The organism is Deltaproteobacteria bacterium, assembly GCA_016208165.1.
GTDB lineage: Bacteria > Desulfobacterota > Desulfarculia > JACQYL01 > JACQYL01 > JACQYL01.
This window is the reverse complement of the sequence record JACQYL010000066.1, coordinates 1-57671: the sequence shown is the minus strand read 5'-3', so window position 1 is coordinate 57671 and position 57671 is coordinate 1. Positions and strand designations below refer to the sequence as shown.

Genomic DNA, 57671 nt, shown 5'->3' with positions numbered 1-57671 from the left:
GCTGGGTCCTGCCATTCTACTCCCTCTTCTGCTAAAGCAAGATCCCCAGCCGCTTTCTCGCGAGAAACAATCAAAACGGATCGACGGTCCGATCGTCCCGGGAAATTGAGATTCTTAGGAATCAAGCCATTCCGAACCGGACATCGTTTCCCGTGATGGTTACTTCCTGGGATACCTGGGCGAAGTAACGCCTTCGGTCGGTCGCCCGAACGAGGCCGTGTCCAAACCGGCCAGTGGATGCTGGCGGGCATACATGGGCTTAAGCCTCCGGGCCGGAACCTCCGGATAGTAGCGATTTATGGTCTCCTGGCTCCGATCAAGTTCCACTTCTTCAAGTTCATACCGGTCCGTGCCCAGGCCGTTTTGTACTCCTCCGTAGATCTGCACTTCGACGTCCTTATCCCGGATCATGTTCAGTTTCCGTTGTCCGGGCGCCAGAGCTCCTGCCTCTTCAGCCGCCGAGTTGACCAAACCGGGCGCCGCGTTCATGAGGTCCATGCATGCCTTGTCCACGGCCACGGGGTCGAAAGAGGCGAGCACGCCCAGGCCGTTGACGATCGGCGTATCGGTCCACCCATAACAGTCGCAGATCGGAGTGATGTCCACGGCGTAATTCAGGAAGAAGGATTTACCCTGCTCTTTTGTGGAGACCACGGCCAGAGCCGAGTCGGCGATGCGTCTCCCGAGAGCGGGCAAATGGTCGAATCGTTGGATGCCGTTTCGGCCGGCCATGTTCACACAAAGGTTGGCGCAGGCAAAGCAGTAGACACAAGCGTCCTGGTCGATGTCGTAGCCGGCTTCCGTGATCGTGATCGCTCCTTCGGGGCAGCAGTCCTGACAGGTCTCCCACCAGTCGCAGTCTCTGCCCGGACATCGTTCAGGATGGAGGACCGGCTTGTCGCCCGCCAACGCGCCGTGAAGATTCATCTTTCCGCGTTTCGACGCGCACCCCACACCGATGTTTTTAATGGCGGCGCCGTATCCGCCGGCCGGATGCCCCTTGAAATGGGCAACGGACACGATTGCATCGGAATCCGCGATCGCACGGGCCACAAACTGTTTGGAGAGATAGGAGCCACGGCCGTCCAATTCCACGATAACGTCGTCCGTTCCGAGCCAGCCGTCCGCGATAATCACCGGACAGCCCATGGATGCTTCGTTGAACCCGTTTCTGTTGGCCGTCTCCAGGTGGTCGAGGGCCAAAGTCCGGCTGATCCAGGGGTGGTAGGGCATTGTTGTGGTGTCTGTAACGAAAGGCCGGGCGCCCCTGGACTTGATGGTATCGACCAGAGTTCTTACAATGATGGGTCTGAGATACCCGACGTTATAGGCTTCTCCCATGTGAGTCTTCACAGCTACAAGATCGCCCTTGCGGATGTTGTCGAGAAAGCCCGACTGCACCAGAAGCTGATCGCCCTTGATGGCCGTTGATTCCAGGAAACGCCGTGCACGTGCATCCATAAACCATACTTTAGCCACTTCCATGTACGCTCCTCTCCCAGATCCTTTTGATCTGGTATTATGAAGTGTTCACAGTATCGCTCCAGGCAGCCGGGATCGCTTTCAAAAAAGGCTGCCGGGGTCTTCAGGGGAGGGGAAAAACGCAGGCCTTCTTGAGCCCGAACAGGTGAATCCGTTGTCGTAGAGATCCCGGACAAGCGGAGACAGCCGTCGGAGGTCAATCACCGCCCCTTTTCGGCTCCATCCGAGAATGCGATCTCGCTCTTGCTCGATGCATGTTTTCAAACGAAGACTTCCTTAAAGTTGTGCGCTAAGTCAAGGACTTTTCATGTTTGCACGCGAAGACGGCTGAACGCCTACCGGGCTATGGGTCGGAGGGTATTCCGAATGGTCCTCTACGTAATCGTTCGGCAAGCCAGGGGCTTGAAATCCGGGAGAATTTCACTGCTCGGAGCCTCGCGTGAATCTCGAGGAATCACACCATCGGGCAGTTACGCCCACTTGATGGGAGCTTCTTCGAGACGGTGCCGCAACCAGATCAACACCTTATCGAATTCTCGAGCTAATTCCCGTAATGCCCGCCCCCTGTGACTCACCTCGTTCTTCTCTTCGCCGCTCAGTTCCGCAAAGGTTTTACCTAGAGGCGGGTAGAAAAACAACGGATCGTATCCGAATCCCCCCGAACCCCTTAATTCCTCGAGGATCAAGCCTTCGCACCGACCCTCGTAGATCAGCGCCGGTCCGGTAGGAACGGCCAGCGCCAGGACACACTCGAAAACGGCGGAACGATCCTCGATTCCCTGCATTTCCCGGAGAAGCTTTTGATTGTTGTCCGCATCCGAAGCGCCGGGGCCGGCGTAACGGGCGGAATAGATCCCCGGGGCGCCGTTCAAGGCGGGGACCACAAGGCCGGAATCGTCGGCCAATGTTGGAAGGCCCAGTACCTTTGCCGTGAATGACGCTTTCTTGAACGCGTTGTCTTCGAAAGTGGCGCCGTCTTCTTCCACCGAAGGGATGACCCCAAAATCACTCAGATCGCGTATAATCACAGGGTAGTTTTTCAGGATCGATCTGATTTCTCTAGTTTTTCCCGTATTATAGGTTGCCAGAATGAGGGGCGTCGCTGTTGTAGTCATCGATCATTCTCCTATTCCATCGTATGTGCTGCAAGTGCATCGTCGAATATGAACGGCACAGTGGGCTCCTCATATCACACTACGTGCTCACAGTGAAGCCTTGAACCGGGTTCAGTGGTCTCCCGCGTGAATCGAAATCGGAAAACCTGCGCACCCGCCTGAAAGATCTACCTTCATAATGATTCTTAAGGTCGCCCCAACAAGTGTTTCGGTGTACAGACGGAAGGTCGGAGGCGCGACGGTAGACTCGCTGCCAGGCTCGTTTCTATGGGATCAAGGGAAATGCCACGCGGGAAGCGAGGCAACCGGAAGCGCAGATCAGGAGGTTTCCGTCAGCCCGAGGGCCTTCATTTTTTTGTGCAGATGGCTCCGCTCAATACCAATGGCTGCAGCCGTCTGAGAAACATTCCCCCCGTGCTCCGCCAGCCTTCTGGCTATGTAGGCCCGTTCGAACTCCTGTCGTGCTTCCTTCAAGGTCGGCGCATCCAGACTTGTCTTCTCGGGAGGATAGGAGTCGCCCTTCCGGATGAACCTTTCCAACAGATCATCACTGATCACTTCATCCGGGGATAAGATAGCGACGCGTTCCATCAGATTCTTAAGTTCCCTCACATTTCCCGGCCATCCATAGTGGGTCAGAAGATCGATTCCTCGTGAGGTGAGCTTCTTGGGGCGCGACCCTGAACCGAGTGCGTATTCGCGGAGAAACTCCCTGGCCAGCACCTGTATATCTTCGGTTCGATCGCGAAGGGGGGGTACGTGAATCGGAATCACATTGAGGCGGTAGTATAGATCTTGACGAAATTGTCCTTCCCGGATTTCCTTCTCCAGATCCTTGTTTGTGGCTGCCAGGACCCGTACATCCACCATGATGGTCTTGGCGCCGCCCACCCGTTCGAAGCGCCTCTCCTGCAGTATGCGGAGTATCTTCGACTGGGTTTTTAGGCTCATATCCCCGATCTCGTCCAGGAAAAGTGTTCCTTCGTGAGCCAGATCGAATTTGCCTTTTTTTTGTTCAGTTGCGCCGGTAAAAGCGCCTTTTTCATGTCCGAATAGTTCGCTTTCGATGAGTTCCTCCGGAATTGCGGCACAATTGACTTCGATAAGAGGTCTCGATGCGCGATCGCTGAGCCGGTGAATCGAGTGGGCTACGAGCTCCTTTCCCGTGCCGTTTTCACCGGTGATCAAAACGCTCGCCTGGGTTGGTGCGACAATGCGTATCTGCTCGGTAAGCTTTCGAATTGGGATACTGTTGCCGTTGATTTGGCGTACCTGCGCCGTTTTCGACTTCAGCAATTGATTTTCCCTGGATAACCTCCCGTAGCGTAAGGCATTATTGACCGTTACCAGAACCTTTTCCAGGGAGAGCGGTTTCTCGAGATAATCAAACGCCCCCAGTCGGGTCGCCTTCACCGCTGTTTCTATGCTGCCGTGACCGCTTATCATGACAACCGGTATCAAGGCGTTCCTCGTCCTGATCCGTTCAAGCAGTTCGATACCGTCCATTTTCGGAAGCCAGATATCAAGGATGAACAGGTCTATGTCCGCTTGGTCGAGAAGTCGCAGAGCGTCCTCTCCCGATTGAGCGGTCAGGACTTCGTACCCTTCATCTTCAAGAATACCGCTCAGCGACTGCAATATGCTGATTTCGTCATCCACCAGGAGAATGCTTTCCGGCGCTTCCACGTCATCTCCTTACGGGGAGTTCGATTACAAAACGGGTCCCTTTCGGCTTGTTGTCACGCACGCGAATATACCCGTCATGATCTTGGATAATGGTGTTCACAATGGCCAGACCCAGGCCTGTCCCGGATTTCTTCGTCGAAAAGTACGGTTCGAACAGTCTCGGTCGATCCTCTGCAGGAATGCCGGGGCCGTTGTCTGCAATCTCGATGCGTGCGAGCTTCAGGACCGGATCGTAATCCGCTGATATCAGCACTTCTCCCTCATCGGCCTCCACAACGCTAACGGCATTGTCCAGAAGGTTCACGAGCACCCGCTTCATTTGCTCCTTGTCCACATTGCACAGGGGCACAGCTTTGTTCCTCTCGTAACTGAATGCAATTCGCTTATGAGACTCTTTATACAAGGGCAGGGTTTCTTCGATAATCTCATTCAGATCGTTGGGCATGGGGTTGGCCGCGGGCATGCGGGCAAATGTCGAGAATTCGTTCACCAGCCTCTTCAGCTCTTTTACCTGCTGAACAATGGTGGATGTACAATCTTTAAACACCTGGCCGTCATCCTGGAATCGATCCCCGTACCGCTTCTGCAGACGTTGGGCGCACAACTGGATTGGAGTGAGTGGGTTCTTGATTTCGTGAGCAATCCTCCGGGCGACTTCTCTCCATGCTATAATACGTTGCGCCTTTTCCATCTCGGATAGATCGTCCAGCACAACGACCATTCCCATGTATTGATCGTCTTCATCCTTCAATTGATTGATTTTGACGAGCAGCGACAGGGTGCTGGAACCTATGGGGATCTTGACCTGCTTCTCCAATGAGTCCACTTTGAGTAACTCAAGCTCGTCAAGGAATCCCTGGATAACGTCCCCGTAGGGAGGGCGAATGAAATAGTCGATGTGGCGATTCAGGAGCTTATCCGCGCGTATGCTCAGCATCCTCTCGGCGGATTTGTTGACCGTCGTGATACGTCCCTGGGCGTCCACGGCTATGACGCCCGCCGCGACGTTCTTCAACAGGACTTCCATATACTGTCTTCGCTGCTCGATCTCGAGGTTCCGGCGCACAAGCTGCTGGTTGGTGCTGTCCAACTGTCGCTTATTCTTCATCAAGTCCTGCGCCATTTGATTGAAAGAGCGAACAAGGGTGCCGATTTCGTCCCGGGACTCGATGTCGATCTCGACGTCGTAGTCTCCGAGAGCGACACGGTTGGTGGCCTCCGCCAGTTTCTGAATCGGATCCGTCAGCTCTCGCGACAGATAGAACCCGTACCAGGTGGCAAAAAACAGGATAATGAGAGTCACCATCGAGAGGATGATGTAATGTGTGGTCTTGATCGGATTTTTTAGTAGCAGCGCTTGCTTGTAGCTCTCGTAGCCGGCCGAAACGTGCTCCATTTTTTCGATCAGATCGGAGGAGATATTTCTAGCCGCGATAACGACGGTCCTGTCCGCGCCCGTTTCATCTTTTGAACTCAAGGGCACAAAGGCCACCAGCCAATCTCCATCCTTTCGGGAAAGGACGGAGATTTCGGATTCACCGTTAACAAGAGCCTTTCGAAACGGCTCTGCGAAAAAAGGTGCGGTCGGCGAAAACCAATCGTATTGATTCCCGGCGGTGATCCAAGTTTTCCGGGGAAGGGAATAGAAAGAGAGGAAAGCGAGGTTGGCTCTGTCCATTTCTTCGGACAGAACGGTCTCAACCGTCGGCCCTCCGGAAGAAGCCTCCTCCTTCTCTATCCTTTGGGCTGCTATCTTCCCGAGATGCAGAACTTCATCCGTCATATCCTGATAGTAGCTTGTACCCAGATCCAGAGCGTTCTGCAGGGAATGCTCGACGTTCAGACTGAACCAGCGCTCGATGCTCGATGAGATGAATTGCAGGGATAGAAAAAACAGAAGAATGGTGGGGATCAGCGACAAGCCGGTGAACGCAACCACCAACCGCGTTCTCAGCTTGGCTCCCAGTATGCCCTGCTTCCGTTCGAAGAGCAATTTGACCAGATTGCGCACGACCAGGAATATGAGCAGGAGCAGTAGCGTGGTGTTGATGTTGACCAGAGCGAAAAACAGTACACTGTTCCAGAGGGGGAGACCCATCCCGTATTCATCGGAATGGACCTCGATGTAGGTGACCACCACCAAGGCAATCAGAACGACAAGGATGGCGACCCTCTCCCTGCGGCGCTTGCGAGTCTCTTTGTCAATAGGGACGCTTTTATCGGATTTCATGGCGATCTTCCGCCCGAGCTACAAAGGATTTCCCTCGTAGGTGAGTTCGATTTCGTGCCACTCCGTTTCGAAATCCCATAGAGAAACAAAAAAAAGGACATAGTGGAGATAGAAAGGTAAGCGAACCTTGTTGAGTTCGGCTTTTACCCGCAGTCGGTAAGTTGCTTCCGGGTCCAGGCCGGTCAATGGGGCAAGCTGGATGCCGTTGAGTTCGGTGAGGAGGGCTTTTGCTTTATAGAACTCCCGGAGAGTGATATTTTCGTTCCCGGAACGGCCGTCACCTATCGTCACCACGAACTGCCTTTTCAGTGAGTTGTATTTGATCGTATGATCAATATGAAGATCGGCCAATTCCTCGTCGAACCATAAGCGCGTCTCTTTGTAAAACTGAACACGGAAGGTAAATGTTGTCTGAATTCCGCTGAGGATGGCCCGGTTCATCTCTTCGGTGAAGCAGTTTCTAGCGCGACAGTAGAGAAGAAGATGCTCTCCGGCCGGTGTGATCAGAACATCGTCGATGGTGGCGTTCTCGGCATGGGAAAGGTCGGGTCCAAATACGAAAATAAGGACTGCAAGAATCGCGAAGGCAATCCACGAGCCTGGCGGACTCTTTCTGTCTGAGGCGATCAATTGGACCATGAAAATATGTTTGTTTCAGGTGATTCGGCCAAGGTAAAGAGGCTGCATCTCCACTCGCCCGGCCATTCAACAGAGCGTACCCCAGTTGGTGGAAAAACTTGCCGTCTCGTATGCGCGCATACGGAGCTCGACCCGTTGGAGGCGGGAGTCTGCCGGTTAAGAAACAGACATAGTTGTAGGCCAGACCATGAAAAAATTCAAGTCTTATGTTTGAAGGGAAACCGCGGCAGGAAGCGAAGATCAGGCTGCGGCAGGCCGTACCAGAGGAAACAGGCGCTGCGGTGCGGACCGATCCATTCCCGGGATGATCTCGTCCAGCCGGCCCACGCGGTAATGGGTCGGACTGTCGCAGAGTCGGCGGATCAGACTGTGATTCAACGCATGTCCGGATTTGTAAACCGTGCACGCGCCCAAGAGGGGCAAGCCCAGCAAGGACACGTCCCCAATGAAGTCAAGAATCTTGTGGCGAACAAATTCGTCGGGATATCGTAGCCCGCCTTCGTTCAGAATCCTGGAATCGTCGATCACCACCGCATTTTCCAGGGAGCCGCCGAGAGCCAAACCGTTGTTCCACAGGTATTCAACTTCCTTCAGGAAACCAAACGTACGCGCCCTGCAAATTTTTTTCTGGAAGGTGCGCTTTGAAATACTCATGGAAAGAGACTGGCGTCTCAAAAGCGGATGATCAAAGTCGATGGTGTATTTGATCTCGAATCCGTTTGACGGGGCGATCGCCACGGATTTCTCACCATCATGAACGGAAATGGGTTTTTCGATAATAATGAAGTTTCTCGGACAGTTCTGTTCCCGGACGCCGGCGTCGCTGATGAGCGCGACAAACGGACCTGCGCTGCCGTCCATAATAGGTACTTCGGGACCGTCGACATCGACGGTCGCATTGTCGACACCCATGCCTCTAAGAGCCGCCAACAGATGCTCGACGGTGGAAATGCGGTTTCCGCCTTCCGCCAACGTGGTCGCCAATCGAGTATCCGCAACGCACTCGAGGCACGCCGGAATCTCGGGCCGGGAATCCAGGTCAGCCCGTACGAAACGGATGCCCGAATCGGGATCCGCCGGTTTGAGTTTCAATGCAATCCGCTCTCCGGTATGAAGCCCTACACCGGTGCACCCGATTTCTCTACGAATCGTTCGCTGCTGCCATGTAGTCAAACTCTCTTCTCCTCTTTCCTTGGAATCATCTAATAGCAAATATCGGGCCAGGAGTCACATCCAAACTTGAATAGGATTTATGCTTATATATTTGTTAGGGAATTCCCTCGATCGGGGAAGAGACCCGCGTTCGTATCATGGCATATGTTGGGAAAATGCCACAACTGGTGCGGCCGCCGTGTTTAATTTGACACACTTTTGTCGAGACGAAGCTCCTGACGGAGATCGGATGAAGTCCTTTTCCCTGATTACCCTTTCATGGGCGGCGTCTCCTTCCCGTCGTCGTCGTCTCGAAGTGCACGGCGCCCTCGAATTGTCGAGACCGCTCGGCGTTCCGAAATCAGAAGCCGGGGATAGAGTGGGGGTAGTCCTTGACAAGCAGCATCGACTTCCCTAAGGTCTGCTCATCTCACCCACGGGCGGACCTGAATGAAGTTTATCGCCGATCTGCATGTGCATTCCCGATTTTCCGTTGCCACGAGCAAGGACATGGACCTGCCCCACATTCACCACTGGGCGCAGCTCAAAGGGATACAGGTCCTCGCCACCGGGGATTGCACGCACCCCAAATGGTTCCAGGAGATACAGGAGCAATTGGTCCCAACGGGCAACGGGCTGTTTGCTCTTTCCCCCGATTACGATTTTTCTAAAAGGAACGGTGTGCCGCAGAGCTGCCGATCGGAGGTCCGTTTCGTACTCTCGGCGGAGATCAGCACGATCTACAAGAAAAACGGCAAGGTCCGAAAAGTGCACCATCTGCTGCTGCTGCCCGATGTAGACACCGCTTCAAGACTGAACGCAAAGCTCGACCGAATAGGGAACATCCGATCCGATGGCAGACCCATTTTGGGATTGGACAGCCGGGATCTTGTGGAACTGGCGCTCGAAGTGTCGCCCGAAATCCTGTTTATTCCGGCACACGCCTGGACGCCCCATTTCAGCGTGTTGGGCGCCAAGTCCGGTTTCAACTCGGTCGAGGATTGCTATGGGGATTTGACCGGCCACATCTTCGCCATCGAAACGGGGCTTTCATCGGATCCACCTATGAATTGGCGGATATCCGGTTTAGACGGTTTCGCATTGGTGTCCAATTCGGACGCTCATTCCCCGTCCAAATTGGGACGCAATGCCAACCTGTTCGATTGCGAAGTATCCTTCGCCGGAATCGCGAGGGCTTTGCACACCCGAAGAGGGCTGTCCGGGACGCTGGACATGTATCCTCAGGAAGGCAAGTATCACTACGACGGCCATCGCCCGTGCGGCAGAAGCATGAGCCCGGAGGAAACGATACAAAGTCGATATCTGTGTCCGGATTGCAACGCGAAAGTTACGGTTGGAGTCATGCATCGGGTCGCCGAATTGGCGGATCGTCCCGCGGGATACCGGCCGTCGGGAAGCCCGGTCTGCAAACATATCGTTCCAGTGATTGAAGTGTTGTCCGAGGTCATGGAAAAAGGAGTGAACACCCAACCGGTGCAACGCCTCTACATGGACTTGCTGAACCGACTGGGTCCCGAGTTGCACATCCTCCTGGAAACGTCTCTGCCGCTCCTGCGAGAACACGGTTCCGAACTCATTGCTGAGGCCATCCTGCGCGTGCGTGACGGCAGGTTGCATATATCCCCTGGTTATGACGGCGTTTTCGGAAAGATCCGGATTTTCGATGCAGAAGATCGCGCCAAATATTCCAAGCAATTGAGTCTGTTCTAGCCGTTACGACAGTCGACAAGTCCGTCTCCTCCGATCGCCGGAATTCCCTTTTCGTCCGGATGGCGCGACCGCTGCCTGTTTAGAAATGACGAAATCACCGTTTCACTGTTCGGGCGGCTTTCGGAACCTCTCGAGGTGGTCCTTGTAGGTCTTGTTTTGCGGTTCGAGGGAGATCGCCTTCTCCGCCCACACCTGGGCATTTTCGATGTCTCCCGCAGCGTAATACGACTCGGCCAATGTGTCCACGTAAGCGGCGTAACCCCCCTTCGTCAGCTCGACGGCTTTCCGGGCGTTCTCGACGGCCAATTCCGGGTTTCTGAATTTCTTGACGTTCGAAACCGCGTAGATCCATGCCAGGTTGTTGTAGGCTCGAGGATCCTCCGGCGCGAGCTCGATGACCTTTTGAAAATCCGCTATGGCGCGCTTATACACACGTGTGATGGTATAGCAGACGCCTCGGTTATAATAGGCGCTCACGTTTTGATCGCTGATCCGAATGGCCTCATCAAAATCCCGGATTGCCTTCTCCATTTCGCCCATTTTCTGATAGGCGACACCCCGGTCGTGGTAAGCGGCTCCAAATTCCGGGTTCTCCCGGATGGCCTGATCGAAATAGCTCACTAGGGACCGCCTCCTCAAAACACGTCCACCCGGCCGGGCCCCCTGATGGCTCCACCTGTGTCCTGGTTACACACAAAGCGTCCATACTCGACCCACTGCTCCGGAGCCTTCCCGGATCCCAGGACCGGCTTCTGAGATCGTATATATGCAAAAGCGCCTTTTGGAAACAGTCTTGCATCCGTGGCTATGGAACGGCCCGAGGTGAGCTCAACGGCGATGTTGCCGAAGGGGCCGCCTTCGACGACACGGAAAAATACGTAGCTCGGGTTCTGTGACAATATACGATCGATTTCCTCGGGATGCGAATCAAAGTAAGAACGGATGGCGCCCATGGACATCTCTTCTCGCTCCAGGAGCCCTTCTTCGATGAGAACCTTGCCGATGCTGACGTACGGATGACCGTTCCCGCCGGCGTAGCCCAAACGAACATGGGAGCCGTCCGGATAACGGATCACGCCCGAGCCCTGTACCTGCATAAAGAACACGTCCACCCGGTTTAATCCGGTCGGGGGGAGCTAAATGGATCGGGAAGGGATAGCCGTCGGAATGAACCTTGTCCACATCCACAACCGGTTCGTAGTACCCGGTAAACAACATGTCCCCGTCGCCACGGACTCCTACGGCCTGATACACGTTATACTGTTCTCGAATCAGCCGGCGAAACTTGTCCCCAGTCCCGTCCGCGGTCAGGCACTCCAGCAGCCTCCGATTGGATTCCCGCATGTGCTCGACCGGATACGCGTCTTGTCCGAATTGAAAGACAGTACCTTGGGGCGCGCCTTGGTAATAGTCAAGACTGTTTTTGATCGCCCTGAGAAGAGAGGGAGTGTCCATGTCGTCGGTGAACGACGGCCATTCGCGCGGGTCCAGCTTCCGGGCGGCCGTCTCTTTGGCGACCGGTCGTTGGGGTTCTATGGCGCAGGTGGCTAGAGCGATCGCCATAAGACAGCACAAAACTCCATACGCCGGATTAAGTACGCGTTCCGTCACAGAAGGTCTTCCTTCTAAATTGATTCACAATGGGGCCCGGTAGTAAAACGTTCCGCGCCTCCGCGGAGGCATAACCGACCGGGACCGACAACCCGATCGTGCAATGTAGACTATTCTTGAGCGCGGGGCAAGTTTCCGGTGAAGCTTTGCACCGGAGTGACACCTCGGTCTCAGCTCTTGAATCAGCCTTGCGGGGAGGCGGCGGATACAAGGCGAGCCGGCTGACAGAGGCTATCTTTCGCGCCTGAACGGGGAAGGAACGCAACCAAGGAAGTCCGGGGAAATTTTCCCGATGGTTACAATTTCTCGCATACGTGCATCCAAAGCTTGACAGGAGCCTTAGGCTTTGTTGTAGTCGCACCATCACCCTTGATCGTCTTGACCTCAGGCAAGAACGAACATGCAATTTTAACTTATCCCGAACGTGCGTACACTTTCATGTTGAAAGATCGCTTTCATCTGAAGCCGCTTCCCGCCGGCGCCGGCTTGCGTCGTGTTGCGTTGTTGGTGGCTACTTTGGCGCACGTCGGGCGTTTTCCTTTCGCCTCGGGGACAGCCGCCACCATCGTTTGGGGGATACCGACCTTTTTGATGCTAGGTTGGATTTCCCGGCCAACGTACACCGTGGTGGTTTGTGTGGCTTTTCTTTTGGCCCTGTGGGCCTCCCACACGTCGGAAAAGCTGCTGGCTGAAAAAGACAGCCCTCTGATCGTAGTGGACGAGTGGGTGGGATATCTGGTGGCCGTGGCGTTTCTACCGTGGTCCTTCGAGACCGCCTTGTTCGGCCTGATCCTTTTCCGTATATTCGATATTTTTAAGGTGTATCCGGCATCCTGGATCGACGCTAACCTGAGCGGCGGACTGGGCGTCGTGCTGGACGACGTGCTGGCCGGTTGCTACGCCAACCTCACCCTTCGGCTTCTGGCATGGCTTCTGCCTCAGTGGATCCAACTTTAGGCCTGCTGATCCACGATCGGAGCCTTGCGGTACGCCCTAGGAGTTTCCGTGCTAATGAGCTTACCACGCGATAATCGCCAGATAGGCTGCGTACGTTGCCATCAGGAAGACGCCTTCCCACCGAGCCAGGTTCTTCTGCGAATACAGGAACACGTAGGCCGTGGCCGCGGTGAGGATCATCATGGGTAAATCCACCTGAAGCGCTTCAGGAGGGCAGTAAAGCGGACGGATGGTTGAAACCGTGCCGAGCACGAACAGGATGTTGAAAATGTTGGACCCGATGACATTGCCTACCGAGATCTCGGTTTCTTTGCGGACAATGGCCACAATCGAAGCCCCGAATTCGGGAAGAGACGTGCCCAGAGCGACTACCGTAAGTCCGATCGCATATTCCGAAACGCCCAGCATTCGCGCAAGGGAAGAGGCGCCCCGCACGAACATTTCAGAACCTGCGGTGAGCCCCACCAACCCAACGACGATGCAGAAGAGGTCGGTTTTCAAGTTCCCTACGAGGGTCACCATTCCGATATGCGGATGTTTTTCACGGGCGGTCCGGACACAGTAGGTAAGGAATAACGCCAGGAGCGCTATCAGAACGAGTCCTTCCCACCTCGCAATTCGTCCGCCCAGTGCAAACAAATAGAAGATCAACGAGGAAGCCATCACGAACGGCATCTCGAATCGCAGGGTCCGTCTCTGAACCAGCATCGGGCGTAGGGCTGCGGAAAAGCCCAAGATGAGCGCGATATTCGCGATGTTGGACCCCATGATGTTCCCAATGGATATCTCGGAGCTTCCTTTCACACCGGCGAGCAACGACACGAAGAACTCCGGAGCGGAGGTGCCTAGGGCCACTAGAGTCAAGCCTACCGTCATCCGGGACAACCCCTTACGCATGGCAAGTGAGGCCGCACCCCGGACCAGCAGGTTTCCGCAGTAAAAAAGAAGTGCTATGCCGCCGGCGATGAAAAACGCGATCCAAAAAAGCGATAACGACATGAGATACCTTCGAGGAGTCAGCCTGAAATATTCATGAAATCTTACGTCGTATCCCGTTCACCCATCGGGATGCAGCTTCGCCCCGGCCTGAGGCTGCCGGAGGGTCCCTGCCGCCTTGCCGGCAGGCAGATTGCGCTTCGTGAATATCCCGGGTCAGGAAAAACAGCAGCCGGGTTTTGGACGAGTAAATAGAAACAATCGGGGCACGGAAAGCAAGAACTTTCTCGGAGGGCCAAGTTCCACGGGGCGTGAAAATCGGGTGTGAGGCGGCATTCCGGAGCAATCGAAAGGCCGCCCTGCAGGCCCGTCGAAGGGCATAGCCCTGCAAAACCGGTGAGCTTACTGTTATGAGGCGAGGCCGGAAGCCTCGTAGCGGGGAAAATCCGTATACCCGATTTCATCAAATGAGTAATAGATTTTCGGATCCGCCGGCGGATTCAACGGCCAACCGTTGGCAAAGCGTTCCACGAGATCGGGATTGCTGATAAACGGACGGCCAAAGGAGATGAGATCGGCCTGACCGCTCCGAATTGCGGCCTCCGCGGTCTCCTGCGCGTACCCGCAATTCCCGATGAGCGGACCTCCGAACACCTTCCGGAATTCGGGCAAGGTCATCGCGGGTCCGAGTTTGTGAAAGCCGAAGGCCAGGCCGTCCACCACGTGCAAGTACGCCGGCTTGTATCGGTTGAGCTGAGCAGCCACATAGAGAAAGGTCTCACGAAAATCCGGTGAGCCCATATCGTTGAAACTGCCGTTGGGCGATACATGCACACCTACCCGATTCGAAGGCCAGACCGTGAGTATGGCGTTCACGATCTCGTCCAGGAAGCGGTACCGGTTCTCGATACTCCCCCCATAGCGATCGGTGCGATGATTGGTCTTGGATTGCAGGAACTCGTCAATGAGGTATCCATTGGCCGCGTGTATCTCCACACCGTCGAATCCGGCGGCTTTGGCCCGTTCGGCGGCGCTCCGATAGTCTTCGACAACCAGGGGTACTTCTTCCGTTTCTAACGCCCGTGGCGTTTCATGCGTATGTTTGCCCGTGGGTGTACGGATGGTGTCTCCCTCCAGTCTGACGGCCGAAGGAGCCACCGGGAGTTCCCCATGCTCATGAAAACTGCTGTGGGAGGCTCTTCCACAGTGCCAGAGCTGGAGGAACATGACGGTTCCCTTGGCGTGAACCGCATCGACGACTTTCTTCCAGCCTTCCGCCTGCTCGTCGGAATAGATGCCCGGACTGTTCAGCCACCCGATGCCTTGCTTTGACACCACCGTGGCTTCCGAGTCGATCATGCCCGCGGAAGCCCGCTGGCAATAGTATTCGGCCATCAATGCATTGGGAAGACGCTCCACGCCGGCCCGCCCTCGCGTCAGGGGGGACATGACAACCCTGTTTTTTAATCGAAGTCCGTACAAGTCGAACGGATTCAGCAGCGCGCCGGTATTTGCGGTCTCAACCATGACTTTCCCCATTTCCTTTTTGAAAACGCCTCGCCCATGGTGTGTGGCGTCTGTGAAAGGTTTTTCGCCGGGGGACCGGGGGACGGCTTTCTGTAAAAATGGAGTCCCCCGGAAAATATTCCAGACTAAACCCTCAAAAATCCGTCCGGAGCCAGGCTCGTGGCCAGCATCACCATATTAATATCCTGGTGGCCCGTCCAACTGTCGGCTCTTCTGATCATGGGTTTCAGCCAGAATCCTTCGATGATTTCGTAGAGCGGCCGGTACCTCATGAGGGTCTCCATTGTGGGTCGCAGCCGTTTGATGTCGAAAGCGCCGGCATGTTCCCCGATGCATGCCTGGAGCCGCTCGACGGCGTGTAATCCGATGCTCAATCCCAGTTCGCGAAACGCCAAGCGGTAATCCGGCGGCAGAGCCAACTGATGCTGTTGAGCAAAAGATTGCAGCCCTGACAGGGAAGCCTCGAGTAAGGTCTCGAGGAAATCGGTCTGTTTAAAATGCCCGTTGACCGTCAGTTGCGCCACTCTGTACGCGTCACACAAAAGACCGCCCAGCCCCAGCGGGTCGTCCGTGGCCCAACTTCTTCCCTCGCAGATGCGAGCCATATCGGCGATCTCCGCTTGAAGATCCGGGTGCCCGGATGCGTTGGCGCCCGTGGTCGTCGCGGCCTGAAGCTCGTTGTACGTGATGAAACCGTCCAGGGGATCGTGGCGCCCCATGGATTCCACCAGGGGGCGGGAAAGGTCAATGCTCATCTTCCAATACATGCGCTTGGGACCGCCGGACGGAAGCTCATAAGTAAACCGGACGTGGACCGTTTTCGCCAGCTCCACGGCCCAGGTATGGTAGATGGAGTTCCGGATGACCTTGCCCAAACAGTGAAGCGCATGCATCCATTTGGTAAGGTAGTGATAGTACTGACCGTCCCGATCCCACTCGAGACGTTCATCAAAGGGATCCAAAGGCCCCCGTTCGTTCATCGCCTTGCCGATTCGCAAGCCGCCTGAAGTAGGGTGGTTTTGGCCCTCCTGCTCGTCGAGACCGCTGATCCAGCCGGTTCGATGGCCGTCTTGCCGGTACCGGCCGAGGGTATGATGTACCTGTTCAACGAGGTCCATGGCCAGACGCCGGTAGGTTTCATCCCCGGATTGACGAAACAGCTCGAGGAAGTTACACACGGCGAACGCGTCCGTCCACAAGTAGCGCGTCGGAGTGCTGCTTGCCGGTGAAAGCCCGGTCCGTCGGGCAAACTCGAGCATCTCGTCGCGGACCATGGGGTCGGCATTGTTGTCAATGTCCCTCATAGATAATAGAGTAAGACGCTTACGAGACCCTGTAAAGCCTGCAACCTTGAAAATCGGCGGTTGGCCGGCCAAATCGCGGAACGGCATCATGCATGGAGCATCCGTAAAAACGTGCTCGGGTACAAAGCTCACAATTCCAAATCTCCATCCCGAACCGAGTCGTGGAGCGGCTTCGCGCTCGAATCCACCCGATACCCCGTTCCATTCCGGACTTGCATAGTTATATCGTGTGTGACATAATCATTATCGTTTTCGTGTTCGGTCCTTAAATGTCCTGGAAACTGTTTCCTCCCTTTCCGATTCGTGGAATTTTGCCGGCGGGTTGGATTTGCGGAGAGCGTGTCGCCCGGACGCGCGGAGTGTTGGATGGAACTGTTTTTCAATGTTGTGAGTACGGAAAAAGTCCTCGAAATCGTTCAATCGTTCGGCCCCCTGGAACCGGAGACCATTGTCCTGGACGACGCCCTCGACCGGGTCTTGGCCGAACCTGTGACGTCCCCTGAGGACCTTCCGCCGTTTCCCCGTTCAACAGTGGATGGCTACGCGGTAAGGGCCCGCGATACGTTCGGCGGATCCGAGCAGATGCCGGCCCTGCTCCATATTGCGGGCGACATCGGCATGGCGGAAGAAGCGGAGTTTGAACTCGGACCGGGCGAGGCGGCGCGCATTCCCACGGGCGGAATGCTGCCCAGGGGTGCGGATGCGGTAGTCATGGCGGAATATTCCCATGCCCTCGATGGGCAAACGATCGAGATCTCGAAGTCGCTGACCCCCTGGGAGAACGTCATCCAACCAGGTGAAGACGTGGCCCTGGGACAGACGGTGATCGGAAAGGGCGCCGTGCTGAGGGCTCAGGAACTGGGGCTCCTGGCGGGCCTCGGTATCCGGAACGTCCCGGTCTTCCGTCGACCCCGGGTCGCCATCCTGTCCACCGGAGATGAACTGGTTTCACCCGGGGAAACGCCCGGAGCAGGGCAGGTCCGGGACATCAACAGCGTGACCCTGGCAGCCTTGAGCCGGCAGGCCGGGGCCCTGGTGTTCGACCTGGGGCTAGTGCGGGACGATTTCGAGGCCCTGAAATGTAAAACGACCGAGGGTCTCGAGTCGGCCGACATGCTCCTGATATCCGGGGGAAGTTCCGTGGGCGCTCGAGATTTTACCCTGTCCGTGTTCCGGTCTCTGCCCGATTCGGAGATCCTGGTTCACGGCGTAAGCATCAGCCCGGGCAAGCCCACCATCCTGGCTCGGACAGGCGCGAAATCGGTCTGGGGTATACCGGGCCATGTGGCTTCGGCCATGGTCGTGTTTATGGTGTTTATTCGGCCCATGCTGAACGTGCTGAGCGGAAAGCCAACCACCGACGACGGGCCTTTTGGACGGATCTCGGCCCGGCTCAGCCGCAACCTGGCTTCGGCGCAAGGGCGCGACGATTTCATACGGGTCCGGTTGGCGCGGGAGTCTGACGGGTGGGTGGCCATTCCTGTTTTGGGCAAATCCGGCCTCATTTCCACGCTGGTGGAAGCCGACGGTCTGGTGCGGATCGATCGCAACACCGAGGGCCTCTACGAGGGAGATGAAGTGCAAGTGTTGAATCTGAGGCATTAGCCGCAGGGGTCAAGCATGAAACGCAAAATCTATCTGAAAATGAAGTCCCTTGTTGAAGCGCGTGAATTGTGGTTGAATCGCTTTGCAGGCAGGAACCTGCTGGGCGAGGAGGAGATTTCCGTATTGGAGGGGCTCGGGAGGATCACTTCCCATCCGGTGTTTGCCGGGATTTCTTCCCCGCCTTTTCATGCCGCGGCCATGGACGGTGTGGCCGTGCACGCGGAACGGACTTACGGCGCCCAGGAGCGCACTCCCAAGAAATTGAAACTGAACCGGGACGCGTTCTGGATCAATACCGGTCAGCCGATTCCTGAAGGCGCCAACTCCGTGATCATGGTGGAAAAGCTCCTGGAACTCGCGGATGGATTCATCGAGATCCATACGGCGGCTTACCCCTGGGAGAACGTACGCAAGGTCGGCGAGGACGTGGTGGCCACGGAACTGCTGTTTCCCAGGAATCACCGGATCCGCCCCTACGATCTGGGCGCTCTGTTGGCGGCCGACGTCGATCGGATTCTCGTTTGGAAGCGTCCCCGGGTGACGATCATTCCTACGGGGAATGAACTGCTGGGCCCTGTCGGTGAGAGAACGGAGAGCGTCGGAGTTCAAGGGCGAATTCCCGAATCCAACTCAGTGATTCTCTCGGCCATGGTCACGGAATCCGGCGGCATTCCTCGAATCGAGGGCATCGTGCGTGACGTGTACGAAGACCTCCACGAGGCCGTTCGGACGGCCGTGGAGTCGGATGCCCATATGGTGATCGTCAACGCGGGATCTTCGGCGGGAAGCGAAGACTACACGTATCACGTTCTGGAGGCGTTGGGGGAGGTGCTGGTGCACGGCGTGGCCATGATGCCCGGAAAACCCACCATTCTGGCCGAGGTGTCCGGTAAGCCGGTTATCGGTAATCCGGGATACTCCGTGTCGGCGACCCTTTCCTTCGATCAATTCGCCGCGCCGCTCTTGTACGCCTTGCAGGGAATCCCTGAGAAGACCCGGAAACGGGTGCGCGTACATCTATCCAGGGCGGTCCCATCGAAACTGGGAGTAGAGGAGTTTCTGCGGGTGAACCTGGGCAGGGTGAATGACCGCATCGTCGCCACGCCGTTACCCAGGGGCGCGGGCTCGATCACAACGTTGACTCGGGCCGAGGGTATCGTCCGGCTTTCAGAATTTTCGGAAGGTCTTCCGCGTGACGCTGAGGCCGAAGCCGAGCTGCTGGTGGAAGACGCAGTGCTCGATCGGACCCTGGTGGTGATCGGCAGCCACGACATGAGTATAGACGTTCTGGGAGACCTCATGAAACGGGACCCCAGGGGATTCCGCCTCAGTTCAGCCAATGTCGGAAGCCTCGGAGGACTGCTCGCACTCCGGAACGGCTGCGCCCACGCGGCCGGTTCCCACCTCCTCGAGGAGGACACCGGCGAGTATAATCGTTCTTACGTAAAGAAGTACCTCCCGGGCATGAAGGTTTCGTTGTTTCATCTAGTGCGGCGGGAGCAGGGGCTCATCCTTCGAAAAGGCAACCCCAAGGGCATCCGGGGGCTGGAAGATCTGGCCAGAGAGGACGTCACCTTCATGAACCGTCAGGCGGGATCCGGCACTCGGATTCTCCTGGATTTCCGCCTGAAACAGCAGGGGATCGATCCGACGGCCATTCACGGATACGACAGGGAAGAATACACTCACATGGCTGTAGCCGTGGACGTAAAGAGTGGTGTTTCAGATGTGGGACTGGGAATTTTTGCAGCGGCCCGTGCGCTGGATCTGGATTTTATCCCCGTGGTGCAAGAGCAGTACGATCTGGTTATTCCTTCTCCTTTCCTGGAAGACGAACGGGTTCGAATGCTGCTCGATACGGCGGCGACGGAGCCATTTCGGGAGCGCATGATGTCCCTGGGTGGGTACGATCCGGGAATGAGCGGGGAATTCTGGACGGAGATCGGCCCGTGAGCCTTTCCACGGCCGCTGCAGGGTATAGGAGGACGACTATGGTGAAAATCAGGATCCGGTCCAAGCATTGGCTCGAGGATGAGGATGGCAACGTGTTCATGGGCGAAGGGCGCTTGAAGATTTTCAAGACCATCCGGAGGACGGGCTCCATGAACCGGACGGCCAAGGAATTGGGCATGTCGTATCGAGGGGTCTGGGCCAGGGTCAAGGCCACCGAGCAATGCCTGAACATGAAGATCGTCGAGACGGACAACAAGAGAGGTTCCCGATTGACGCACGCCGGGGAAGAACTGGTGGAACGATACGACGGCATGAAACGGGCCTGTGTCGAAGCGGACGATCACGTTTTTGTCGAATTTTTCCCCTCGCAGAGCGCGCGGGACCTGCCCCCCGAATAGATGCTCGGGCGGACCGGGTTATGGTTTCTCAAGGGTAACTCATGTCGAATCACACCGTTTCCAGAAAGGTGCGGGCCCTCACTTTCAAGGAGGGGTCCTTTACCGCAAGCCGGACCCAGGTGGTCCGGGAAACTCCTGTCACCATCGTTCTGAACGGCGAGGAGATCGTGACGCTGCTGTGTATCGACGATGCGCCGGACTACCTCGCCGTAGGCTTCTGCCTGTCCGAGGGATTGATCCGGGACGCCGGTCGAATAGAGTCGGTGGACGTTGACGGGAAGGCGGGGACGGTCCGCGTTCGGACCTCCGAGGATCGCACGTCCGATCGAATCGCGGCGCGCGAGAAGCCGGTTATTACAACGGGTTGCGGGCGAGGCACCACGTTCCACTTTTCGGTGGAAGGCGATATCAAGGAAGCCTCGGACGACCTGCGTATCGGACCGGATGACATATTTCACCTGATGCACGAACTGACGGCAAGTTCCAGCCTCTATAAGGAGACGCGCGGCACGCATAACTGCGCCCTGGCGGAGGGAAGGGAATTGCTGGTGTTCCGCGCGGACGTGGGCAGACACAACGCCGTTGACAAGATTTACGGCCAGTGCGCCATGGAAGGCATACCCATGGACAACAAGATCCTCATCACCACGGGGCGGATCACTTCGGAGATCGTACTGAAGATCGGCCGTATGGGGCTCCCCGTGCTGATATCCCGCCACGCGGCCACGGACCTGGCGGTCCAACTGGGCGTAAAGTACAAGAGAACGCTGATCGGACTTGTACGGGGCGGCAAATTCACGGCCTACTCGGGATTCCGGCGCATAATAGGCCATTCGGAATCGGGGGCTTGACGTTTCCGAGAGGGGCATGCCCGCAGTGTCTCGTTTTTCATTTTACTTTCCACGAGAGATTTGTATAATATTTCCCTTTAGATCCGGCTTTCTAAAATAATATAACGCATCCGGGTTTTTTCTGACGGACACATTCCCGGAAGCGATGTTTCGAAAGACCGCTTTCCGCGGTCACCGACGTCACCTCTGTCCCTATGGAGGAGTTTTTTGAATGGAGATGTATAAATCGGTCATCAGCACCTGCCCCTACTGCGGCTGCGGGTGTTCCATGATACTGGAAGTTGTGGACGGAAAATTACGCGGGGTTCTCCCCAACAAGACCGGTCCTGTCAACGAAGGCAAACTGTGTATCAAGGGCTGGAAAGCCCACGAGTTTATAAGTAGTCCCAAGCGGCTCGCCCATCCGTATGTACGGAAAGTGGACGAACTGCAGCAGGTTTCCTGGGATGAGGCCATGGATGTGGCTTGTAAACAACTGCAGAAAATCAAGGACCAGCACGGTCCGAACAGTATCGGTTTTTTCACTTCGGCCAAGTGCACCAACGAAGAGAACTATTTGCTGCAGAAATTCGCGCGGGCGGTCATCGGAACGAATAACGTAGACCACTGCGCACGTCTCTGACACTCTTCCACCGTGGCAGGTCTTGCCACGGCGTTCGGCAGCGGCGCCATGACCAACTCGATTGCGGAGATCGAGGACGCCGACTGTATTCTGATCATCGGCTCGAATACCACGGTGGCGCATCCGCTGGTGGCTACGCGGGTATTCCGCGCCAAGGCCAAGGGAGCCAAGATCATCGTGTGCGATCCGCGAGAGATCCACATGTCCTCCATAGCGGATGTTTTCGCCCGCATGAAATTAGGGACGGACGTGGCGCTCATCAATGGCATCATGCACGCGATTTACAAGAACAACTGGCATGCCGATGCGTTTATCAAGGAGCGGACGGAAGGATTCGAGGCCCTGGTCGCTGTCCTCGAGAACTATCCTCCAGAGAAGGTGTCTAAGATTACGGGTGTGGCGCCTGAGACCATCGTTCAGATCGCGGAATGGTACGCCAAATCCGAAAAGAGCACCATTCTGTATACCATGGGCATCACCCAGCACACCACCGGTGTAGACAATGTCAAATCCCTTGCCAACCTGGCCATGATCGCGGGTCAGATCGGGCGGGAATCCACGGGCGTGAACCCGCTCCGCGGGCAGAACAACGTGCAGGGGGCCTGCGACATGGGCGGTCTGCCCAACGTATACCCGGCCTACCAACCGGTGACCAGCGATGCGGCGCGCGAGAAATTCGAAAAGGCGTGGGGACTGAAGCTCGATCCCAACCTCGGGCTCACCATCACGGACATGTTCCCGGCCATCAACGCGGGCAAGATGAAAGGACTGGTGATCCTGGGAGAGAATCCCGTTGTGAGCGACCCGGATTCCCACCATGTTGTGGATGCCCTGAAGAAGTTGGACTTCCTGCTGGTCATCGATATCTTCATGACGCCCACGGCGGAACTTGCGCACGTGGTCTTACCCGGAGCCGCTTTCGCCGAAAAGGACGGGACATTCGCGAATACCGAGCGCCGGGTTCAGAGGGTTCGAAAGGCCGTCGAGCCGCCGGGAGAAGCCCGGGCCGACTGGGAAATCATCTCGGACATGATCAGCCGTATGGGATACCGGGCGAACTACGCTTCTCCCAAAGAGATCCAGGACGAAATAGCCACGGTTACGCCTTCGTACGGTGGTATCACCTATGATCGACTCGAGGGCGAAGGCTTGTGCTGGCCGTGCCCCACGGCCGACCATCCGGGCACCAAGTTCCTGCACAAAGATCGTTTCGTGCGGGGAAAAGGACTGTTCCACGCCATCGAATACAAGTCCCCGGCCGAGTCACCGGACCAGGAATATCCGTTCTGGCTGAGCACCGGGCGGGTGTACGCGCATTATCACACCGGCACCATGACGCGTAACTCCCCATCCCTGGATCGCGAAATGCCCAGAGGGTTCATGGAAGTGAATCCTGACGACGCCAAGAAGATCGGTCTTAAGGAGGGCGGTTCGGCGAAACTCATTTCCAGAAGGGGATCCATCGTGGCGGATGTCCATATCACCAACCGCGTGGATAAGGGGACGGTGTTCATGCCGTTCCATTTCGCGGAGGCCTCGGCCAATGTGCTGACCAACACGGCCTTCGATCCCATTGCCAAGATACCGGAGCTGAAAGTCTGCTCGGTCCGACTGGAAAAGGCGGCTTAGCCGGAAATTTACCGAGAGAATACTCGAACAGACGCCATCCCGCCGGATCGGGGATGGCGTTTTTTATTACGATTGCTCCCCGTGTGATTGCTCGGAGAGATTCCTTTTTGGAAAAAGGCCGCGCCTTTGAATCCTCCAGTGAAGAACGGGAAACAGAAGAAATCCATCCGAGCTACTTTGGATTATTTGATCCCTTTAATCAGCACTTCTCCCGCCTCAGTGAGGGATATAGGAGCAAGCGCCGCAAATCCGACCAATCAATCCACTTGACACGGTTTTGCAGCTTGAGAGTATACTTATCAAGAGACTGCTAAAAACGGAGGAGGTGAACCGTGGACATGACGAGTCCTGCTCAGTGGCAAAACGTTGAGCAAATTTTTCAGGAGTCTTTGAACTGCCGTAAGTGCTTTGATATGCGAATGGCCGAACCCGCATTAATTGATATTGCGCAGCCTCGTTTTATCGGAAAGGATTATTTCAAGACTGATCACAGAATAATGGTGGTATGTAAGCAGCCAGGTGTCGGCAATAAACCTGAGCATAGAGAACTGAACAAGCGATTTCGAAAAATCTTGTATGAATACAAGAATGGAAAAGTTGGACTAGAAGAATTATTTGCTTTCCAAGCCAAAGCCATGAAAACCTGGGGAAATAGGCCAGGGCAGTTTACAGAATTCTACATAACAGGCATGGGGCTAAAGCTGAATCACATTGCATTTGCAAATATCGCATGGTGCGCATCGAAGTCCGACAAGACGTGGAAAGGAATGCTTAATCAATGCTTCGGCCTACACACCGGAAGACTTATCAAAGAGATTGGTCCTGATTTGGTAATCTTATCTGGATTCAAAACACATTCATATGGTCGTGATATTAAAAACATTTTGCCAAAATGTAAGATAATCAAGACGCTTAGCTACGCGCACCGTAAGGGAGAAGCCAAGGGCAATAATGAATTAAAGAAGGTCAAAGACGAGATACTCAAGTTTTACCAGGAACTCCAAATAGGTTGACTGATGATTTGCTTTTGCGGCAAGCACTCAAAGTTTGATTAGCCCTTCCTGAGTTGTAGCTTTGCAAGACAGGCAACTAAGCTCTTGAATCCCGATAAGGCCGAGAGGGTAGGTCAAGAATTCCGCCGCTCCGCCGTCGGCGGTGCGGCACGCTCAGAGCACTTCCAATTCCATTTCTTTCAGTTCCTTGATGCGATCCCGGTATACGGCGGCTTCTTCGAAACGGAGTTCCTTGGCGGCGCCGCGCATCTTGGCCTCCAGATCTTTAATAAGGCCGCCGATCTCTTTGGTGGATTTATAGGGAACCTGGTCTTCGGCCACTTCGCCCCCGTCACCGGGCACGGCGACCGTGTAGTAGTCGGTTTCGTAAACCGAGCAAAGCACGTCGGAAATGTTCTTGCGCACGGTCTGTGGAGTTATGCCGTGTTCGGTATTATATGCCTCCTGGAGTTCCCGGCGTCGCTGGGTTTCCTGGATGGTGCGCTCCATGGAGGGGGTCATCCGGTCCGCATACAAAATGACTTCACCGTTTACGTTGCGGGCGGCGCGGCCGATGGTCTGAATGAGGGAGCGCTCCGAGCGCAGGAACCCCTCCTTATCCGCGTCGAGTATGGCTACAAGGCTGACCTCGGGCAAATCCAGGCCTTCCCTCAGCAGGTTTATGCCCACCATGACGTCGAATTTGCCCAGACGCAGGTCCCGGATGAGTTCGATGCGATCCAACGTGGAAATGTCCGAATGCATGTAGTTGACGCGCACACCCAGATTGGCCAGGTACTCGCTCAGATCCTCGGCCATTCGTTTAGTGAGGGTGGTCACGAGTACTCGCTCGTTTCGCTCGACGCGCCGTCGTATTTCCCCGTACAGATCGTCCACCTGGTTCTGGGCGGGATGGACCTCTACGGCGGGGTCGATGAGACCGGTGGGACGAATGATCTGTTCGACCACCCGGCCTTCGGCCTTGTGAAGTTCGTAATCGCCCGGTGTGGCCGAAGCATAGATGACCTGGTCTATCATTTCCTCGAATTCCTGGAAATTCAGAGGACGGTTGTCCAGGGCCGAAGGCAGCCTGAACCCGTATTCCACCAGGGTCTCTTTTCGGGAACGGTCTCCACGATACATGGCGGAAATCTGCGGAACCGTGATATGACTCTCGTCAATAATCAACAGGAAATCGTCCGGGAAGTACTCGAGGAGGGTAGGGGGGTGTTCTCCGGGACGCCTTCCGGTCAAGTGTCTGGAATAGTTCTCGATGCCGTGGCAAAATCCCAGCTCCCGAATCATTTCGAGATCGAACATGGTCCGCTCCTCGATGCGCTGGGCCTCGATAAACCGCCGTTGTTCCAGGAAGTACGCCACCCGTTCCTTCATCTCCTCCTTGATGGCTTTGGTCGCTTGCTGCAGGCGGTCCCGCGTAGTGACGTAGTGGCTGGCCGGGTAAACGGCCGCCCGTTCCACGGAACCGAGCGTTTTGCCTGTGAGGGGATCGAAGAGTTTCAGAGTGTCGACTTCATCGCCAAAGAACTCCACTCGGAGGGCCCGATCTTCTTCGTACGCGGGGAAGATTTCCACCACGTCGCCTCGAACGCGAAAGGCGCCACGGTGGAAATCGTAATCGTTGCGTTCGTAATGAATTTCCACCAGCTTTCGGAGCGCCTGATCTCGGGAGATTTCCATTCCCGGCTCGAGCATGAGCAGCATGCCGTAGTAAGCTTCCGGAGATCCCAGACCGTAGATGCACGAAACGGAAGCGATGATGACCACGTCGCGGCGATCGAGCAGAGAACGAGTGGCCGAATGACGCATCTTGTCGATATGTTCATTGATGTTCGCGTCTTTTTCGATGTAGGTGTCCGTGCTGGGGATGTACGCTTCGGGCTGGTAGTAATCGTAGTAGGAAATAAAATACTCGACCGCGTTGTGTGGAAACAGCTCCTTGAATTCGCCGTACAGTTGAGCCCCCAGGGTCTTGTTGGGGGCAATGATAAGGGTAGGGCGCTGGACCGTTTCCACCACCTTGGCCATGGTGAATGTTTTACCGGAGCCGGTCACGCCAAGTAAGACCTGATGTTTCAGTCTCATTTCAAGGCCCCGCGTCAATTCATCCACGGCACGAGGCTGGTCTCCCTTGAGGGTGAATTCCGTCTCCATCCGAAATCGCCGGTCGGCCACTCAGTTCGTCCTCCAGCGGGTCCCTTCCGGAGTATCTTCGAGAAGAACACCACGCCCCTCGAGGGAATGGCGGATCCGATCAGCTTTGGCCCAGTCTCTTTCTTTTCGCGCCGTGGTGCGTTCCTGGATCAGACGCTCGATTTCTTCGACGGAAACGCCTTCTTCCTCGAGCGCTTTCCGGGTTCTGGATTCGAAAAACGTATTCCACCCCATCTGAAACACACCGAGGGTCCTCGCCGTCTCGATCATTGCCGCTTGGCTGCGTTTGAGCACAAAGGCTTGTTCGGGGGTCGGAGCGCCGGCGATTTCGTCCAGAAACCGGTTCATGGATCGTACCAGGTCGAAGAGAAGGCCGGTGGCCTTGGCCGTGTTGAAGTCGTCATCCATGGCTTCCGCAAATCGGTCAGACAGGGTTCCGCTTTTTTCCAGCAGCTCGTCGGCCACGGTGGAAAGATTCCCGGAGGCAGGCGTCTCAGGCTCGACGCCGACGCAGATTTCATCTATGCGTTTCAGAGTGTTGTACACGCGTTCGACGCTGCTTTCCACTTCCCGCAGACTCTCGTCAGAGTAGTCGAGAGGACTCCGATAATGCTTGGACAGCAGAAAAAGGCGTACGGATTCCGGATGAAATTGTTTCAGGATGTCCCGTACCGTCAGAAAATTTCCCAACGATTTTGACATCTTTTGGCGATCGATGTTGATGAATCCGTTGTGAAGCCAGAAGCGAACGAAGGGTTTGCCGGTAGCGGCTTCGGCCTGGGCGATTTCATTCTCGTGGTGGGGAAAGATCAAATCCTTGCCTCCGCCATGGATGTCGAGGGTGGGTCCCAGAATCGAGGTACTCATGACGGAGCATTCAATATGCCAGCCCGGACGGCCTTCTCCCCAAGGGCTGCTCCAGTGCGGTTCCCCCGGCTTGGCGGCCTTCCAGAGCGCGAAGTCCAGGGGTTCTCGTTTGTTTTCGTCCACTTCGATCCGGACGCCGGTCATCAACTCGTCCGTATCTCTCCCGGACAGCTTGCCGTACCCGGGAAAGGAGGACACGGAAAAATAGACGCTTCCCTGGGATTCATAAGCGTGCCCTTTTTCCACGAGGAGTCGGATGGTCTCGATCATGTTGGGAATGTATTCCGTGGCCAGCGGCTCCTGGTCGGGATTCAAGGCTCCCAGGGCCGCCATGTCCTTTCGGAATTCCTGGATGAATTTTCCGGAGACGGCTTCGCACGTGCTCTGTTCCTGCTGAGCCCGCTTGATGATCTTGTCATCGACGTCCGTGAAATTTCTGACAAAACGGACTTCAAATCCTCTCTGCCGCAAGTATCGAACGATCACATCGAAGACAACGACGGATCGGGCGTGGCCAATGTGACTGTAATCGTATGCCGTGATGCCGCAAACGTACGCGTTGATTCGATTACCGGAGAGGGGCGTCAGCAGTTCTTTCTTATTGGACAACGTATTATATATGACTTGAGACATTCCACTACTCCATGATCCGGATATTCTGTGCTCGCTTTATCCTTGGTCTCTCTTCGACATCTCCAGGGCCCGGTGAATGCGTTCCAGTACTCTCTGTTTGCCGAGCACCAGCAGGACCTTATCCAATTCAGGACCTTGAGTGGAACCGGTAAGAGCGGCCCGCAGAGGGTGGTAGAAGCGTTTTCCGCGCAGTTCGGTTCTCTTTTGGGCGGATTTCAGCAAGCTTCCCACGGATTCCGGAGTGATCGCTTCGACTCCGGAAATGACGTCCGCTGTAGTTGAAAGCATTGGCCGTGTATCGGGTTCCGCAAGTTGAGTTCGCGCTTCCTCGGATATCTCCGGTTCGTCCGAAAGGAAACATCGCAGGAAAGAAACGGCGTCCTCGAGGGTGACTGCATTGGGGAGTATGGCCTCGACCGCTTCCGCCAACCATTCAGCCGGATATTCGTTTACGTTGAAACCCTCCTTTTCAAGGAAAGGAATCATCGCGCGTATAGCCTCGTCGGGGCTCAAGAGCCGCAAGTGCTGAGCATTGAACCAGTTCAGTTTGTCCGGATCGAAGGTGGCGCTTTTCTTGCTGAGGGACTGCAGGTCGAACATGTTTGCCAGCTCGTCCGCACCGTACACTTCCTTGGGACCCGGAAAATGGCCGCCGAGGTAGGCCAGGTAGTTGGTCAATGCCTGAGGCAGATAGCCTCTTTCGCGGAAGGCGGACACGGAAGTGACGCCGTGCCGTTTACTCAATTTGGCCCGATCCTTACCGACGATAAGGGCGTGATGGGCGAATTTCGGTGGCGTTGCACCGAAGAACCGGTACAAGAGAAGCTGTCTCGGAGTGTTGCTGATGTGATCTTCTCCCCGGATAACGTGGGTGATCTTCATGAGGATGTCGTCCACCACAACGGCAAAGTTATACGAAGGGACCCCCGTGGATCGCACCACGATGAAATCGCCAAGCGTATTCGCGGGAAACGTAATCGGACCATGCAGCTCGTCTTCGAGGGAAACCGCGCCTGAACCCACGCGGAAGCGCAGGGTAGGGATCATGCCTTCGTTTTCCAGTTTGTCTCGTTCAGCCTGAGTCAGGCGGCGACATCTCCCCGAATACCGGGGAGGCAGGCCCCGCGCGAGCTGTTCTTTACGCTCGCGTTCGAGGTCCTCTTGCGAGCAATAACAGGGATAAGCCTGATCGGATTGTTTTAGCCGCTCGAGAAATTCGTGATAGATTTCCAGACGCTCCGTCTGCCGATACGGGCCGTAAGGGCCTCCGACGTCCGGTCCCTCGTCCCAGCGGATACCCATCCACTGGAGCTCTTTCATGGTCGATGTGATATATTTGGTCGCAGACCGATCCAGATCGGTATCCTCGATCCGCAGAACCATCTCGCCGTTATGCCTACGTGCGAACAGCCAATTAAACAGAGCGGTTCGAGCGTTGCCGATGTGCAGTTCTCCTGTGGGACTGGGAGCAAAGCGGACCCTCACCCTGTCACTCATGTATTCTCCTCGAGAAGGGCGACCGCGAAAACGGCAATACCTTCGCCGCGCCCCACAAATCCCATTGTCTCGTTGGTTTTGGCTTTGACGCCGATGCGCGTGGGGTCCATACCGAGGACCCGGGCCATGGCGCCGCACATATCCGATATATAGGGTCTCAGTTTCGGCGCCTCCGCAATCACGGTTGCATCTATATTCACCGGCTTGAGGTGGTGATCATGCAACAGGTCGCGTATTTGCCGCAAGAATTCAAGACTGGACCGGTCTTTGTTGGCCGGATCCGAGTCCGGAAATAGAGCGCCGATGTCACCCAATCCGGCGGCTCCAAGCAGGGCGTCGCAGATGGCGTGGATCAGCGCGTCCGCGTCCGAGTGTCCGGATAAGCCCAACGTATGCTGAATTTCCACTCCACCGAGAACCAGTTTGCGTCCTTCGAGAAACCGGTGGCTGTCGTATCCTATACCTACACGCATGTTGACCGATGCGTCTCTCCGTCTGACGGTAAGGGTTTCAAACGTTGCGCCTTTCCCTCTTTCCTCTGGGCCGGGCCGGAACGGTCCGGGCCGATTCACCGTCCGTACTTAAGCAAAAGAATGGGGTCAGCACAAGGGTCTTTTTCACGGGTCCGGAAAAACCGGAATCCGGCAAAGCGTCTGATGCCCAGAGGTTTCCCCGATCAACAGGGCCGATTGATGGGCTTGCTTACGTATTCGTTCAGGAAGCAGATCCATTTCCAAGCGCTTCGGCGAGCTTGAGATCCGCGGGTGTGGTAATTTTGATGTTCTGTGGAATGCCGGGAACGATCTGCACCGTATATCCCAGCGCCTCGATCAGCATGGCATCGTCCGTAGCGTAAAACCGTCTTTCTCTGGCCTTTGTGTGCGCCTCCCATATCAGGCTGCGCCTGAACGTTTGGGGAGTTTGAGCCAAAAAGATCCGGTTACGGTCCAGCGTTCGAGCCACCGTGGCGCCGTCTTCGGACAGTTTCACCGTTTCATGCGCCGGCTGAGCCGCTATGGCAGCGCCCTTTTCGTACGCCGCGAGAATCGTGTTCGCGATGAGTTCAACGGTAACCAGGGGCCTCACGCCGTCATGTATCGCGACCACGTCCGCGGTTTCCGGTACCGCGCATAGCCCGTTGAATACGGAATCCTGTCGCTCTTTGCCGCCGGGGACGACGTCACGGACCTTGTGAAAATGGTACCGGTCAATGATTTCATCCCGGCAAAAATCGAGTCGGTCTTCCGGCGTGACCACTATGATGCCGTCTATGCTTGCGGATTGTTCGAACACTTCGATCGTCCGGGCAAGTATCGGTTTTCCCCACAGGTGCAAGAACTGTTTTTGCAGGGGAGTTCCCATGCGCAAGCCTTGCCCGGCAGCGGGGATAACGGCATAACAGAAAGGTCTGGGTATGGGCTCGTCGCTGTATTTCATATTCCGGGAGCTGTGGGTTGAGAAGGGTACACCCGGACCGATACGACCGGTGTTCCAGAGAAAAAGAAGTGCCGGAGCAGTCCATAAGCCGAGTTCTGTTCCCCGCACAGGTTGCCCGATGCGGGGCGGTGATCATTCATCTAGGATTCCGGTTGCCCGGAACCTCGAGCGACCTACCCGAGGGCAAAAGACGGGCCGCCTTGTAGCGCCCTCCTATTTGGTCTTGCTCCGGGTGGGGTTTACCTAGCATTCGATGTCACCATCGAATCTGGTGAGCTCTTGCCTCACCGTTTCACCCTTACCTCCGATACGGAGGCGGTTTGTTTTCTGTGGCACTTTCCTTAGGGTCGCCCCCAGTCCGCGTTACGGACCACCCCGCCCTGTGGAGCTCGGACTTTCCTCCCGCTCCCACGAGGAGAGCCGGCGATCACCTGGACTACTCCGGCACAAAATGTTCGGAAACACTCGTTTCGTCGGACCTCAAAGGACCTCAAAGATCATCCCTGCACGGAACAACCGTACCAAAACCCGTCCCACTTTTGAAGATCAGCGTGAATCGGAAGATTCCGCCCCGCTATTGACCCGCAGAGCCTTCCAGATCTTCGTGATCGAGCCAGTAGATGATCCGCTGGCAGTTGGGACAACTCAGCAACTGATCGTTCCGCAAGAGTTGGTTGTACACCTGAGGCGGAATGGACATATTGCAGGCCATGCATATACCGTCCCGAACGCCCGCCAATGCTTGTCCCCCGGGGGCGCTAGTCAGGGCCTCGTATCGTTCCAACAGGTTCTTTTCGACCGCACAGGCCAATTTCCCCCGAGCCTCCAACCGCCTGTCGATTTCGGCTTGCGCCACTTCCAGTCTCGCCTTGAGGTCCCTGATCTCCGTCTCGAGGCCGGGCTTCGCCGCTTCCAATTTCTCGAGCAAACCGGCCTTTTCTTTGCCCAAGGATTCCGACTCCTCCAGAATGGAAAGGACTTCTTCCTCCTTGGTTTTCATCAGCACCTTCAAGTCTTCGACCTCTTTCATGGTGGCCCAATACTCGCGGTTTGTTTTCACCCGTGAACGTTTCGAATTGCTCTTGGCAATGTTCGAACGGATCTCCTCGAGCTCTCTTTCCGCCTGGTTCTTGCGCTCTTCGACTACCAGAAGACGATTTGTACAATCTTCGAGACCTTCTTCCGCGCCATTGACCCGCTTTTCCAGCTGCTGAATTCTTGCAGGTATCGCTTTGTAGTCAAGCTGAAGTTGCCGAATGACGCCGTCTTCTCCGGCCAGTTCAAGAAGTTGCTTTATGATTTCGATCAAAACCCCTCCCTATATATACTGAAATACGTCTTTTTCTTCTTGGAACACCACAGCCCTGAATTCCGGCAGAAGCGGCCTGAACCGACGATCGAGAATGACGGATAGTTCGTTCAGCACCGGCCTTTCCGAAGCGAAATGGCCCACGTCCAACAGGGCCAAACCGCGGGCGGATGCTTCCAACGCCTGATGATAGGTAAACTCACCGGTAATAAAAACGTCCGCGCCTTTTCGTAGCGCGTGAGGATACAGCGACGCACCTGAGCCACCGCATAATGCGACGGTTCGAATGGGTTTGAGGCGATCGCCAACGCACTTGATACGTTCCAGCCCCAGCCGTTCGGAAATCCGTCGCGCCAGATGTTCGAGAGTCGTGGGTTCGGATAATTTTCCCCATCGGCCCGTTCCTCCCGAGTGCGTAGGATTCAACAATGGAATCACGTCATAAGCCATCTCTTCGTAAGGATGCACCTCGCGGGCCTTGGCCACGGCCTCTCGGATACGATCGCGAGGCACCAACACCTCGATGCGGACCTCGTCGGCTTCGCTCGTCACCCCGACTTTTCCTTCGAACGGCGCCGCCCCCTCCATGGGGGTGTAAGTTCCGGCGCCGGGCAGATTGAACGAGCAGCCGGAGTATTTACCGATCCTACCTCCCCCTGCAGAGAAGATGGCCTGACGCAGCAGGTTCTGAAAATCTCCGGGTACGAAGACTACCAGCTTCGCCATGCGTTCCGACGGCTCCTCCGCGAGGACGTCCTGCACCTCGATCCCGAGCAGACGCGCCAACACGTCGTTTACGCCTCCCGAGGTTGCGTCCAGGTTGGTGTGTGCGGAGAATACGGCGATGTCGTGTTCGAGAGCCAGTTTGACGAATTGGGTGACAGGATCGTGGTAATGGAGTCTTTTTAGAGGCTTGAAGAAAAGAGGGTGATGGGTGACGATGAGCTGAAATTCAAGTGACTTGGCTTTGTGGAGAGCTTCGAGGGAAGGGTCCAGGGCCAGAAGAACCGAATCCAGGGATCGGTCCGGATCTCCTATCTGGAGTCCTACTTCGTCCCAATCCTCCGCCAAATGCGGAGGAGCCAAAACTTCAAGAAACCCTATGACATCCTTGACCCTTAACATATCAAACCGGCGAAAAATAAAGATGAGGGCGTACCTTTTGGTGAACGCCCCCTTAGGCCGACAAGCGACCCTGATCTTCTATAGAGGTATGAGATTCCGTCCATGAATGTGGGCCCACCAGGGGTCGAACCTGGGACCTTCCGGTTATGAGCCGGTGGCTCTGCCAACTGAGCTATGGGCCCGCTTGTTAATTCCAACATCTATAGGATCAGTCTTGGAATCCTGTCAAGTAAAACCCAGTCGCAACCGCCAAAAAAGGCCAACGCGCGGGTACTCGTTTACCCGCACACGCCGGCAAACGCCTAGCTCTCGACAAACGCTTTGAGCTTGCGTGCCCGACTGGGATGCCTGAGCTTGCGAAGCGCCTTGGCCTCGATTTGCCGAATGCGTTCGCGGGTTACGTCAAAGACCTTGCCCACTTCCTCGAGCGTATGATCCGCTTTTTCGCCAATACCGAATCGCTTCCGCAAGACTTTCTCTTCCCTCGGGGTCAGTGTGGCCAGTACTTTTCGGGTCTGCTCGCTCAAGTCCAGATTGATCACCGCCTCGGACGGCGACATGACCTTTTTATCTTCGATGAAGTCCCCCAGGTGACTGTCTTCCTCCTCGCCTATAGGGGTTTCGAGGCTGATGGGTTCTTTGGCGATTTTCAGGACCTTTCGCACTTTCTCGAGGGAGAATTCCATCTTTTCCGCAATCTCTTCAGGAGTGGGTTCCCGTCCGTACTCTTGAACGAGGTACCTCGAAGTGCGGACCAGCTTGTTTATGGTTTCTATCATATGAACGGGGATTCGTATCGTCCTTGCCTGATCCGCTATCGCTCGGGTTATGGCTTGACGTATCCACCACGTGGCGTATGTGCTGAACTTGTAGCAGCGCTGATACTCGAACTTGTCCACGGCCTTCATGAGACCGATGTTGCCTTCCTGTATCAAATCCAGAAACTGAAGGCCTCTGTTCGTATATTTCTTGGCGATGCTGACCACCAACCGCAGGTTCGCTTCGACGAGCTCTCTCTTGGCGTTATTGGCGACTTCCCACCCTGTCAAGATATGCCGATAGTTTGCTTTGAGCATGCTGGCCGTGGTCCTGCAGCGACATTGCGCCTCTTCTATGATTTTAAAGTTCTTTCTGAAATCCTCACATACGCGTTCCAGAAGCTCTTTGGGAATTCCCATTTTTTCACAATAGGACGACCGCTTTTCGACTCCCTCGCTCGTGGAGAATTCCTCGAGGCTACTAATGGACAGGCCCGTTTCCTCGGAACATTTCCTGATGGCTCTCTCGGCTCGTTGGATGTTTTTCACTTCTTTTCTGAGTCTATCCGAGACGCGCTGGACAGGCCGATTGTCGAATTTCAGATTCGATAGAACTTCAATGATCCGCGTTTTGCAAGGCTCCAATTCAGGAGAGCAAGTGCTTTCGCCGACCCAGGATTCGTCCTTCATCTGGACTGCGTCGTCCGATTTCAGATAGCCCAGCGGATCCGGGAAATCTTGCTTTGTAAAGAGTTGCTCGTACTCGGAGGCAATGGCCATGACTTTGTCCAGGCGTTCCAGCAAGTCCAGTCTGAGCCTGTTTTCAGCCTCGGAATAGGGCTCCTCGTCGTCGTCGATTCCGGTGATGATCTCCTTAGGTTTGATCTCTTCACGAACCAGTTGGTCCCGAGTTTCCCTGAGTTCCTTGAGACCCAGCCAGGAAGTGAAAATCGTCTCCAGGACCATTTTCTGCCCCTCTTCGATCCGTTTGGCGATTTCCACCTCGCCTTCGCGGGTGAGAAGAGAGACCATGCCCATCTCGCGCAGATACATCTTCACCGGGTCGGAGATTTTTCCGGCGGGCTCAATGGCGTCGGCAGCCGGTTTGACGTCTCCGGCGTCTTGATCCGCGGCGGCATCCGCTGCAGCGGCCTTGATTTTGAACTGTTGGGGGCTGTCCACGACTTGAATATCGAGTTCATCGAACATCATCAGCATGTCGTCGATGAGTTCGGACGAAACAATGTTATCCGGTAAAGAGTCATTGAGCTCTTCGTACGTAATGTACCCCTTCTCTTTACCCAAAGAAATTAACCGCTTGAGCTCATCCATGTTTGACTTGGCCATAAACGGTATCCTCTTGCATGGTTTGTGTTTTTTGCGCGATCAGTTCTTTTTGCTCGCGCAGTAGAGACAGTAGCAGTTCGCAGTCTTCGTTCTTCTCGGCCTCCCGAATGCGTACCGTCAGTTTTTTTTCTTGTTCCAATATCTTCTTAAGTCGATAAGCACGTAATAGGTCACGCGCAATCTCCTCGGCGTACTCTTCCTCACCTTCATCCTGTCCCGCCACCAATCGAGCGATGATCTTCTTGGAATCCGCATCGGAATGACGCGCCACCAGTCTGGCGACATCGATCGAGCCTTCCTCTTCGAACAGGTTCAAGAGAGAATCAAAGAGCGCTTTTATGGGTTGCGAATTAAACTGCACGCCCAATTCCTCCTCCAGAAAAGCGGCAACATACTGGGGATTCCGAATGAAAAACCCCAGCGTGTTCTCCTCCGTTCTTAAAGACACATCCTGTAGGACAACGGGTTGAGATACTGAATCCGTTCTTTTCGAGCCTCCCTGAACCGCCTTCCAGACGATTTCATCATCCACTTGCAGAGATCTGGATAAACTGGCGACGGCTTCCATCTGCTGTATTCTGCCTCGAAGAGATCGGATGAGAGGTACGATCTCGTCCAGGATATCTTCCTTGTCCGTCGCACTGCGGATATCTCTTTTCAGGACCCGGTTCAGGCAAAAGTCCATAATGGGAACCGCGTCATCCAGATGGCGAAGAAACGCTTCCCTGCCCACTCGTCGCACATACTCATCCGGATCTTCCCCGGGATCGAACTGAAGCGCGGTAGCCCGGACATCTTCCTCGAAAAATAGGGGCGCGGCCCTGAAGGCGGCTTTCCTGCCCGCTTCATCGGAATCGAATGCGACCACCACGGTCGCTCCCGCACGCTTCAAGAGCCGAACCTGTTCGCGCGTCAAGGCCGTTCCCAAGGACGCCACGACATTCCGGATGCCATACGCGTTGAGAGCAAGCAGATCCATGTATCCTTCCACAAGCAGCAATTGTCCCGCCCGTCTGCCCTCCTTCAAACCCATGTGCAGGCCGTACAGAGCCCGACCTTTGTGATAAATGGGCGTTTCGGGCGAATTCAGGTACTTGGGCAAGGTTTCGTCCATCACCCGTCCCCCTAAACCCATTACCCGGTTCTGGGGATCCATGATGGGATAAATAATCCGCTCGCGAAAACGGTCATAGTGACTTGTCTTCTTGCCCGGAACGAGAAGCCCCGCCGTTACCGCCTCAGAAAGATCGACTCCTTTACGCTTGAAAACGTTTACTAAATTATCCCATCCCGGTTGTGCGAATCCCAGGCGAAATTCACGAATGATCTCTTTTCCGATACCTCGTTTTTCGAGATAGTCGCGCGCCGGCCGGCCTTGATCGTCTTGAAGCAGGCTTCGGTGGTAATACGAAGCGGCAAGCTCATTGAGTTCGTACAGCCTCTGCTTTTCTTCATTTTCCTTCGAATCCTTCGGCCTCTTTCCTCCTTTGTACGAAAGGGGCACGGCAAATCGAGCCGCCAGCTCGCGCACGGCTTCGCCAAAAGAAAGGTTGTGATATTTCATATAAAAGGAAAATACGTCACCACCTTCTTGACAGCCGAAGCAGTAAAAGGTTTGGGTGGTCGGATTCACCGTAAACGAGGGATTAGTCTCCTTATGAAACGGACATGGCGCTCGATAATACGCTCCCGCTTTCTTCAAGGGCACCACGGAAGAGATCGTCTCGACGATGTCCGCCGCACGTCTTACTTCTTCCAATGTGTCGTCAGGGGCCATTTCCGTTTCTGCCGATCACGTCCTAAGTTCGACTTCAGTGACTCCCACACCGCCCAGGTGAGGTTCCTTATGGCGAAAATCTTTGACCTGGGCGTGGTCCTTGAGATAAAGCCGGATAGCCGCTTTCAGTCTTCCCGTGCCCACACCGTGTATGAGATCGATCTGATCGACGCCGGAAATCAGGGCGCTGTCTATGGTCTTATCCAGAAATTGCAGCGCGTCTTCAACCGTCATGCCCTGCAGGTTCACCTCTCGAGTGGGGTGTGGGAACGAATCCACGTCCACCCGGTGGCCCGCGGATACCGGGGCGGCAGGTTGAACAAATTCAAGATTGACGGCCTGAGTCCGAACCTTCATTCCCTTTATGATAACTTGTGCGGCTTCTCCGTTATCATCCAGAGACACCAGGACGCCCGTCTGATTCGAGCCTTTGATTCTGACCCTGCAGCCGGGAACCAATCGTTCCAATTGGGGCTTTCTGGGTATTCGCGTAGGTGGATTCAACTTCGCCAACAGGAGCTTCTGCGCTCGTTTCAGCTCATCCTGCAGCCCCGTCGTATCCGTCGTATCCGGTGCTTCTTCCGGAGGGCGCTTCGCCTTCAGCAATATTCTTCGGAAGTTGGACTCCGCCCGACGTACTAACTGCTTCGCATGTTCGCGCTCCTCGGTGAGGATACGATGACGCTCGCGTTCGAGTTCACGGGAAAGCCCCTCGTAGGCCTTCTTGGCTTCTTCCAGTTGGCTCTTCAGCAACCGCACCCGCTTTTCTGTGTCTTTCAACTCACGGTAGGTCTTGTCCAGGTCCTGGATTAAGTGGATCGTCCGTTTGTCACCGGGGGAGAGATGATGCTCCGCGGCCTGCAAAATCTCCCGGGACATCCCCAGCGTCCGTGCGATCTGAATGGCATTGCTTGCGCCCGGGACACCGTAGGTCAGTGAATACAGAGGCGTGTGCGTCGTTTCCTCGTAGTCCACCGACACGTTCATCGCATGACTTCGGGTGGTGGCGTATCCTTTCAACCCGTTGTAATGGGTTGTGACCAGGGTTCGACAGCCCATGGAATCCAGCTTCTCGAGGATGCTCAGCGCCAGCGCGCTTCCCTCGACCGGATCCGTGTTCGTGCAGATTTCATCGAGCAGGACCAAAGAGTTGGGACTTATCTTTTCGAATATGGACATGATCCGTTTCATCTGAGAGGAAAAGGTGCTCAAATCAAGCACCAGGTCCTGATTGTCCCCGATTACAGCGAATACCTGGTCAAAAACCACGGCATGGGCAGGTTCCCCGGCGGGCGCGTGCAACCCCGACTGGACCATTAGACTCAGGAGTCCCAAGGTCTTGAGCGCGGCGGTCTTGCCGCCCATGTTGGCCCCTGAAACCACAAGACATCGAATCCCTTCCGGAAACTCGAGGTTGATCGGTTTGGGTGCAAACCCTCCCAGGCGTTTGTAGCGAAAAGCCAACAGGGGATGGGTGGCGTTGATATAACCGGGCCCAACCATACCGATTTCGGGCTCGACGGCGTCAAGAGCGCGGCTCATTTTGCCTTTTGACCAGATCATATCCAGTAGGGATAATGTCTCGAGATTGGTCCGTAGGGCGTCCATATTCGAGCGGAGGCAATCCGTAAGGGCCATGAGGATCCTTCGAACCTCGTCGCGCTCCTGGCGAACCAGCATACTCAACTGGTTGTTCAGTTCGACGGTTTGGGAAGGCTCGATGAAGCAGGTGGCTCTGCTGTGGGACATGTCGTGGATGATGCCGGGCAGCGCATGACGCAAACCGGACTTCACAGCCACTACGTACCGATCGTTCCGAAAGGTGATGAGCTTATCCTGCCAGACATCCTTGAGCACAGTCTTGCTGAGAAGCCCTTCGAGGCTATCGAGAATTTTCTGTTTCTCTTTCGGGAGCCTGTGCCTTATCCTGGCGAGTTCAGGACTGGCGTCGTCGCGAACCGTTCCGTCGATATGGATTGTGCGTTCGATTCTTTGCTGCAGGTCGTTCAGGGAGACCAGTTTTGCGAGGTAGGCAGCCAGAAAAGGGAAGGGTGCACGGTCTTCCTGGATAAAAGCTCGCGCGTTTTCAGAAGCCTGAACGAAAGACAATACGTTTAGAAAGTCCTCGCCTTCCAGTGCGAACCCCGGCATGGAGGCCTGTTCCAAAATCGGACGCACCTCGGGAAACGAACTCAACGGACATCCGGCGCCGCTGTCCAGCAGTCTTTGGACTTCGGAGACCTCTTTGAGCTGAGAACGTACAGTCGATTCGTCGTGGCTGGGCCTGATGGCCAAACACCGCTCACGGCCTATGGAGGACACGGCATACTCGGCGAGATGCCTGAGCAACGCCGGGTACTCAAGATCCTCTAAACTCTCTTGATCCATAGAAAAAGGCCTGAATGAAGATCTTCAACTCAGGCCATTTCCTCCTCGCCGGTGCCCCGCGGTAACGCGTTGTCACCACTTGAGTGAACTCCGAAGAGAATTACTTCGTGATGGATACGAATGCCGTCTCCCAGTACAAGTTTAGAGCTCGTTATCGGAGTTTCCCGTACGACATGACATTGAAGGCTCCGACTGTTTGCCGAGCCGACTCGCTTTGTCGGCAGGCGGTGCGCACAGTGATACAAGAGCCTCTGCCTCATGTCCGCCGACACTCCAGGTTGCGGCCGCGAGCGCCGAAAGAAGTTCAGCCGGCGAGCTGTTTCTTGACCATCTCGCTGACTTCTTTTCCGTCGGCGCGTCCCGCGAAGCGACGCATGGCTTCTTTCATGACTTTGCCCATATCCTTCATGCCCGAAGCGCCCATTTCGGCAATAATGGCGTCGATGCCGTTTTGCAGTTCCTGCCGGTCGAGGGCCTTGGGCATGAACGATTCCAGGATGGCCAGCTCTTGTTCCTCCTTGTCCGCCAGATCGGACCGATTTCCCTGGCGGAACTGGTCAATAGCCTCTTTCCGCTGCTTGACCTGGGAGGAAAGCACCCTGAGGATTTCGTCGTCATCCAATTTTCTAATAAGTTCGACTTCCTTGTTTTTCAAGGCCGCACGAACCAGGCGAAGTACGGACACCCTCAAAGCATCTCTGGACTTCAAAGATTCTTTGAACGCCGAATCCAGGGTTTCGTAGAGGGACATAGGTTAGCCCCGCATGCGTCTCATCCGCTTTAGCGCGCGTTTCTTGGCGGCCAAGGCTTTTCGTTTTTTCCTGATGCTTGGTTTTTCGTAGTGTTCGCGTTTTCGGATTTCAGATAGAATTCCCGCTTTTTCGCACTGTTTCTTGAAGCGTCTCAGAGCGAGCTCGAAAGGTTCGCCCTCTTTCACACGGACGCCTGGCATGTAATAATCACTCCCTCCGGTAAGGTATCGATCCAATCCAACTAAAAGATATAATATGCTTCATTATTACCGTTTTGTCAAGTTATTTTTCTATTTTCTGTTCCCGCCGGAAATATCCGCTTCCTCCAACGAATGTGACGCCTGCCCGGCCTTCAGCCCGGCCGCGACAAAAAAACCCCGGTTCCCGCCGGCATTGGACGCAGCCCGATCCAAATGCACCTAATCCGGAACGCTCGAAGGGTGGCTCCGCACCAAAGCGAGGGCTTCCGAAAGGTCCAGCGTGCCTTCGTATATGGCTCTGCCGGTGATAACTCCGGCCAGGCCTTCCATTTCCAACGGCATGAGTTCACGAACATCGTCCAGGGACCGGATCCCTCCGGCGCAGATGACCGGTAGTTGTACCGTACGGCACATCCGCCTCGTACTTTCGATATTCGGGCCCGAACGCATCCCATCGCGACCGATATCGGTGAATATGATGGCAGCCACTCCGGACGCTGCGAGACTTCGCGCCAAATCGAAGGGATTCACAGCCGTTGTTTCAGTCCAACCCTGAACGGCTACACGGTCATTCCGGGCATCGATTCCTGCAACGATCTTTCCTTCAAACCTCCTGCACGCTTCCTCGAGCAGCTGGGGATTCTGTTGCGCCACGGTTCCCAGAATGACCCGATCCAATCCAAGATCCAGGTACGATTCGATGCTGTGAAGATCCCTTATGCCGCCTCCTATCTGAACCGGTATGGAAACCGCTTTCAAAATTTCCTGAATTGCGCGCCTGTTCTGCGGGCTCTCTTTGACGGCTCCGTCGAGGTCGACCACGTGTAAACGTTCCGCCCCGCACCGCTGCCATCGTTCCGCCATTTGAGCCGGATTTTCCGAAAATACGGTTTCTCTGTCCATGCGTCCCTGAAACAGCCGAACGCATTTACCGTTTTTTATGTCCACCGCCGGAATGACAATCAAAACAAATCTCCTAACGTCCCTGCTTGAGGGGGAAAGTCTCCATGACCTCGTCAAGTCCCAAAGCAGCGAGCTGGCTCGCGGTCAGCCAACGTCCCCCGGCTTTGACAAACTCTCCCACGTCGAAAATGTTTCTCGACAGATCCTTCTGTCGCCGCACAAAAGATCCTCTCCACAAAACGCTGCTGTCCGCCAGGCGGAGCAAGGCCAAATCGAAAGCTACGTACGCCGGGAATTCGACTCCATAAGCGGTTCCCTTCTTGTCTTCGAAGGCGAACAAGTGACACAACAGCGCAACTTCCGCTCCGGTCGATTCCGCGATCTCTTTTGAAAATTTGGCCAACGATTCCTTATCCGGTCCCGATTCGATATCGTACTCGCGCCATACGCGCTTGCTCCATTCAGTTCCCACGAAAATCATTCCCGGGTCGCGATCGAGGCGCTCTCTCAACAAAAGATCCATGTTGACCGCCGCTCCTTCGTCTATACTGCCTGCCAGGTATGTGCCACCCCCAAAGGGGGAGCGAACAACATTCTGGCCCACTGGAGGCCGGACGGTCTGAAAGGGCAAGACTGCGACGGAACGGTAGTCGAGGGTCTGGGGCTCGACCGCTTTCTGACCGCGTGCGCAAGAAAAAGAGAGAAATAGTACGGTTGCGCAAAGGACTGCCGAGCAACACCGAGGGATTTTGCAGCTCATTTTCCAGGATTCCTTATCATGTGATGTGAATAAATGTCCGGTGCCCGTACAAACATCATCAATGAATGGTTGTCTTCTGTCTGAGGTAACGAAACACGCCTCGAACAAACAAGGCCTACTTATGTCGAAAAACGGGGATCGGCGAATCGTTTTCCGCGCTACAGCGTTCCCTTCGTCGAAGGTATACCCGGACAACGTTCATCCAGGGCCACCGCCTGTCTCAGCGCCCGGCCTAATCCTTTGAAGCATGCCTCGTAGATGTGGTGGGTATTCTCGCCATGTACCAAGTTTACATGTAAGGTCAGACCTGCCTGAAGCACCAGTGCTCTCATGAACTCCTTGATGACCTGAGTGTCGAAATTCAAGGAGGCGCTTTGAGCCGGGGGAAGATTCAAAACCAGGAATGGGCGATTGCTTATATCCAGCGCCACGGAAACCAGGGCTTCATCCATGGGCAAAGCAAGAGATGCGTATCGATGGATGCCTGCACAGTCACCCAGGGCGCGCCTCAGCGCCTGGCCCAGGCATATCCCCGTATCTTCCAGCGTGTGGTGATAATCGACTTCTATGTCGCCTTGCGCACGGATGGTGAGATCCATCGCACCGTGCGCCGCCATGAGGGTCAGCATATGGTCCATGAAAGGCAGGCCTGTCCGTATGTTGGCGACTCCGGTTCCGTCCAGGTTCACCGCGACTTCTATATCTGTTTCGTTTGTTTTCCGGGAGATGTCAGCTTTGCGTTGCATGTCAGGTCGCCCTTTTTATTTCGGACTGTAACTCAACGTTAATTCTGCATTATAATAAAGAATAACCCGTTTGTGTCAATTAAATACTGGGTGAAGAAACCATGTAACCTGACGCAAAGCCGAAGCAGGATCTAAAGCAAGATGATATAAAAGGCGGCTTCAAACCAGGCGGGCAATCTCTTATTGACTCCACACTGCAAAACCTTTACGAGGATCGGTCATGGCTCAATATATGAATAGAATCGATCGCCTGAGAGAACGTCTGGATGAATCTCGTCTGGACGGCCTTTTGGTCTCTATACCTTATAATAGGTACTATGTCAGCGGCTTCGCGGCGGATGATCCTCAGGTAATGGAAATCAGCGGTTTCGTGCTTGTGGGAAGGGACACGCGAGCGATCCTCACCGACGGCCGGTACGCAACCCAGGCGAGGAATGAAAGCCCGGATTTTCAAGTCTACGTTTACACGGCGGACCTTTTGCCCACGTTTCAAGAAGCCGTTTCAAAGGCGAACATCCGGCGATTGGGCATTGAAAGCCGGCATCTGAGTGTATACCTGTTCGACAAACTCTCAGAGGGGCTTGGACAAAAGAACGTCGAGCTCGTCAAAACCGAAGACGTGGTTGAACCGTTACGATCGATAAAGGATCCTGATGAGTTGGACCGCGTTGTCGCCGCGCTGAGGGTGACGGAAAAGGCTTTCAAGGAAGTTCTGGAACAGCTCCGCCCGGGGATGACCGAACGGGAGGTCGCTTCCATGATCGAGTCGGCCATGACGGCTTCCGGTGCTCAGGGAGTGGCTTTTGACTCCATCGTGGCCTCGGGTCCCAACGCCGCCATGCCGCATGCCGTGCCCACGGACCGTAACATCCGGGAGGGGGAGCCCATCATTTTCGATATCGGGGCCAGGAAAGACATGTACTGTTCCGATATGTCGCGAACCGTGTTTCTTGGAGAACCGGACGAACGGTTCAGGGAAATCTATGGAATCGTCAGAAAGGCTCAACTACGAGCCATCGAAGGCTTGAAACCCGGCATGAAGACCGACGAAGCCGATGCATTGGCGCGGGACGTCATCGACCAGGCCGGGTATGGGGAGTTCTTCCTGCATTCCCTGGGTCACGGCGTAGGAATTGCCACGCATGAGCCTCCGTCCCTGAGACGCATATTCCCTGTCGAACTCACGGAAAACATGGTGATCACCATCGAGCCCGGCATCTACCTGCCCGAGTGGGGCGGCGTGCGTCTGGAAGAAATGGTGGTCATCCGAAAGAACGGCGCCGAGCTTTTAAACGAGGAAAAAACGTTCTACCGGTTTGACGAGGAACGTTAGCAACCAACAGACCTTCACTTCAGCCTGTTATACGGGGCCGTACAAATTGATTCCACAACATATACGGCCCCTCAGATCCGGTCCATTTGATTGATGAGAGAGGCCAGATAGGCGGCGCCGAATCCGTTGTCGATGTTGACAACAGCCACATTGGACGCGCAAGAGTTCAACATGCCGAGGAGGGCCGCCAGTCCTCCAAAACTCGCGCCGTAACCTACGCTTGTGGGAACGGCGATAACGGGACGCCGCACCAAGCCTCCGACGACACTTGGAAGCGCTCCTTCCATTCCGGCCACCACGATGAATACGCGGGCCTTTTCCATCAGCGCCCTTTTCGCCAGAAGGCGGTGAACCCCGCTGACGCCTACATCGAAGAGAGGGATGACTTCGTTGCCGAAAAACCGGGATACGCTCACGGCTTCTTCAGCCACCGGCATGTCCGAGGTCCCGGCGCTGATGATCATGATCGAGCCCACCGGATCGGGCCGCGCGGACTTTCTGGACAAGGCAAACGTCCGGGCCGTCGGATTGTATTCGGCATCGGGGAACTGTTTAACGAGCTCGGCGCTCTTTTCCTGGGACAAACGGGTTACCAGAACGCGGTCGTTTGTCGATGCCAGGCTTTTGACGATGGACGCGATCTGCGGAACGGTTTTTCCCTGACCGAAGACCACCTCGGGGAAACCCTGACGGAAAGGTCTATGATGGTCCACCGTGGCGAACCCCAGCTCTTCGAAGGGGTATATTTTTAAGCGTTCGACGCCCTGATCCACGGAGACCTCTCCCCGGCGGACCTGCTCCAAAAGAGTTTTCAATATGGTTTTTCAACGGCCTGTAACAACCCGGCTTTTTCAACGGGCTGTTAAGGTGATTTTGAACCGTGAGCCTCTCATTACGTATTCATGCGCCCCGCTTTTTTGACAGGCGCCTTGTTGTCGCAGTCCGGGAAAGATGAGTCGAGGACCGTGCGTGTTGTTCTCCCATAATTACGAAACAGGGGTCAATCATTCTCGTCGTGGGTTTCGCGATACCATCGGGTCCCTTCCGGACCGTCGACGAGCACAACGCCCATTTCGTGCAGCTCGTTCCTCAACCGGTCCGCTTCCTTCCAATCTTTCTCCCGCCGGGCCAGTTCCCGCTTTTCAAGGAGTATCTCTTCTTGCTCGGTGAGTTGATCCGAAGGGAAATCCATAATCTTCAGCACGGAATCGAAGCTTTTCAGTAACTCCAGAATCTCGTTCATCTGCCCCCGGCTCAGTTCTTGTTTCGAGATCATGGAATTCACCTGACGCACGAACGAGTATAACGCAGCCAGCGCACCGGGTGCATTCAAATCGTCGTCCATGGCGTTGCTGAACCCTTTCTTTACCTCGTACAGCAACTGAGGAGTCTCTTTAATCTCAGGTCCGCCTTTTGCAAAGGTCAGCCTTCGAATACATTCGTTGAGTCTGCCCAACGTGTTGCGAGCGATTTCGAGAGCTTCGGGGGAATAGTTGATCGGTTTACGGTAGTGTTGGCTGAGCAGCCAGTACCGTACTTCGCGTCCGGTGTAGCCCGCTTGGACCAGTTCCCTGAACGTCACGCTTCCTCCCTCGGCCCGGGACATCTTCCTTCCATCAGCCATTACGGGTTCCGAGTGCAGCCAATAGTTGGCAAACCGCTTTCCAGTCAGAGCTTCCACAATGGCGATCTCATTCTCATGATGGGGGAATATCAGGTCCGAGCCGCTTGTATGGATGTCGATGGACTCACCGAGATGTTTCGTGGCCATGGCCGCACACTGTATATGCCACCCGGGGCGTACGTTGCCCCACGGAGTCTTGTAAAAGATCCCCCGTTTGAGTTCCGCGAGGGTTGAACGTTTAAGTAGAGTGAAATCTCTTGGATTGTCCTTTTCGTATTCGTCCAGATCCACGGTCTTGCCGATGTGAATCTTGCTCAAGTCTACACGGGACAGCCTTCCATACCTCCCGAACCGGGAGATATCGAAATAAACCGACCGAAATTTCTCGTAGGCGAAGCCTTTGTCCAGAAGCCTTTTCGTGATGTCCAACATCTCGTTGATGGTTTCGGTGGGCCGCGGATAATGAGACGCTCGCTTCACGTTCAGCAGGTCGATGTCTTTCAGAATTTCGTTGATGTATTCCTCGGTGAAGGTCTTCAGGTCTTTTCCGGCAGCCTCGGAGCCGGTGATGGTCTTGTCATCGATATCCGTAATGTTCATGACATGCGTGACCTGGAAGCCGCGATACTCGAGATGCCGTCTCAACAGGTCCGTGAATACGATACGGCGGCATGTATCCAGATGGGGGAGTTCGTGAGCCGTCGGCCCGCACGAATATATGGTCGCCTTGCCTTCCTGGAGGGGAGTGAAATCCTCTTTATCGCGGGTCAGTGTGTTGAAGAACTGGAGCTGGGAAGGCCGCTTGTGCTGAAAGAGGGTCGTACTGAGATAGCGTTCGCCTCCGTCCGGAAAGAGCACCACGATCAGCCCGTCATCCAGTTCCTGGGCGATTCGGTATGCCAGAGCCATGGAGGCGCCGGCGCTCATGCCCACCAGGATACCTTCCTCCCGGGCCAGACGGCGGCTCATTTCGAAGGCTTCTTCGTCCTCGATGTTCACCGTCTCGTCAAGTGCGCTTCGGTCAAAAATCCCGGGCTTATAGGATTCCTTCATGTTTTTGAGACCTTGGATCTTGTGCCCTAAAAAGGGCTCCATTCCCACGATTCGAATGTCGGGATTGAATTCCTTGAGCCGCTTACTCGTTCCCATCAGTGTTCCGGAGGTGCCCAGAGACGCAACGAAGTGGGTGATTTTGCCCTGCGTCTGCTCCCAGATCTCCACGCCTGTTCCTTGATAGTGGGCACGGATGTTATCCGGATTGTTGAATTGATCCGGCACGTAGTAACGCTCCGGATATTCGAGGGCCAGGCGGTAAACTTCCTCGATGGCGCCGTCCGTCCCAAGATGAGCAGGAGTGAGTAAAAGTTCGGCTCCGTACGCCCCTAGTATTCTTCTTCTCTCGACGCTGGCGGATTCGGGCATGGCAAGAGTGATCGAATATCCTTTGACAGCCGCCACCATGGCCAACCCGATTCCCGTGTTCCCGCTGGTAGGCTCCAGGATCGTTTTTCCTGGCAGTTCACCACGAGACTCCGCCCCCTCGATCATGGACAAGGCGACGCGGTCTTTCACCGATCCCCCTGGATTGCATAATTCGAGTTTGGCCATGATCCGCACGTTGTTCTTGGGCCGGAGTTTATGGATCTCCACCAGTGGCGTGTTGCCAATCAAGTCTAGAATATTGCCGCGTTTTTTGGTCATAAGCGTAACGGGCCCTCGCACCTCGTACGTGTACCGACCGGACGTCGGATCGCTAGGTCGCTTAAAATGAAAAGAATCTTAAAGCGTTACCTGAATACTAGATCAAACAGGAAAATTCAAACAAAAACCGGGTTGTCTTGGGCCTCCGGAGCCCGCTCGATGGTCCGCTGATTGGTGAAAGTCCCCGGAAGAAGCCCATATCGGTGAAACGTGCTTCGGCCTCGAACCCTTACCAGCAGCCGTCTGATCAGGAACCGGCCGGTGCTTTTTCCTTGACAACGCCGAAGAGCTATCATACAGTCACATTGTAGCTAAAGAGTAGTTTAACCTGTGATGAATATTAAGAAAACATCATGAAACCCAAAGATCCACCGAACAGCCAGCGAGAATCTCAAATGGATGAGGAAACTCCCAACAGGAACAGGGTGCGGTTTGAGGTTTACGGCGAAGAAATGATCGACAAAGAAGTAAAGCTCAGCGGCAACAGTGGCCGCGTGTACCTACCCCCCGACTGGGTGGGTAAGCACGTAAAAATAATCCGCATCGATTGAACGGTCGGCCCCAAAAGGTTCCTTTATGATCCCAGGTCTTATAGTCAGAGAATTACGCGAGGAAGACGTCGAAGAAGTTGTTCGAATTCATGGCGAAATCACCCGGAAACCCAGCCCGTCGGTAGTAGAAATGCTGGTCCGCGAGAACCTCGAGAAGAACAGAGGAGTCGGCTTCGTGGCGGAAATGGGAGGGCGGGTATTGGGTTTCATGATGGGAGAGATCAAACTCGGGTCCTTCGGGCTGGGACAAAGTTTCTGGATCGAAATGATGGCCGTCGACCCAAAACACATGGGTACGGGTATCGGACAGGCGATTGGGGAGCGTTTGTTCGAGTTCTGCAAAAGCAAAGGCGTGCTTGACGTATACACGGCGGTTCGCTGGGATTCGGGTGACATTCTTTCTTTCTTCAAAACCCTCGGCTTCGATCGAAGCAATTTCGTCAACTTGCGGAAAAGGCTTGAGTAAACTCGCTGGTGACGCATCCGATGCTGTGATGATTTACAGCTCGATGTGGCGGAATGGCCGCCTTCGGACCGTCGCCTGTAACGGGGAGGCGGGATGTGGTGGACCTGGATAGAGGCTCCTGCCGACCGAACCACCCTGTAGACCAAACCTGAACTGCTCGTCAGTCGATCCGGTCAACAAATTCCTGATAGGAAACATATGTTAGCGAATTACGGGTATACGGACGGGTCCGGAGATTATTTCATAACCATAGATACGGACGAGTGCAACGGCTGCGGCGACTGTGCCAAAGCCTGTCCCGCCGGAGTGATTGAAGTTCTGAATGAAGATCCGAATGACCCTTTCCGTGAGGAGCCCGTGGCCGTTGTTTCCGATGCTCGCCGGAAAAAGATCAAATACGAGTGCGGTCCGTGTAAACCTGCGGCAAAACGTCCTCCCTTGCCGTGCGTTTCCGCGTGCCGGCCGGGGGCCATGTCGCATTCGTGGTAATGTCCCGAATTAGACGGAAACGGTTCGACTCCGGACAACGCATTCCGCTCCTCCGTGAGGGAGACGCTTTTCCGCCTGAGGAAAGGTGGGGAACCCAGGACGGAGGACGAATCGTCTTAGGGCGATTTACGGTTCCCGGAAAAAGAACGCGGGTATCCGGGCGCCTAAAACCCGCTACTTCGGTTCGTCGAACGCCTTCCCCGTTTCTTCAATAATCGCTTCCGCTCGAACCTGGTCCGGCTCGGGCACATAAAGCCCTCCCCACCCTTTTGTGGATACATATAGCCCATCGTAGGCAGTATCTTTATACTCTTTGATCCAGACCGAGATTCCTTCCTCTTTCAAGGCGTGCGCGAGCTGGTCCGCTTCGAATTGGTTTTCCACAACATGCACTCGAACCCAGTGACTTTCCTTCGGATGGGGCATTTGACGCTCCTTGAACGCTTATCGGGAATGCAGGATGAGCTCCCGACCGATTTCGCGGCGCTCTCCTCTAACGACGATGCCGACGATAAGAAGGCGACATCGGTTCCGGAAGTTTGGAGAGCCTGAAAGCGTGTCCAGGACGGGCGATCACGCAATCCATGGCAAGGCGGGATAGATCCGCATGTCCGTTGTCGAAGTCTCCGTTTTTCCGGCGAAACCGACCCCCTCAACCGACATCCGGAATGCCCGTCGACGTCCAACGAGCCCAAGCGCCTTACCCTGACATGAACTACCGATGACGGCGGGTCAGAAAAGATCTTCGTCTCAGTTGGCGGGAGGGGTCTTGCGCGTGTAGATCACCTTGAATTCATCGGGCGCGAACTTGAGGCAAGCCTTACACGTGCCATCGTCGTCGTCCAGGTCCACCGCTTCGAGGCGGACTTCGAAGCCCAGAGCCTTGTACTCTTCGACAGCTTCGCTCAGACGCGGCTCATTGGTCAAGAACTGCTTTCGCCAGCCTTCTTTGTCAAGTTCCTTTTCCCGGGACATGGTCTGATCATTTAAGAGTGAGATCCCATGCATGCGACCAGGTCAATATTGTTCGCTCAGAAAGAGCGGAACCTTCGGCACGAGTATTGACGGGCGCGAAATGAGGGTCAGTGAGCGTTGAGCAGTTCCGCGACCTTGACCAGAAAGGCTTTAGGTTCCACCGGCTTATCCATATAAGCATCGCCCTGAATGCCTTCCGCACCTTCCGGAACGTCGAATCGGTCACCATACTCGGTTCTGACCGAGCTGACCATGAGAACGGGAGTGTCCCGGTAGTCTATGTATTCGGTGGTCATCTTCAGAGCCGCACTGACGTTAAAGCCCTCGAACATGGAATCCATCATAATGTCCAAGATAATCAAATCGGGGTCCTCAAGCGTAACCAGTTCGAGGCCTTCGGTTCCGTTCTTGGCGACGACTACCTCATACCCACCCGACTCGAGAATCAGTTTGGTGCTTTCGATAAAATCCGAATCGTCGTCTATGATCAGAATTTTCGCATTGCGTTTCACTGCGGCTCCCTCGTATTCCTGGATCGTTTCCATTGTACTATCCTAAACTTAGGCGACACTGTCAAGCAAAATCAATGCGCGCGTCGCGCTCTTGGGATGGGCTGTTTGAAGCGAGTCAGCGCGTGGTCAAACCACTCAATCTCGCTTTACAAACCCGCTTTTTTCAGGGTATGCATAGTCAGTTTGAAAAACATCCGAGGTCCCATGCTGATGACGGATCATCCTTGTGAATTGAATTTTAGCGGCCTTCAAGTCGAAGATATGCTCAGCCGGTTTTCCCTTTCCAGACTCCTGGTTATAGGTGACTTGATGCTGGATCGATACATCTGGGGGGCGGTGAACCGAATTTCTCCGGAAGCTCCGGTGCAAGTTCTCGAAGTGACCCATGAGACCGACGCCTTGGGGGGGGCTGGGAATGTCGCCAAGAACCTTGTGTCGTTCGCGCAAACCGTGTTTGTCATAGGAGTCCTGGGAGCCGATGCGGCCGGCGCACGTATCCGACAATGCTTCGAGGATCTGGGTGTGGATACTCGAGATCTCGTGGAAGACGAAACGAGGGTTACCACCCAAAAAACTCGAATTATCGCAGGCAACCATCAGATGATGCGGGTTGACCGGGAGCTGCGGCTTCCTCTGTCGCCCGGATTGGCATCGGATGTGATCGAACGCGCCCGGGGAATCATAGACTCGATGGATGCCGTCCTGCTGTCCGACTACGGCAAAGGCATGTTTTCCAAGGACGTGCTTCGCGAGCTGATCCAGTTAGCTGCATCCAAGCGCAAACCTATCGTTGTGGACCCCAAAGGCGTCGATTATAAGCGGTACGCAGGGGCCACCATTATCACACCGAACCGAAAGGAGGCGTCGTTGGCCTCGGGCGTCGATATTGATGACGACGAGGATTCCCTCAAGGAAGCAGTGAACCGGCTACGACGGGAGTTGGATAGCACCCATATATTGGTGACGCTTGGCGCCAAAGGTATGGCCCTCTTCACTTCAGACGGGAAGCAGGTTCATATTCCGGCTACGGCCAGGGAAGTGTATGACGTTTCCGGTGCGGGAGACACCGTGATCTCGTTTCTGGGGCTGGGGATAAGTTCCGGATTCAGTCTGGAGCGTTCCGCTGCGCTGGCCAACGCGGCCGCAGGAATCGTTGTGGGTAAAGTGGGGACGGCAACGCTCACCCCGCAAGAACTCAGGGAAGCGCTCTTGGGAAGCCGCGACCCGCTGACACGGAAGATCCGTGAAGTCGGCGGCCTCATTCAGGAAGTCCAAGAACTCAAGAGACGCGGAAAAACCGTGGTATTTACCAACGGGTGTTTTGACTTGCTTCATGCGGGGCATATCCGGCTTCTGGAAGCGTCTAAGAGGTTGGGCGATGTACTGATCGTTGCAGTGGACGACGACGAGTCCATCCAAAAACTGAAGGGTGACGGTCGACCCATATTGAAACAGGACGAACGCCTGCGGATCCTGGCGGCGCTGGATTCGGTTGATTTTCTCTGTCTGTTTTCATCTCCCGACTTGAAAGAACTCCTCGATCAGCTCAAACCTGACGTGCTCACCAAAGGTGCGAATTACTCGCACAGTCAGATACGCGGCAGAGAAGTGGTGGAGCGTCATGGAGGGCGGGTGGTGGCCATACCCCTCGAGCCGGTAGCTTCCATATCCGGACTGATCCAACGGATTCGGCAAAACGGGTAGCCCTGAGAAGAACGCGTGGTCATCGATTTCTGAAAAAGATCCCGGTGCCCGGAGAACCGGACTCCTTCGAAGGCTGTGACTTCGTTCGGGAAAAAGCCGAATCCGTATCAATGGAATGTCAGGCGTGCGCAATGCACGATCAGGGAATGGATGCACGTGCGTTCACGGTGTGTTTCTTAGCTCACTAGAAAGGAGCCGACCATGTACAGAAGACTGTGTTGGGTGCTGTTGAGCGTATTCATGATGACGTCCGTTTCTGCCGCCAAAGAAATCGGAGGGGTGAACCTGCCCGATTCGATGATGGCCGGGGATGCTCAATTGGCGTTAAACGGAGCAGGGTTACGTAAGAAAGTGTTTATAAAGGTTTATTCCGGGGCCCTGTACTTGAAGCAGGCAAACTCGGACGCCCGAGCCATTATTGACGCGGACGAGCCGATGGCGATTCGTATGCACTTCATCTACGACGGCGTATCCGCGGAGAAACTGGTCGAGTCCTGGAATTAAGGCTTCAACAACGCTACGGGTGGCGACCTCGCTCCTATCAAGAACCAGGTGGACCGGTTCAATGGTCTTTTCACCGAAGAGGCCAAGTCGAACGATGTGTACGACATCATCTACATCCCCGGCAAGGGAATCACCGTAACGAGGAATGGGCAATTATTGGGGAACATAGAAGGGTTTGATTTCAAGAAGGCCGTGTTTTCGATCTGGCTCGGTGAGAAACCGGCGGATTCAAGTTTGAAAAAAGGGATGCTGGGGAGCTAGAATCCTCTATTGGTTTGGAAAAGAGACTCCTCGATCCATTCGAGCCGATCGACAACGCAGCTTACGAGGAGGGAACCGATTCCAGGTGAACCAGTTGCCGCCATCGAACCGACTGATCGGCTTCCTGTTGATTCTGTCGTCCGTGAGCCTCACGCTCGCCGTTTTATGCGGCTCGTACCTGTATTTCAATTTCTCTCGCATAAAGTCGTTGGAAACCGAGTTGCTTTCAGCTCGAGCGGTCCAGGAAAGGCTCTTCCAGGGGCAACGGACGGATCATGCATTATACCCGCATCAGAAGGGACACATTGGTTTTGTGTTAAACCCCCATATGGAGCAAGCCACGCTCTGGGGGCTTCTCGACCGTCCGTATCCCGTGAATTCCTTAGGACTGCGCGGCGCTCCCGTGAAACCCAAGAAGGCCGGAGTACAGCGGATCCTGCTTGTCGGGGATTCATGGTTTTTTGGGTGGCTGTTGGAAGAGAAGGACAAACTGGAACACCAACTGCGGACGCTTCTTTCAGCCAGGGTGAAGGGACGAGAGTACGAAGTGATTACCGTGGCGATGCCGGGATGGAACGTGCGCAGTCAAGACGCTTTTCTCGGGAGCCACTGGAGCATTCTGGATCCGGACTTCATTATATGGGCGATGTGCACCAACGATGCGGAAGATATTGGCGGAGTCGTGCCCCCGGGTGTTCTTGGCTATTATCTGAGTCCGCAGAACCCCGAGTCCGCGCCCTTGACCTTGATGGGAAAGTACGCGAGCTATCCCATGCCCTTTGTTTTAGAACGTCACCGGCATAACTTGCAGGTTATAGAGGAATTTGAAAAGAAACAGGGAATCGGAGTACTCCTGCTGATCATCGACATCAGACCCGCCCTTTTTGCTCTCGTCTCGGAGCGGACTCCCCCCACCGTCCCCGTGTTGTTCCTGCCGTTCGGCTCCTATGCGGAAGACAAGCGTCGCCTGGTTTCCGAGTCTCCTCGTGACGGGCATCCCAGCGCCTGGTTCAACGGAATCATTGCACTGGGCTTAATGCATCAGATGGGTAAAATGCAGGCGATCCCAACCCCGCTTTACGGAGAGAGCGATCAGGAGGTTCTGGCAAACTTCGAGGCGGAAAACCGTCACATGATAACGGATGCTGAAGTGGACGAATACATCCGCGATTGTGTCACCGGCACGCAAAAGGAGTATCATGCGGGAGGTGAAGCTGGGGATCTACCCGGCTTCGGCATCTCCAAAGACGGGGCGCTTTCCGACCACGGCGTGCTATACCTGAAGACGGGCGAGGCGGCTGAAAAGGTAAGCTTGGACTTGGCCGTTCCGGAACGACTGCTGAATGCGCCGAACACGATATGGATTACGGTTCGGGATTTCGAAGGAAGAGAGCGCAGCGTGGAAAAAGACATCCGAGGAGAGTCACTCTCCGTGGATGTTGAGCTGCCCTTGCCGAGAAGCCGCTATCCGCTGGTGGAAGTCGAATGGCGGTTCAGGCGGGTCGCTTGCCGGACGCCGTATTCCTGCGTTTCAGCCATCCTGCTCCGAATGTACTCCAACTGAGCACTCACTGTTTCATGGCGATGAAATAGGCGCGGGAGAATTCAGCCTTGGCCGCATATTCCATTTCAATTTCGAATACACCGTAAAGTTCGTAAATCTGTCTGAATCCTGAATAGTAGAGGGCCTTGATAAGGGATTCGTGCGTGGGCCAGAACGACTTTGCGTTCGAAACGGCGGCCCATGGATGGTGCTCGTCCGTGGGCTCGTTTTCCCATTCCGTGTACCATCTTCCCCAATAGGGCTCCGCATCGAATTCCACGCAGGTCAGTTCCCCGAGATCGTTCTTATACCTGCAATGATCCATGGCGCCGGGCCCGGGAGCAAAATGGGTGTCCAGAAACAAAAGTCCCGTGTCGGTACAAAGATCGGACAGGTCCTCGATGGTGTCGAACGGCGTATCGAGATGGTACAGGATGCCGCAGCAGAGGATGACCTCGAATGGTTCGAGCCGGAGGCGGGAGATGTGCTTGACGTCTTCCTGAATGAACGACAGGTTCGGTAGTTCGAAGTAATCGGCGATCAGGGAACATTTTTCGAAGTTGGTCCGCCTGGCCTCCATTCCCAGCGTACGCACGCCCAAACGCGCCATGGCGAAGGATATGCCGCCTTCGAGGCATCCCAGATCCAGGCAGCGGATGTCTTTGGGGTCCCTGTGAATGAGCTTGCGCACGCTGCCCTGGATGGCCAGAACCCGTTCGTCGTCCGTAATGAGCGGGCGCTTGTCACCCAACGTGCTCAGGGTGTCGGTCAGTGGAATGTTATGTGAAGTCCAGGAAGAGGCAAGAATGGCGTCGAGGATGTTCCTATCAGGCCGACGCATCCTGGATCGGATCCGATCTTCTGCGGTTTCGGAAAATGATGTCACGGACGACCTCCGGGGAAAAAAGCGGGACGCTCTGAGCGGTTTCGGCCGAAAAGCCTGCCATTCGGCTCAGCTCTGTATATCAGAAAGAGCGATCGTTTGCCAGAAAGCGATGAGAACGAGCCGGCCTCGTTGCGTCTATTGGAAATCCGATCCCCTCCGTTCCGGAGTACCCATCATGCGGCTCCATGCTTCTTTCGTTCCTCGTCCCTGAGCACTCTTCTCAACACTTTTCCCACGGTTGACATCGGCAACGCGTCTCGAAACTCGATGGATCGCGGCCTCTTGTAACCGGCCATGCGCTCCCGGCAGAAACCGATTATTTCCTCCTCCGTGGCTTGCGCACCCGGTTTCAATTGAATGAATGCTTTCACCGATTCCCCGGTACGGGAGTCGGGTACGCCCACCACGGCAGCCTGGGCGACTTTCGGATGTTCGTACAGCACTTCCTCGATCTCCCTCGGGTAGGCGTTGAACCCTCCCACAATGATCAGGTCCTTTTTCCTGTCGGTGATAGTGAGGAAACCGTCGTCGTCCAGATGACCGATGTCTCCGGTCAGGAAAAAGCGCCTGCCGTCGATTTCGCGAAACACATTTCGATCCTCTTCCGGCTTGCTCCAATAGCCTTTCATGACCTGCGGACCTGAAACCGCGATTTCGCCGTCTTCTCCCAAGGCTTTCTCGTTCATGCCCTCTTCGAGGTCAAGGATTCGAATTTCGCACCCCGGAATGGGCATTCCCACGGTGCCTATTTTTCGATGTTCCAGGTTCGTGGGATTTATGGTCACCACGGGCCCGGTCTCCGTGAGTCCGTATCCTTCGAAGATAATCGCCCCGGTTTTCTCTTCGAACTGTTTGAGCGTTTCGACCGGGAGCGGTGCGGCTCCCGACCCGCAGCCCACGATGGAGGTAAGATCGAATTTGTCGACGAGGGGGTGGTTCAGAAACGCCGAGTAGATCGTCGGAACTGCGGTGACAATCGTGATCTTGTAATCCTGAATGGACTTGATCACCTCCGTGAAAGGGGGTTTTCCCGCTCGGGGATCCGGTATGCACACCAGCCGGGACGCATTGATCGTGGCCATAAGCATGCACAGGGTCAAACCGAAACTGTGATACCACGGGAGTACGCCGAGATAGGTATGGGCTCCGCCCTTGACCGCTTTCCGAGGCGCCGCGCCGGGACTCGGGGGAAGGCGGATCCACTCTTGGGAACTCATCACGTTGTACGTCAGGCTTGCATGGGTCAGGCAGGCTCCTTTGGGCACGCCTGTCGTCCCTCCCGTGTAAAGGACAAGCGCCAGATCGTTTGTCGGATCAATGGATATGTCGGGAGGGTGGGGCTCCGCGGACGCCACCACGTCGTCGAACATCAAATGCCCGGGTTCGTGCCGGTCCGCCTTGGGAATCTTACCGAGCATGGATCCCAGGAATCCTCTCAGGGTGGGCAGGTAGGATTTGATGTTGCATACCACGATCGTGTCCACGGCGGTCCCTTTTGCCGCTTCCGACAGCATGGGATAGAAAGCCGGATGATCCATGACGAACGCCGCTTTGGCGCCGCAATCCGCGAGCTGGTACTTCAATTCCGAAGCTTTGTAGAGCGGATTGCAAGTAACGCACACGCCTCCGGATTTCAGGATGCCGAAGAAGATGGGAACGTATTGAGGGATGTTGGGGAGGAAAATCGCTACGCGATCTCCCCGTTTGATTCCCCGGCCGACCAGAAAATGAGCGAGGCGGTCTGCCGTGTCTTTGACCTGGCGGAAAGTACGAATCGCGCCCTGAAAGATGGTGAAGGCGGCGTCAGGGAACTCGCGTGCGGAGTTGTCCAGGAGTGAGAAAAGTGGTTGTCGCCATCCCTCGACGTCGTAGGGAACACCCTCGGGCCATTTGGCCCCCTGCCATGGCTTCCGGTTCATGACCGTCTCCCCCAACTGAAGTTATGTCAAAAGAACGGGATCTCGAGAACAACTCACATGAGAGCATATTGTATACCAAATCGGGGGCTTTTCTCCAGTCCATTCGGGAACC

The 57671-nt window shown here is 55.2% G+C and carries 50 protein-coding genes, 1 tRNA gene and 1 other RNA gene (1 of these 52 running past the window's edge); 17 read left to right on the top strand and 35 right to left on the bottom strand.

The window, feature by feature from the left end; translation table 11 throughout:
- On the top strand, window positions 1-109 hold the 3' end of the coding sequence (locus HY788_14305) for a PKD domain-containing protein (GenBank protein MBI4775317.1). It extends 1295 nt beyond the left edge of the window; the window shows 109 of its 1404 coding nt (coding positions 1296-1404); its start codon lies beyond the left edge, outside the window; the stop codon is at window positions 107-109.
- A 50-nt stretch (window positions 110-159) separates the two neighbouring features.
- Here the strand turns inward: HY788_14305 and HY788_14300 are convergent, their stop codons facing one another.
- The 6 genes from HY788_14300 to HY788_14275 form a co-directional block, all read right to left on the bottom strand.
- On the bottom strand, window positions 160-1485 hold the full coding sequence (locus tag HY788_14300) for a DUF362 domain-containing protein (GenBank protein MBI4775316.1): 1326 nt from the start codon (window positions 1483-1485) through the stop codon (window positions 160-162).
- A gap of 467 nt (window positions 1486-1952) precedes the next feature.
- Window positions 1953-2597, bottom strand: a complete 645-nt coding sequence (locus HY788_14295; GenBank protein ID MBI4775315.1) for an XTP/dITP diphosphatase — start codon at window positions 2595-2597, stop codon at window positions 1953-1955.
- 318 nt (window positions 2598-2915) lie between these two features.
- The gene (locus HY788_14290; GenBank protein ID MBI4775314.1) at window positions 2916-4283 is read right to left on the bottom strand and encodes a sigma-54-dependent Fis family transcriptional regulator; all 1368 of its coding nucleotides are present in this window, start codon (window positions 4281-4283) and stop codon (window positions 2916-2918) included.
- 1 nt (window position 4284) lies between these two features.
- Window positions 4285-6513 carry a HAMP domain-containing protein gene (locus HY788_14285; protein ID MBI4775313.1) on the bottom strand — a complete coding sequence of 743 codons (2229 nt, stop codon included), beginning with the start codon at window positions 6511-6513 and terminating at the stop codon, window positions 4285-4287.
- Window positions 6514-6531: 18 nt separating this feature from the next.
- Window positions 6532-7152 carry a DUF4390 domain-containing protein gene (locus HY788_14280; protein ID MBI4775312.1) on the bottom strand — a complete coding sequence of 207 codons (621 nt, stop codon included), beginning with the start codon at window positions 7150-7152 and terminating at the stop codon, window positions 6532-6534.
- Between the two features lie 240 nt (window positions 7153-7392).
- Complete coding sequence (locus HY788_14275) at window positions 7393-8325, bottom strand: UDP-3-O-acyl-N-acetylglucosamine deacetylase (GenBank protein MBI4775311.1); 933 nt, start codon at window positions 8323-8325, stop codon at window positions 7393-7395.
- 429 nt (window positions 8326-8754) lie between these two features.
- Here HY788_14275 and HY788_14270 point away from each other — a divergent pair, with 429 nt between their 5' ends.
- Window positions 8755-10035, top strand: coding sequence for a DNA helicase UvrD (locus HY788_14270; protein ID MBI4775310.1), 1281 nt, complete (start codon window positions 8755-8757; stop codon window positions 10033-10035).
- A gap of 102 nt (window positions 10036-10137) precedes the next feature.
- Here the strand turns inward: HY788_14270 and HY788_14265 are convergent, their stop codons facing one another.
- Together HY788_14265 and HY788_14260 are read right to left on the bottom strand one after the other, a co-directional pair.
- Window positions 10138-10656, bottom strand: coding sequence for a tetratricopeptide repeat protein (locus HY788_14265; GenBank protein ID MBI4775309.1), 519 nt, complete (start codon window positions 10654-10656; stop codon window positions 10138-10140).
- A 14-nt stretch (window positions 10657-10670) separates the two neighbouring features.
- A complete protein-coding gene (locus tag HY788_14260; protein ID MBI4775308.1) occupies window positions 10671-11132 on the bottom strand; it encodes an MltA domain-containing protein in 462 nt (153 codons plus the stop codon).
- 952 nt (window positions 11133-12084) lie between these two features.
- Between HY788_14260 and HY788_14255 the strand changes: the two genes are divergently transcribed.
- Window positions 12085-12603, top strand: a complete 519-nt coding sequence (locus HY788_14255; GenBank protein ID MBI4775307.1) for a phosphatidylglycerophosphatase A — start codon at window positions 12085-12087, stop codon at window positions 12601-12603.
- A gap of 60 nt (window positions 12604-12663) precedes the next feature.
- Here the strand turns inward: HY788_14255 and HY788_14250 are convergent, their stop codons facing one another.
- From HY788_14250 to HY788_14240, 3 genes are all read right to left on the bottom strand, one after another.
- Window positions 12664-13602, bottom strand: coding sequence for a calcium/sodium antiporter (locus HY788_14250; protein ID MBI4775306.1), 939 nt, complete (start codon window positions 13600-13602; stop codon window positions 12664-12666).
- Window positions 13603-13947: 345 nt separating this feature from the next.
- Window positions 13948-15066: an alkene reductase gene (locus HY788_14245; GenBank protein ID MBI4775305.1), complete on the bottom strand. Its 1119-nt coding sequence runs from the start codon at window positions 15064-15066 to the stop codon at window positions 13948-13950.
- Window positions 15067-15191: 125 nt separating this feature from the next.
- Window positions 15192-16340 carry a hypothetical protein gene (locus HY788_14240; protein MBI4775304.1) on the bottom strand — a complete coding sequence of 383 codons (1149 nt, stop codon included), beginning with the start codon at window positions 16338-16340 and terminating at the stop codon, window positions 15192-15194.
- A gap of 396 nt (window positions 16341-16736) precedes the next feature.
- Between HY788_14240 and HY788_14235 the strand changes: the two genes are divergently transcribed.
- From HY788_14235 to HY788_14210, 6 genes are all read left to right on the top strand, one after another.
- Window positions 16737-17975: a molybdopterin molybdotransferase MoeA gene (locus HY788_14235; protein ID MBI4775303.1), complete on the top strand. Its 1239-nt coding sequence runs from the start codon at window positions 16737-16739 to the stop codon at window positions 17973-17975.
- A 15-nt stretch (window positions 17976-17990) separates the two neighbouring features.
- On the top strand, window positions 17991-19928 hold the full coding sequence (locus HY788_14230) for a molybdopterin biosynthesis protein (GenBank protein ID MBI4775302.1): 1938 nt from the start codon (window positions 17991-17993) through the stop codon (window positions 19926-19928).
- Between the two features lie 38 nt (window positions 19929-19966).
- Window positions 19967-20326: a LysR family transcriptional regulator gene (locus HY788_14225; GenBank protein ID MBI4775301.1), complete on the top strand. Its 360-nt coding sequence runs from the start codon at window positions 19967-19969 to the stop codon at window positions 20324-20326.
- A 41-nt stretch (window positions 20327-20367) separates the two neighbouring features.
- Window positions 20368-21177: a formate dehydrogenase accessory sulfurtransferase FdhD gene (gene fdhD / locus HY788_14220; protein ID MBI4775300.1), complete on the top strand. Its 810-nt coding sequence runs from the start codon at window positions 20368-20370 to the stop codon at window positions 21175-21177.
- A 211-nt stretch (window positions 21178-21388) separates the two neighbouring features.
- Complete coding sequence (gene fdhF, locus HY788_14215) at window positions 21389-23428, top strand: formate dehydrogenase subunit alpha (protein MBI4775299.1); 2040 nt, start codon at window positions 21389-21391, stop codon at window positions 23426-23428.
- Between the two features lie 332 nt (window positions 23429-23760).
- On the top strand, window positions 23761-24441 hold the full coding sequence (locus HY788_14210) for a hypothetical protein (GenBank protein ID MBI4775298.1): 681 nt from the start codon (window positions 23761-23763) through the stop codon (window positions 24439-24441).
- Window positions 24442-24594: 153 nt separating this feature from the next.
- On the opposite strand, the gene uvrB is transcribed toward HY788_14210, so the two are convergent.
- The 17 genes from uvrB to hisB all read right to left on the bottom strand — a co-directional run bounded on the left by uvrB (window position 24595) and on the right by hisB (window position 43091).
- Entirely contained in the window at window positions 24595-26592 is a 1998-nt protein-coding gene (gene uvrB / locus HY788_14205) for an excinuclease ABC subunit UvrB (GenBank protein ID MBI4775297.1), read from the bottom strand.
- 21 nt (window positions 26593-26613) lie between these two features.
- Window positions 26614-28092: a cysteine--tRNA ligase gene (locus tag HY788_14200; GenBank protein ID MBI4775296.1), complete on the bottom strand. Its 1479-nt coding sequence runs from the start codon at window positions 28090-28092 to the stop codon at window positions 26614-26616.
- Window positions 28093-28128: 36 nt separating this feature from the next.
- Window positions 28129-29589 (bottom strand): glutamate--tRNA ligase, encoded by a 1461-nt coding sequence (locus HY788_14195; protein ID MBI4775295.1) that lies wholly within the window; start codon window positions 29587-29589, stop codon window positions 28129-28131.
- Entirely contained in the window at window positions 29586-30062 is a 477-nt protein-coding gene (locus HY788_14190) for a 2-C-methyl-D-erythritol 2,4-cyclodiphosphate synthase (GenBank protein ID MBI4775294.1), read from the bottom strand. Before HY788_14190 ends, HY788_14195 begins: the two co-directional genes overlap by 4 nt.
- A 241-nt stretch (window positions 30063-30303) precedes the next feature.
- On the bottom strand, window positions 30304-31026 hold the full coding sequence (gene ispD, locus HY788_14185; GenBank protein MBI4775293.1) for a 2-C-methyl-D-erythritol 4-phosphate cytidylyltransferase: 723 nt from the start codon (window positions 31024-31026) through the stop codon (window positions 30304-30306).
- 69 nt (window positions 31027-31095) lie between these two features.
- An RNA gene (rnpB, locus tag HY788_14180) (RNase P RNA component class A) lies at window positions 31096-31469 on the bottom strand.
- Window positions 31470-31600: 131 nt separating this feature from the next.
- Complete coding sequence (locus HY788_14175) at window positions 31601-32335, bottom strand: hypothetical protein (protein ID MBI4775292.1); 735 nt, start codon at window positions 32333-32335, stop codon at window positions 31601-31603.
- 9 nt (window positions 32336-32344) lie between these two features.
- Window positions 32345-33460 carry a Nif3-like dinuclear metal center hexameric protein gene (locus HY788_14170; protein ID MBI4775291.1) on the bottom strand — a complete coding sequence of 372 codons (1116 nt, stop codon included), beginning with the start codon at window positions 33458-33460 and terminating at the stop codon, window positions 32345-32347.
- Window positions 33461-33569: 109 nt separating this feature from the next.
- Window positions 33570-33642 (bottom strand) — tRNA-Ile (locus tag HY788_14165).
- A 120-nt stretch (window positions 33643-33762) separates the two neighbouring features.
- Window positions 33763-35565 carry an RNA polymerase sigma factor RpoD gene (rpoD, locus tag HY788_14160; GenBank protein MBI4775290.1) on the bottom strand — a complete coding sequence of 601 codons (1803 nt, stop codon included), beginning with the start codon at window positions 35563-35565 and terminating at the stop codon, window positions 33763-33765.
- A complete protein-coding gene (locus HY788_14155) occupies window positions 35543-37342 on the bottom strand; it encodes a DNA primase (protein ID MBI4775289.1) in 1800 nt (599 codons plus the stop codon). Before HY788_14155 ends, rpoD begins: the two co-directional genes overlap by 23 nt.
- Window positions 37343-37357: 15 nt before the next feature.
- A complete protein-coding gene (locus tag HY788_14150; protein ID MBI4775288.1) occupies window positions 37358-39730 on the bottom strand; it encodes a Smr/MutS family protein in 2373 nt (790 codons plus the stop codon).
- A 304-nt stretch (window positions 39731-40034) separates the two neighbouring features.
- A complete protein-coding gene (locus tag HY788_14145) occupies window positions 40035-40481 on the bottom strand; it encodes a GatB/YqeY domain-containing protein (GenBank protein MBI4775287.1) in 447 nt (148 codons plus the stop codon).
- Between the two features lie 3 nt (window positions 40482-40484).
- The gene (locus HY788_14140) at window positions 40485-40682 is read right to left on the bottom strand and encodes a 30S ribosomal protein S21 (protein MBI4775286.1); all 198 of its coding nucleotides are present in this window, start codon (window positions 40680-40682) and stop codon (window positions 40485-40487) included.
- A 219-nt stretch (window positions 40683-40901) separates the two neighbouring features.
- Complete coding sequence (gene hisA / locus HY788_14135) at window positions 40902-41648, bottom strand: 1-(5-phosphoribosyl)-5-[(5-phosphoribosylamino)methylideneamino]imidazole-4-carboxamide isomerase (protein MBI4775285.1); 747 nt, start codon at window positions 41646-41648, stop codon at window positions 40902-40904.
- A gap of 10 nt (window positions 41649-41658) precedes the next feature.
- On the bottom strand, window positions 41659-42108 hold the full coding sequence (locus HY788_14130; GenBank protein MBI4775284.1) for a hypothetical protein: 450 nt from the start codon (window positions 42106-42108) through the stop codon (window positions 41659-41661).
- Window positions 42109-42503: 395 nt separating this feature from the next.
- Complete coding sequence (hisB, locus tag HY788_14125; GenBank protein MBI4775283.1) at window positions 42504-43091, bottom strand: imidazoleglycerol-phosphate dehydratase HisB; 588 nt, start codon at window positions 43089-43091, stop codon at window positions 42504-42506.
- 220 nt (window positions 43092-43311) lie between these two features.
- Between hisB and HY788_14120 the strand changes: the two genes are divergently transcribed.
- Window positions 43312-44424, top strand: coding sequence for an aminopeptidase P family protein (locus HY788_14120; GenBank protein ID MBI4775282.1), 1113 nt, complete (start codon window positions 43312-43314; stop codon window positions 44422-44424).
- Window positions 44425-44495: 71 nt separating this feature from the next.
- Here the strand turns inward: HY788_14120 and larB are convergent, their stop codons facing one another.
- Together larB and HY788_14110 are read right to left on the bottom strand one after the other, a co-directional pair.
- Window positions 44496-45242: a nickel pincer cofactor biosynthesis protein LarB gene (gene larB / locus HY788_14115; GenBank protein MBI4775281.1), complete on the bottom strand. Its 747-nt coding sequence runs from the start codon at window positions 45240-45242 to the stop codon at window positions 44496-44498.
- A 182-nt stretch (window positions 45243-45424) separates the two neighbouring features.
- On the bottom strand, window positions 45425-47749 hold the full coding sequence (locus tag HY788_14110; GenBank protein ID MBI4775280.1) for a cysteine--tRNA ligase: 2325 nt from the start codon (window positions 47747-47749) through the stop codon (window positions 45425-45427).
- Window positions 47750-48144: 395 nt separating this feature from the next.
- Here HY788_14110 and HY788_14105 point away from each other — a divergent pair, with 395 nt between their 5' ends.
- From HY788_14105 to HY788_14095, 3 genes are all read left to right on the top strand, one after another.
- Window positions 48145-48300 carry a DUF2080 family transposase-associated protein gene (locus tag HY788_14105; protein ID MBI4775279.1) on the top strand — a complete coding sequence of 52 codons (156 nt, stop codon included), beginning with the start codon at window positions 48145-48147 and terminating at the stop codon, window positions 48298-48300.
- 25 nt (window positions 48301-48325) lie between these two features.
- On the top strand, window positions 48326-48766 hold the full coding sequence (locus HY788_14100; GenBank protein ID MBI4775278.1) for a GNAT family N-acetyltransferase: 441 nt from the start codon (window positions 48326-48328) through the stop codon (window positions 48764-48766).
- Between the two features lie 198 nt (window positions 48767-48964).
- Window positions 48965-49255, top strand: a complete 291-nt coding sequence (locus HY788_14095) for a 4Fe-4S binding protein (GenBank protein ID MBI4775277.1) — start codon at window positions 48965-48967, stop codon at window positions 49253-49255.
- Between the two features lie 174 nt (window positions 49256-49429).
- Here HY788_14095 and HY788_14090 read toward each other — a convergent pair whose 3' ends face one another.
- The 3 genes from HY788_14090 to HY788_14080 all read right to left on the bottom strand — a co-directional run bounded on the left by HY788_14090 (window position 49430) and on the right by HY788_14080 (window position 50775).
- Window positions 49430-49681: a DUF2007 domain-containing protein gene (locus HY788_14090; protein ID MBI4775276.1), complete on the bottom strand. Its 252-nt coding sequence runs from the start codon at window positions 49679-49681 to the stop codon at window positions 49430-49432.
- Window positions 49682-50005: 324 nt separating this feature from the next.
- Window positions 50006-50230 carry a hypothetical protein gene (locus tag HY788_14085; protein MBI4775275.1) on the bottom strand — a complete coding sequence of 75 codons (225 nt, stop codon included), beginning with the start codon at window positions 50228-50230 and terminating at the stop codon, window positions 50006-50008.
- A 107-nt stretch (window positions 50231-50337) separates the two neighbouring features.
- On the bottom strand, window positions 50338-50775 hold the full coding sequence (locus HY788_14080) for a response regulator (protein MBI4775274.1): 438 nt from the start codon (window positions 50773-50775) through the stop codon (window positions 50338-50340).
- A 171-nt stretch (window positions 50776-50946) separates the two neighbouring features.
- Here HY788_14080 and rfaE1 point away from each other — a divergent pair, with 171 nt between their 5' ends.
- The 4 genes from rfaE1 to HY788_14060 all read left to right on the top strand — a co-directional run bounded on the left by rfaE1 (window position 50947) and on the right by HY788_14060 (window position 54775).
- On the top strand, window positions 50947-52446 hold the full coding sequence (rfaE1, locus tag HY788_14075) for a D-glycero-beta-D-manno-heptose-7-phosphate kinase (GenBank protein MBI4775273.1): 1500 nt from the start codon (window positions 50947-50949) through the stop codon (window positions 52444-52446).
- 201 nt (window positions 52447-52647) lie between these two features.
- On the top strand, window positions 52648-52950 hold the full coding sequence (locus tag HY788_14070; GenBank protein ID MBI4775272.1) for a chalcone isomerase family protein: 303 nt from the start codon (window positions 52648-52650) through the stop codon (window positions 52948-52950).
- Between the two features lie 36 nt (window positions 52951-52986).
- Entirely contained in the window at window positions 52987-53211 is a 225-nt protein-coding gene (locus HY788_14065) for a chalcone isomerase family protein (GenBank protein ID MBI4775271.1), read from the top strand.
- 85 nt (window positions 53212-53296) lie between these two features.
- Complete coding sequence (locus tag HY788_14060; GenBank protein ID MBI4775270.1) at window positions 53297-54775, top strand: SGNH/GDSL hydrolase family protein; 1479 nt, start codon at window positions 53297-53299, stop codon at window positions 54773-54775.
- Window positions 54776-54779: 4 nt separating this feature from the next.
- Here the strand turns inward: HY788_14060 and HY788_14055 are convergent, their stop codons facing one another.
- Together HY788_14055 and HY788_14050 are read right to left on the bottom strand one after the other, a co-directional pair.
- A complete protein-coding gene (locus HY788_14055; protein MBI4775269.1) occupies window positions 54780-55640 on the bottom strand; it encodes a methyltransferase domain-containing protein in 861 nt (286 codons plus the stop codon).
- A 173-nt stretch (window positions 55641-55813) separates the two neighbouring features.
- Complete coding sequence (locus HY788_14050) at window positions 55814-57559, bottom strand: long-chain fatty acid--CoA ligase (protein ID MBI4775268.1); 1746 nt, start codon at window positions 57557-57559, stop codon at window positions 55814-55816.
- Window positions 57560-57671: the final 112 nt, after the last annotated feature.

Excerpts from the sequence above, each read along its gene's own strand:
- HY788_14270 (MBI4775310.1), top strand. The coding sequence starts at position 8,755 with ATGAAGTTTATCGCCGATCTGCATGTGCATTCCCGATTTTCCGTTGCC.
- HY788_14300 (MBI4775316.1), bottom strand. The coding sequence starts at position 1,485 with ATGGAAGTGGCTAAAGTATGGTTTATGGATGCACGTGCACGGCGTTTC.
- HY788_14170 (MBI4775291.1), bottom strand. The coding sequence starts at position 33,460 with ATGTTAAGGGTCAAGGATGTCATAGGGTTTCTTGAAGTTTTGGCTCCT.
- HY788_14200 (MBI4775296.1), bottom strand. The coding sequence starts at position 28,092 with ATGTCTCAAGTCATATATAATACGTTGTCCAATAAGAAAGAACTGCTG.
- HY788_14140 (MBI4775286.1), bottom strand. The coding sequence starts at position 40,682 with ATGCCAGGCGTCCGTGTGAAAGAGGGCGAACCTTTCGAGCTCGCTCTG.
- HY788_14095 (MBI4775277.1), top strand. The coding sequence starts at position 48,965 with ATGTTAGCGAATTACGGGTATACGGACGGGTCCGGAGATTATTTCATA.
- HY788_14105 (MBI4775279.1), top strand. The coding sequence starts at position 48,145 with ATGGATGAGGAAACTCCCAACAGGAACAGGGTGCGGTTTGAGGTTTAC.
- HY788_14195 (MBI4775295.1), bottom strand. The coding sequence starts at position 29,589 with ATGAGTGACAGGGTGAGGGTCCGCTTTGCTCCCAGTCCCACAGGAGAA.
- rpoD (MBI4775290.1), bottom strand. The coding sequence starts at position 35,565 with ATGGCCAAGTCAAACATGGATGAGCTCAAGCGGTTAATTTCTTTGGGT.
- HY788_14255 (MBI4775307.1), top strand. The coding sequence starts at position 12,085 with ATGTTGAAAGATCGCTTTCATCTGAAGCCGCTTCCCGCCGGCGCCGGC.
- HY788_14150 (MBI4775288.1), bottom strand. The coding sequence starts at position 39,730 with ATGGATCAAGAGAGTTTAGAGGATCTTGAGTACCCGGCGTTGCTCAGG.
- HY788_14100 (MBI4775278.1), top strand. The coding sequence starts at position 48,326 with ATGATCCCAGGTCTTATAGTCAGAGAATTACGCGAGGAAGACGTCGAA.
- HY788_14120 (MBI4775282.1), top strand. The coding sequence starts at position 43,312 with ATGGCTCAATATATGAATAGAATCGATCGCCTGAGAGAACGTCTGGAT.
- fdhD (MBI4775300.1), top strand. The coding sequence starts at position 20,368 with ATGTCGAATCACACCGTTTCCAGAAAGGTGCGGGCCCTCACTTTCAAG.
- ispD (MBI4775293.1), bottom strand. The coding sequence starts at position 31,026 with ATGAAATACAGCGACGAGCCCATACCCAGACCTTTCTGTTATGCCGTT.
- rfaE1 (MBI4775273.1), top strand. The coding sequence starts at position 50,947 with ATGCTGATGACGGATCATCCTTGTGAATTGAATTTTAGCGGCCTTCAA.
- HY788_14285 (MBI4775313.1), bottom strand. The coding sequence starts at position 6,513 with ATGAAATCCGATAAAAGCGTCCCTATTGACAAAGAGACTCGCAAGCGC.
- HY788_14050 (MBI4775268.1), bottom strand. The coding sequence starts at position 57,559 with ATGAACCGGAAGCCATGGCAGGGGGCCAAATGGCCCGAGGGTGTTCCC.
- HY788_14130 (MBI4775284.1), bottom strand. The coding sequence starts at position 42,108 with ATGGATCTTTTGTTGAGAGAGCGCCTCGATCGCGACCCGGGAATGATT.
- HY788_14155 (MBI4775289.1), bottom strand. The coding sequence starts at position 37,342 with ATGGCCCCTGACGACACATTGGAAGAAGTAAGACGTGCGGCGGACATC.
- HY788_14070 (MBI4775272.1), top strand. The coding sequence starts at position 52,648 with ATGTACAGAAGACTGTGTTGGGTGCTGTTGAGCGTATTCATGATGACG.
- HY788_14080 (MBI4775274.1), bottom strand. The coding sequence starts at position 50,775 with ATGGAAACGATCCAGGAATACGAGGGAGCCGCAGTGAAACGCAATGCG.
- HY788_14280 (MBI4775312.1), bottom strand. The coding sequence starts at position 7,152 with ATGGTCCAATTGATCGCCTCAGACAGAAAGAGTCCGCCAGGCTCGTGG.
- HY788_14145 (MBI4775287.1), bottom strand. The coding sequence starts at position 40,481 with ATGTCCCTCTACGAAACCCTGGATTCGGCGTTCAAAGAATCTTTGAAG.
- HY788_14110 (MBI4775280.1), bottom strand. The coding sequence starts at position 47,749 with ATGACCAAAAAACGCGGCAATATTCTAGACTTGATTGGCAACACGCCA.
- uvrB (MBI4775297.1), bottom strand. The coding sequence starts at position 26,592 with ATGGAGACGGAATTCACCCTCAAGGGAGACCAGCCTCGTGCCGTGGAT.
- HY788_14090 (MBI4775276.1), bottom strand. The coding sequence starts at position 49,681 with ATGCCCCATCCGAAGGAAAGTCACTGGGTTCGAGTGCATGTTGTGGAA.
- HY788_14190 (MBI4775294.1), bottom strand. The coding sequence starts at position 30,062 with ATGCGTGTAGGTATAGGATACGACAGCCACCGGTTTCTCGAAGGACGC.
- HY788_14295 (MBI4775315.1), bottom strand. The coding sequence starts at position 2,597 with ATGACTACAACAGCGACGCCCCTCATTCTGGCAACCTATAATACGGGA.
- HY788_14085 (MBI4775275.1), bottom strand. The coding sequence starts at position 50,230 with ATGTCCCGGGAAAAGGAACTTGACAAAGAAGGCTGGCGAAAGCAGTTC.
- HY788_14245 (MBI4775305.1), bottom strand. The coding sequence starts at position 15,066 with ATGGTTGAGACCGCAAATACCGGCGCGCTGCTGAATCCGTTCGACTTG.
- HY788_14235 (MBI4775303.1), top strand. The coding sequence starts at position 16,737 with ATGGAACTGTTTTTCAATGTTGTGAGTACGGAAAAAGTCCTCGAAATC.
- HY788_14240 (MBI4775304.1), bottom strand. The coding sequence starts at position 16,340 with ATGGTCCGCGACGAGATGCTCGAGTTTGCCCGACGGACCGGGCTTTCA.
- hisB (MBI4775283.1), bottom strand. The coding sequence starts at position 43,091 with ATGCAACGCAAAGCTGACATCTCCCGGAAAACAAACGAAACAGATATA.
- HY788_14230 (MBI4775302.1), top strand. The coding sequence starts at position 17,991 with ATGAAACGCAAAATCTATCTGAAAATGAAGTCCCTTGTTGAAGCGCGT.
- HY788_14250 (MBI4775306.1), bottom strand. The coding sequence starts at position 13,602 with ATGTCGTTATCGCTTTTTTGGATCGCGTTTTTCATCGCCGGCGGCATA.
- HY788_14225 (MBI4775301.1), top strand. The coding sequence starts at position 19,967 with ATGGTGAAAATCAGGATCCGGTCCAAGCATTGGCTCGAGGATGAGGAT.
- HY788_14260 (MBI4775308.1), bottom strand. The coding sequence starts at position 11,132 with ATGCAGGTACAGGGCTCGGGCGTGATCCGTTATCCGGACGGCTCCCAT.